Annotated in this window: 55 protein-coding genes and 1 pseudogene (1 of these 56 only partly in view); 32 read left to right on the top strand and 24 right to left on the bottom strand. The window is 68.3% G+C overall.

The genetic code is table 11. From position 1 onward, the window contains the following. The coding region (locus tag ON39_RS07190) for an AfsR/SARP family transcriptional regulator (protein WP_040732464.1) at window positions 1–628 on the bottom strand (628 nt) is incomplete at its 3' end. Window positions 629–830: 202 nt separating this feature from the next. Continuing rightward, window positions 831–2,258: an MFS transporter gene (locus tag ON39_RS07195; RefSeq protein WP_051186376.1), complete on the bottom strand. Its 1,428-nt coding sequence runs from the start codon at window positions 2,256–2,258 to the stop codon at window positions 831–833. Between the two features lie 127 nt (window positions 2,259–2,385). Here ON39_RS07195 and ON39_RS07200 point away from each other — a divergent pair, with 127 nt between their 5' ends. Further along, on the top strand, window positions 2,386–2,955 hold the full coding sequence (locus ON39_RS07200) for a TetR/AcrR family transcriptional regulator (RefSeq protein WP_040732465.1): 570 nt from the start codon (window positions 2,386–2,388) through the stop codon (window positions 2,953–2,955). Here ON39_RS07200 and ON39_RS07205 read toward each other — a convergent pair whose 3' ends face one another. Beyond that, complete coding sequence (locus tag ON39_RS07205) at window positions 2,956–3,954, bottom strand: AraC family transcriptional regulator (protein ID WP_040732530.1); 999 nt, start codon at window positions 3,952–3,954, stop codon at window positions 2,956–2,958. 69 nt (window positions 3,955–4,023) lie between these two features. Between ON39_RS07205 and ON39_RS07210 the strand changes: the two genes are divergently transcribed. Both ON39_RS07210 and ON39_RS07215 read left to right on the top strand, forming a co-directional pair. Further along, complete coding sequence (locus ON39_RS07210; protein ID WP_040732466.1) at window positions 4,024–5,535, top strand: flavin-containing monooxygenase; 1,512 nt, start codon at window positions 4,024–4,026, stop codon at window positions 5,533–5,535. A gap of 104 nt (window positions 5,536–5,639) precedes the next feature. Continuing rightward, complete coding sequence (locus ON39_RS07215) at window positions 5,640–6,029, top strand: hemophore-related protein (RefSeq protein ID WP_040732467.1); 390 nt, start codon at window positions 5,640–5,642, stop codon at window positions 6,027–6,029. Window positions 6,030–6,050: 21 nt separating this feature from the next. Here the strand turns inward: ON39_RS07215 and ON39_RS07220 are convergent, their stop codons facing one another. Then, window positions 6,051–7,211, bottom strand: coding sequence for a sensor histidine kinase (locus tag ON39_RS07220; protein WP_040732468.1), 1,161 nt, complete (start codon window positions 7,209–7,211; stop codon window positions 6,051–6,053). Beyond that, the gene (locus ON39_RS07225; protein ID WP_040732469.1) at window positions 7,208–7,864 is read right to left on the bottom strand and encodes a response regulator transcription factor; all 657 of its coding nucleotides are present in this window, start codon (window positions 7,862–7,864) and stop codon (window positions 7,208–7,210) included. Before ON39_RS07225 ends, ON39_RS07220 begins: the two co-directional genes overlap by 4 nt. 127 nt (window positions 7,865–7,991) lie before the next feature. On the opposite strand from ON39_RS07225, the gene ON39_RS07230 reads away from it, so the two are divergent. Next, window positions 7,992–8,402, top strand: coding sequence for a nitroreductase family deazaflavin-dependent oxidoreductase (locus tag ON39_RS07230; RefSeq protein ID WP_040732470.1), 411 nt, complete (start codon window positions 7,992–7,994; stop codon window positions 8,400–8,402). A gap of 11 nt (window positions 8,403–8,413) precedes the next feature. Here the strand turns inward: ON39_RS07230 and ON39_RS07235 are convergent, their stop codons facing one another. Beyond that, complete coding sequence (locus tag ON39_RS07235) at window positions 8,414–8,884, bottom strand: macro domain-containing protein (protein WP_051186377.1); 471 nt, start codon at window positions 8,882–8,884, stop codon at window positions 8,414–8,416. 78 nt (window positions 8,885–8,962) lie between these two features. On the opposite strand from ON39_RS07235, the gene ON39_RS07240 reads away from it, so the two are divergent. Beyond that, complete coding sequence (locus ON39_RS07240; RefSeq protein WP_040732472.1) at window positions 8,963–9,883, top strand: LLM class F420-dependent oxidoreductase; 921 nt, start codon at window positions 8,963–8,965, stop codon at window positions 9,881–9,883. A gap of 58 nt (window positions 9,884–9,941) precedes the next feature. On the opposite strand, the gene ON39_RS07245 is transcribed toward ON39_RS07240, so the two are convergent. Continuing rightward, window positions 9,942–10,880: an alpha/beta hydrolase gene (locus ON39_RS07245; protein ID WP_246003017.1), complete on the bottom strand. Its 939-nt coding sequence runs from the start codon at window positions 10,878–10,880 to the stop codon at window positions 9,942–9,944. A 219-nt stretch (window positions 10,881–11,099) separates the two neighbouring features. Between ON39_RS07245 and ON39_RS07250 the strand changes: the two genes are divergently transcribed. The 7 genes from ON39_RS07250 to ON39_RS07280 all read left to right on the top strand — a co-directional run bounded on the left by ON39_RS07250 (window position 11,100) and on the right by ON39_RS07280 (window position 18,716). Beyond that, a complete protein-coding gene (locus tag ON39_RS07250; RefSeq protein WP_040732473.1) occupies window positions 11,100–11,696 on the top strand; it encodes an NAD(P)H-dependent oxidoreductase in 597 nt (198 codons plus the stop codon). Between the two features lie 186 nt (window positions 11,697–11,882). Continuing rightward, a complete protein-coding gene (locus tag ON39_RS07255; protein WP_040732474.1) occupies window positions 11,883–12,968 on the top strand; it encodes a sugar ABC transporter substrate-binding protein in 1,086 nt (361 codons plus the stop codon). Window positions 12,969–13,040: 72 nt separating this feature from the next. Further along, on the top strand, window positions 13,041–13,841 hold the full coding sequence (locus ON39_RS07260; RefSeq protein WP_051186378.1) for an ATP-binding cassette domain-containing protein: 801 nt from the start codon (window positions 13,041–13,043) through the stop codon (window positions 13,839–13,841). Window positions 13,842–13,917: 76 nt separating this feature from the next. Then, a complete protein-coding gene (locus tag ON39_RS07265) occupies window positions 13,918–15,150 on the top strand; it encodes a sugar ABC transporter permease (RefSeq protein WP_040732476.1) in 1,233 nt (410 codons plus the stop codon). A 25-nt stretch (window positions 15,151–15,175) separates the two neighbouring features. Then, window positions 15,176–16,384: an ROK family transcriptional regulator gene (locus ON39_RS07270; RefSeq protein WP_040732478.1), complete on the top strand. Its 1,209-nt coding sequence runs from the start codon at window positions 15,176–15,178 to the stop codon at window positions 16,382–16,384. A gap of 197 nt (window positions 16,385–16,581) precedes the next feature. Next, a complete protein-coding gene (locus ON39_RS07275; protein WP_040732479.1) occupies window positions 16,582–17,391 on the top strand; it encodes an SAM-dependent methyltransferase in 810 nt (269 codons plus the stop codon). Between the two features lie 53 nt (window positions 17,392–17,444). Beyond that, the gene (locus ON39_RS07280; RefSeq protein WP_083894295.1) at window positions 17,445–18,716 is read left to right on the top strand and encodes a diguanylate cyclase domain-containing protein; all 1,272 of its coding nucleotides are present in this window, start codon (window positions 17,445–17,447) and stop codon (window positions 18,714–18,716) included. A 76-nt stretch (window positions 18,717–18,792) separates the two neighbouring features. On the opposite strand, the gene ON39_RS45680 is transcribed toward ON39_RS07280, so the two are convergent. Then, window positions 18,793–20,229: a phthiocerol/phthiodiolone dimycocerosyl transferase family protein gene (locus tag ON39_RS45680; protein ID WP_051186379.1), complete on the bottom strand. Its 1,437-nt coding sequence runs from the start codon at window positions 20,227–20,229 to the stop codon at window positions 18,793–18,795. A 150-nt stretch (window positions 20,230–20,379) separates the two neighbouring features. Beyond that, window positions 20,380–21,555: a phthiocerol/phthiodiolone dimycocerosyl transferase family protein gene (locus ON39_RS07295; RefSeq protein WP_051186380.1), complete on the bottom strand. Its 1,176-nt coding sequence runs from the start codon at window positions 21,553–21,555 to the stop codon at window positions 20,380–20,382. Window positions 21,556–21,913: 358 nt separating this feature from the next. On the opposite strand from ON39_RS07295, the gene ON39_RS07300 reads away from it, so the two are divergent. After that, window positions 21,914–22,414, top strand: coding sequence for a CGNR zinc finger domain-containing protein (locus tag ON39_RS07300; RefSeq protein ID WP_040732482.1), 501 nt, complete (start codon window positions 21,914–21,916; stop codon window positions 22,412–22,414). A 3-nt stretch (window positions 22,415–22,417) separates the two neighbouring features. On the opposite strand, the gene ON39_RS07305 is transcribed toward ON39_RS07300, so the two are convergent. Beyond that, window positions 22,418–23,779: a DUF2252 domain-containing protein gene (locus tag ON39_RS07305; RefSeq protein ID WP_040732483.1), complete on the bottom strand. Its 1,362-nt coding sequence runs from the start codon at window positions 23,777–23,779 to the stop codon at window positions 22,418–22,420. Between the two features lie 131 nt (window positions 23,780–23,910). Between ON39_RS07305 and ON39_RS07310 the strand changes: the two genes are divergently transcribed. Continuing rightward, a complete protein-coding gene (locus tag ON39_RS07310; RefSeq protein WP_255219237.1) occupies window positions 23,911–25,311 on the top strand; it encodes a flavin monoamine oxidase family protein in 1,401 nt (466 codons plus the stop codon). 381 nt (window positions 25,312–25,692) lie between these two features. On the opposite strand, the gene ON39_RS07315 is transcribed toward ON39_RS07310, so the two are convergent. Further along, window positions 25,693–26,868: an ROK family transcriptional regulator gene (locus tag ON39_RS07315; protein WP_040732486.1), complete on the bottom strand. Its 1,176-nt coding sequence runs from the start codon at window positions 26,866–26,868 to the stop codon at window positions 25,693–25,695. Window positions 26,869–26,971: 103 nt separating this feature from the next. Between ON39_RS07315 and ON39_RS07320 the strand changes: the two genes are divergently transcribed. From ON39_RS07320 to ON39_RS07345, 6 genes and pseudogenes are all read left to right on the top strand, one after another. Further along, window positions 26,972–28,054 carry a sugar ABC transporter substrate-binding protein gene (locus ON39_RS07320; RefSeq protein ID WP_040732487.1) on the top strand — a complete coding sequence of 361 codons (1,083 nt, stop codon included), beginning with the start codon at window positions 26,972–26,974 and terminating at the stop codon, window positions 28,052–28,054. Next, a complete protein-coding gene (locus ON39_RS07325; RefSeq protein ID WP_040732489.1) occupies window positions 28,051–28,788 on the top strand; it encodes an ATP-binding cassette domain-containing protein in 738 nt (245 codons plus the stop codon). Before ON39_RS07320 ends, ON39_RS07325 begins: the two co-directional genes overlap by 4 nt. Window positions 28,789–28,861: 73 nt before the next feature. Further along, window positions 28,862–30,076: a sugar ABC transporter permease gene (locus tag ON39_RS07330; protein WP_040732490.1), complete on the top strand. Its 1,215-nt coding sequence runs from the start codon at window positions 28,862–28,864 to the stop codon at window positions 30,074–30,076. A gap of 103 nt (window positions 30,077–30,179) precedes the next feature. Continuing rightward, window positions 30,180–30,449 (top strand): annotated as a pseudogene (locus ON39_RS07335) (glycosyltransferase); the annotation flags it as partial. 200 nt (window positions 30,450–30,649) lie between these two features. Beyond that, window positions 30,650–31,036: a hypothetical protein gene (locus tag ON39_RS07340; RefSeq protein ID WP_211336368.1), complete on the top strand. Its 387-nt coding sequence runs from the start codon at window positions 30,650–30,652 to the stop codon at window positions 31,034–31,036. Window positions 31,037–31,235: 199 nt separating this feature from the next. Further along, window positions 31,236–32,240 carry a cation diffusion facilitator family transporter gene (locus ON39_RS07345; RefSeq protein ID WP_110293713.1) on the top strand — a complete coding sequence of 335 codons (1,005 nt, stop codon included), beginning with the start codon at window positions 31,236–31,238 and terminating at the stop codon, window positions 32,238–32,240. Between the two features lie 545 nt (window positions 32,241–32,785). Here the strand turns inward: ON39_RS07345 and ON39_RS07350 are convergent. Next, window positions 32,786–34,216: an amidase gene (locus tag ON39_RS07350; RefSeq protein ID WP_040732494.1), complete on the bottom strand. Its 1,431-nt coding sequence runs from the start codon at window positions 34,214–34,216 to the stop codon at window positions 32,786–32,788. 101 nt (window positions 34,217–34,317) lie between these two features. Between ON39_RS07350 and ON39_RS07355 the strand changes: the two genes are divergently transcribed. Together ON39_RS07355 and ON39_RS07360 are read left to right on the top strand one after the other, a co-directional pair. Next, on the top strand, window positions 34,318–35,979 hold the full coding sequence (locus tag ON39_RS07355; protein WP_040732495.1) for an FUSC family protein: 1,662 nt from the start codon (window positions 34,318–34,320) through the stop codon (window positions 35,977–35,979). 20 nt (window positions 35,980–35,999) lie between these two features. Further along, window positions 36,000–36,458: an SRPBCC family protein gene (locus ON39_RS07360; protein WP_040732496.1), complete on the top strand. Its 459-nt coding sequence runs from the start codon at window positions 36,000–36,002 to the stop codon at window positions 36,456–36,458. A gap of 40 nt (window positions 36,459–36,498) precedes the next feature. Here the strand turns inward: ON39_RS07360 and ON39_RS07365 are convergent, their stop codons facing one another. Beyond that, a complete protein-coding gene (locus ON39_RS07365; protein ID WP_040732536.1) occupies window positions 36,499–37,968 on the bottom strand; it encodes an LCP family protein in 1,470 nt (489 codons plus the stop codon). Between the two features lie 364 nt (window positions 37,969–38,332). Between ON39_RS07365 and ON39_RS07370 the strand changes: the two genes are divergently transcribed. Continuing rightward, window positions 38,333–38,986 carry an SDR family NAD(P)-dependent oxidoreductase gene (locus ON39_RS07370; RefSeq protein WP_040732497.1) on the top strand — a complete coding sequence of 218 codons (654 nt, stop codon included), beginning with the start codon at window positions 38,333–38,335 and terminating at the stop codon, window positions 38,984–38,986. A 130-nt stretch (window positions 38,987–39,116) separates the two neighbouring features. Here the strand turns inward: ON39_RS07370 and ON39_RS07375 are convergent, their stop codons facing one another. Then, window positions 39,117–39,332 carry a hypothetical protein gene (locus ON39_RS07375; protein ID WP_040732498.1) on the bottom strand — a complete coding sequence of 72 codons (216 nt, stop codon included), beginning with the start codon at window positions 39,330–39,332 and terminating at the stop codon, window positions 39,117–39,119. 76 nt (window positions 39,333–39,408) lie between these two features. Continuing rightward, the gene (locus tag ON39_RS07380; RefSeq protein ID WP_040732499.1) at window positions 39,409–39,942 is read right to left on the bottom strand and encodes a nitroreductase/quinone reductase family protein; all 534 of its coding nucleotides are present in this window, start codon (window positions 39,940–39,942) and stop codon (window positions 39,409–39,411) included. An 89-nt stretch (window positions 39,943–40,031) separates the two neighbouring features. On the opposite strand from ON39_RS07380, the gene ON39_RS07385 reads away from it, so the two are divergent. Beyond that, on the top strand, window positions 40,032–40,697 hold the full coding sequence (locus tag ON39_RS07385) for a TetR/AcrR family transcriptional regulator (RefSeq protein WP_051186381.1): 666 nt from the start codon (window positions 40,032–40,034) through the stop codon (window positions 40,695–40,697). Between the two features lie 247 nt (window positions 40,698–40,944). Here ON39_RS07385 and ON39_RS07390 read toward each other — a convergent pair whose 3' ends face one another. Further along, entirely contained in the window at window positions 40,945–41,847 is a 903-nt protein-coding gene (locus ON39_RS07390) for a LysR family transcriptional regulator (RefSeq protein WP_040732500.1), read from the bottom strand. 152 nt (window positions 41,848–41,999) lie between these two features. Between ON39_RS07390 and ON39_RS07395 the strand changes: the two genes are divergently transcribed. Both ON39_RS07395 and ON39_RS50425 read left to right on the top strand, forming a co-directional pair. After that, complete coding sequence (locus tag ON39_RS07395; RefSeq protein ID WP_040732501.1) at window positions 42,000–42,311, top strand: EthD family reductase; 312 nt, start codon at window positions 42,000–42,002, stop codon at window positions 42,309–42,311. 100 nt (window positions 42,312–42,411) lie between these two features. Then, the gene (locus ON39_RS50425; protein WP_255219238.1) at window positions 42,412–42,540 is read left to right on the top strand and encodes a hypothetical protein; all 129 of its coding nucleotides are present in this window, start codon (window positions 42,412–42,414) and stop codon (window positions 42,538–42,540) included. A gap of 223 nt (window positions 42,541–42,763) precedes the next feature. Here the strand turns inward: ON39_RS50425 and ON39_RS07400 are convergent, their stop codons facing one another. Together ON39_RS07400 and ON39_RS07405 are read right to left on the bottom strand one after the other, a co-directional pair. Further along, the gene (locus tag ON39_RS07400; protein ID WP_146251209.1) at window positions 42,764–43,117 is read right to left on the bottom strand and encodes a hypothetical protein; all 354 of its coding nucleotides are present in this window, start codon (window positions 43,115–43,117) and stop codon (window positions 42,764–42,766) included. Between the two features lie 824 nt (window positions 43,118–43,941). Further along, window positions 43,942–44,337: a GNAT family N-acetyltransferase gene (locus ON39_RS07405; RefSeq protein ID WP_040732503.1), complete on the bottom strand. Its 396-nt coding sequence runs from the start codon at window positions 44,335–44,337 to the stop codon at window positions 43,942–43,944. Between the two features lie 137 nt (window positions 44,338–44,474). Between ON39_RS07405 and ON39_RS47050 the strand changes: the two genes are divergently transcribed. Next, on the top strand, window positions 44,475–45,347 hold the full coding sequence (locus tag ON39_RS47050; protein WP_051186382.1) for a hypothetical protein: 873 nt from the start codon (window positions 44,475–44,477) through the stop codon (window positions 45,345–45,347). 240 nt (window positions 45,348–45,587) lie between these two features. After that, window positions 45,588–46,472 (top strand): ketopantoate reductase family protein, encoded by an 885-nt coding sequence (locus ON39_RS07415; protein ID WP_051186383.1) that lies wholly within the window; start codon window positions 45,588–45,590, stop codon window positions 46,470–46,472. A gap of 232 nt (window positions 46,473–46,704) precedes the next feature. Here ON39_RS07415 and ON39_RS07420 read toward each other — a convergent pair whose 3' ends face one another. Together ON39_RS07420 and ON39_RS07425 are read right to left on the bottom strand one after the other, a co-directional pair. After that, window positions 46,705–47,112: a PPOX class F420-dependent oxidoreductase gene (locus ON39_RS07420; protein ID WP_040732505.1), complete on the bottom strand. Its 408-nt coding sequence runs from the start codon at window positions 47,110–47,112 to the stop codon at window positions 46,705–46,707. A 19-nt stretch (window positions 47,113–47,131) separates the two neighbouring features. Then, the gene (locus ON39_RS07425; RefSeq protein ID WP_040732506.1) at window positions 47,132–48,379 is read right to left on the bottom strand and encodes a cytochrome P450; all 1,248 of its coding nucleotides are present in this window, start codon (window positions 48,377–48,379) and stop codon (window positions 47,132–47,134) included. A gap of 96 nt (window positions 48,380–48,475) precedes the next feature. On the opposite strand from ON39_RS07425, the gene ON39_RS07430 reads away from it, so the two are divergent. Further along, window positions 48,476–48,946: a winged helix-turn-helix transcriptional regulator gene (locus ON39_RS07430; RefSeq protein ID WP_040732507.1), complete on the top strand. Its 471-nt coding sequence runs from the start codon at window positions 48,476–48,478 to the stop codon at window positions 48,944–48,946. 1 nt (window position 48,947) lies between these two features. On the opposite strand, the gene ON39_RS07435 is transcribed toward ON39_RS07430, so the two are convergent. Both ON39_RS07435 and ON39_RS07440 read right to left on the bottom strand, forming a co-directional pair. Continuing rightward, a complete protein-coding gene (locus ON39_RS07435; protein WP_040732508.1) occupies window positions 48,948–50,339 on the bottom strand; it encodes a pyridoxal phosphate-dependent decarboxylase family protein in 1,392 nt (463 codons plus the stop codon). A 101-nt stretch (window positions 50,340–50,440) separates the two neighbouring features. Then, a complete protein-coding gene (locus tag ON39_RS07440) occupies window positions 50,441–51,655 on the bottom strand; it encodes a L,D-transpeptidase (protein ID WP_040732539.1) in 1,215 nt (404 codons plus the stop codon). 449 nt (window positions 51,656–52,104) lie between these two features. Here ON39_RS07440 and ON39_RS07445 point away from each other — a divergent pair, with 449 nt between their 5' ends. Continuing rightward, window positions 52,105–53,067 (top strand): ketopantoate reductase family protein, encoded by a 963-nt coding sequence (locus tag ON39_RS07445; protein ID WP_040732509.1) that lies wholly within the window; start codon window positions 52,105–52,107, stop codon window positions 53,065–53,067. A gap of 4 nt (window positions 53,068–53,071) precedes the next feature. On the opposite strand, the gene ON39_RS07450 is transcribed toward ON39_RS07445, so the two are convergent. Further along, window positions 53,072–53,773: a M24 family metallopeptidase gene (locus ON39_RS07450; RefSeq protein ID WP_211336376.1), complete on the bottom strand. Its 702-nt coding sequence runs from the start codon at window positions 53,771–53,773 to the stop codon at window positions 53,072–53,074. Between the two features lie 139 nt (window positions 53,774–53,912). Between ON39_RS07450 and ON39_RS07455 the strand changes: the two genes are divergently transcribed. After that, window positions 53,913–54,662: a GNAT family N-acetyltransferase gene (locus ON39_RS07455; RefSeq protein ID WP_083894300.1), complete on the top strand. Its 750-nt coding sequence runs from the start codon at window positions 53,913–53,915 to the stop codon at window positions 54,660–54,662. On the opposite strand, the gene ON39_RS07460 is transcribed toward ON39_RS07455, so the two are convergent. Continuing rightward, entirely contained in the window at window positions 54,659–55,306 is a 648-nt protein-coding gene (locus ON39_RS07460) for a class I SAM-dependent methyltransferase (protein ID WP_040732512.1), read from the bottom strand. The two genes, ON39_RS07455 and ON39_RS07460, sit on opposite strands and share 4 nt — an antisense overlap. A 93-nt stretch (window positions 55,307–55,399) precedes the next feature. Here ON39_RS07460 and ON39_RS07465 point away from each other — a divergent pair, with 93 nt between their 5' ends. Further along, window positions 55,400–55,524 carry the start of a class I SAM-dependent methyltransferase gene (locus ON39_RS07465; protein ID WP_040732513.1) on the top strand. Its footprint extends 760 nt past the window's final position, so 125 of the gene's 885 nt are visible here — the first part of the coding sequence; it begins with the start codon at window positions 55,400–55,402; its stop codon lies off the right edge, out of view.

Below are 55,524 nucleotides of genomic sequence, written 5' to 3' on the forward strand. Positions count from 1 at the left end.
AGTTGTACAGGGCGGTCATCAGCAGCGCCCGAAACCGTTCGCGCAGTGGATGTTCCTCGATCAGCGCGGCGAGTTCGACGACCGCCTCGGAGCTGCGGCCGGTCTCGATGTCGAGGGCGAGCCGGTCCTCCAGGATGGCCAGCCGCCACTGCTCGAGCCGGGCGCGCTGGCGCTCCGCGAACGGGCCGGGCAGCCCGCTCAACGCGGTGCCGTTCCACTTGTCCAGTGCGGCAACCAGATTCGCCCGCGCCGCGGCGGGTTGCCCGGCGCGGACCTGCTCGGCCGCCGCGACGAGCCGCTCCACCTCCGCCACGTCGGTCGACCCCGGGGGGATCCGCAGCAGGTAGCCGTCACCGACGGACACGAGCACCGCCGCGGGGCCGCGCGCCACCCGCTCGGGCTCCAGCGTCCGGCGCAGCTGCGCGACGTGGGTGCGCAGCGCGGCGACCGCGCGCGGCACCGGCCGCTCACCCCAGATGCCCTCGACCAGTTCGGCCGCCGTCACCGTGCTGCCCGCACGCAGCAGCAGGGCCGCGAGCACGGCCCGACGCTGCGGCGGCCCGAGCTGCAGCGCCGTCTCCCCGCGCCACGCCTTGACCTCGCCCAACACCACGAACTGCAACGACACCTCCCGAATGCTCCGGAGTGTACGTCGCGCCGCGCCGCCGCACGCCGTCCGCGCGAGGGATGTCGGCGCGGTCTGACCGGTGTCCCGCGTCTCGCGTCGCGTCGCGCCGCCGCCGGGCCTCTCGTGCGTGGGGTATCGGCATGGCCGAGCCGGTGGTCCTGCGCCTCGAATGGCGCTGGAACACCGGCTCCCCCTCGAAGGGTCAGGCGGCCGATCGATTACCGCGGAAGGTCAGCGCGACCAGGAAGGTCAGCACCGCGATGCCGACCGCGGCGGCGAAGGCCGTGGTGGTGCCTGTGACCAGGACCTGCGGCGCTGATCCCGTCGCGCCGCGGGCGGCCGTGCCGAACACGGTGACCAGGATGGCGAGGCCGAGCGCGGAGCCGGTCTGCTGCAAGGTTTGCAGTGCACCGCCCGCCGCGCCCGCGTCGCTCGACGGCACGCTCGACATGATGATCACGTTCAACGGCGAGAAGGCGAGCCCGATGCCGACGCCCATCAGCAGCATCGCCACGAACAGCAGCGGGAAATACCCGGTGTCGGTCGTCAGCTGCGTCAGCACCGCCAGCCCCGACCCCATGAACACCGTGCCGAGCATGGTCACCGGCTTCGGGCCGAACCGCGGCAGCAGCCGGGGGATCAGCCGGATCATGGTGAACATCAGCACCGCGGTGGGCAGGAACGCGAAACCCGTTGCCAGCGCGCTCAATCCGCGCACCTCCTGCAGATACTGGGTGAGGAAGAAAAACATCGACATGCCCGCCATCGGCCCGAGGAACATATTGGCGTAGGCGGCGGCTCGGTTGCGGTCGGTGAACAGCCGCAGCGGCAGCAGCGGCTCCGCGGTGCGCAGCTCGATCGCCACGAACGCCGCGAGCAGCACCGCGCCCGCCGCGAGCGAGACGTCGGTGAGCTCGCTGCCCCACCCGTTCGAGGCCGCGCTGATGAAGCCGTAGACCAGTGCGGCGACGCCCGCGGTCGCGGTCACCGCGCCGGGCAGGTCCAGGCGCGCGGGCCTGCGCACCGCGTCGGGCAGATACCGCAGCGCGAGCGCCACGACGACCAGTCCGAACGGCACGTTGATGAACAGCACCGACCGCCAGCTCAGCCACTCGGTCAGCAGCCCGCCGAGGATGAGCCCGATCGCGAAGCCCGCGCTGGACATGCCGGAGAACAGCGCGAGCACCCGGATGCGCGCCTTCGGCTCGGTGAACGTGGTGGTCAGCAGCGCGAGCGTGCTCGGTCCGGCCATCGCCGCGCCGATGCCCTGCACCACCCGGGCGACGAGCAGCCAGGTCGCCGACGGCGCGAGTCCGCCGGCCAGCGAGGCCAGCGTGAAAAGGGTTGTGCCCGCGAGGAACAGGTTGCGCCTGCCGAACAGGTCGCCCGCGCGGCCGCCGAGCAGCAGCAGGCCGCCGAAGACGAGGGTGTAGGCGTTCATGACCCAGGACAGGCCGGTCGCGCTGAACTCCAGGTCGGTGCGGATGCGCGGCAGCGCCACGTTCATCACGGTGATGTCCAAGATGATCATCAACTGGCAGGTCAGCAGCGTGACCAGCACGAGGCCGGTGCGTAGCGGCCTGCTCGGTGCGGACGTAGAGACGCCCGCGGAGAGGGTGGTCGTAGACAAGGAGTTGCTCCATCGAGTCGTGAGCTAATCGGAGAGAGTCTCCGTTTCCGATGGAGCTATCATATGGAGAGATTCTCCGTTTACGCAAGACTAACCGGAGACTTCATCCGTTTCCACTGGAGGGCGCATGGACGTACCGTCGCCGGCGCGGCCGATGCGGGCCGACGCCCGCCGCAACTACGAGCGCATCGTCGAGTGCGCGCGCGAGGCGTTCGCCGACGACGGACCGGACGCGCCGCTCGACGACATCGCGCGCCGTGCCGCCGTCGGACCGGGCACGCTCTACCGGCACTTCCCGAATCGGGAGGCGCTCATCGAGGCGGTGTATCGCGACAGCATCGAGCGGCTCAGCGAGCGGGCCTACGAACTGCTCGAAAGCCGTTCGCCCGCAGCGGCGATCGAGCAGTGGATGCGCGAGCAGGTGGCGTTCGTGCTCGATCGGCGCAGCCTGGCGACGACGCTGAAGGCCCTGATCGACCACGAGTCCGCGACTTTCACCCTGTGCCGCACCTCCCTGAACAACGCGGCGGGCGCGCTGCTGAAGGCCGGGCAAGAGGCCAAGGTGATCCGCGCCGATATCGAGCCGCGCGACCTGCTCCGGCTCGGGCACGGCATCGGCGTGGCCTGTGAGAAGACGCCGGAGGCCGCCGAACGGCTGCTCGGCGTCACGCTCGACGGGCTGCGCATCGCCCCGTAGTCAGCCGCGGCGTATCGCGGTAGGCGTTGTGCCCCACCATCTTCGGCAGCAGCGGGTGAGCGTCGCCTGCTCGGTCAGGCCGAGGACGGAGGCGACCTGACTCATCGGCATGTCGGTCGTGGTGAGGTAGCGGTGGGCCTCGTCGCGGCGAACGTCGTCGAGGATGGCGGCGAAGGTGGTGCCCTCCGCCGCGAGGCGGCGCTGCAGGGTGCGAGGGTGGACGGTCAACAACCTTGCGACATTGGCGATTTCGGGCGCGATGGTGCCGAGCAGCTGCTGCACGGTGGCCCGCACCTTCGGCGCCACCGAGGCGTCCATGCCGCCGGCCTGCTCCGCGAGGAACGCCATCGCGAGTCGGTGCAGGTTCTCGTCACCGCCGCTCAGCGGTAGCGTCGGGAGGTTCCGCGGTACGCGCAGTGCCGCGTACGGCCGGTTCATATGCACTGGCGCGCCGAAGAATTCGGCGTAACGCTCGATCGGCGCCGGCGGCTGGTACGGCAGTTCGACCGACAGCAGTCGGTAGCGGTCCCCGGCCAGGCGCTGAATTGTGTGATGCACGAACGCGAGTCCGAGATCGGTCGCCTGAATCGGCGACGGCACACCCGGTTGCACGCCGTAGTGCAGCGCGATCACGCCCCGGTCGCCGTACGGGTCCGGCTCGGGGGTCAGGGTGAGCGCGCGGGCGTGCAGGAACAGGTAGCGCGCCGAGCACTCGAGCACGTGCGTCAGCGAGGGCGAGTTCCGGATCGCCAGCGCGAGCGGGCCGAGCATGTCGAGGTCTTGGCGGCGGGAGATGCGCAGGCCGAGGTCCGGGCAGTCCAGCCGCTTCGCGGCCAGCTCCAGCACCGCGGCCAGCGCCTGATCGGGGATCAGCAAATCGTCGGTGTCCAGCGCGGTGATCGGCAAGCCGCAGGCGGCGGCGAACTGCTCGGCATCGCCGCCCAGCTCGGCGACTGTGGCGCGAAACCCGCGCAACCCCGCCGATCGGATCACCGTCATGTCGTCCAGAATCAAATAGTTGTCGCGCAAAGTCAAGAAATGGCGAAGGCGCGGTCGCACACTGGGGTCATGAACGAGACCGCTGTGGCTCCCGAACACCTCGACGTCGTGATCGTGGGCGCCGGACTGTCCGGCGTCGGCGCCGCCTACCGGCTGCAGACCGAGTGCCCCGGCAAGACCTACGCCGTCCTCGAGGCCCGCGCCGCGATGGGCGGCACCTGGGACCTGTTCCGCTACCCCGGCATTCGCTCCGACTCGGACATGTTCACCCTCGGCTACCCGTTCAAGCCGTGGCGCGATGCCAAGTCGATCGCCGACGGGCCGTCGATTCGCCGGTATATCAACGAGACCGCCGCCGAGTTCGGCATCGACCGGCACATCCGGTATCAGACGAAGGTGGTCGGCGCGGACTGGTCGAGCGAGAACGCCCGCTGGACACTGACTTTGGAGGTGCGCGACGCGGCGGGTGTCAGCGCGCGGCGCGAGCTCACCTGTAGCTTCCTCTACGCGTGCGCGGGCTACTACGACTACGACCGCGGATACATGCCCGAATTCCCCGGCGTGTCCTCGTTCTCCGGTCAGGTCGTGCATCCGCAGTTCTGGCCGGAGGACCTCGACTACACCGGTAAGCGGGTCGTCGTGATCGGCAGCGGCGCGACCGCGGTCACCCTGGTGCCGTCGATGGCGAAGCAGGCCGAGCAGGTCACCATGCTGCAGCGCAGCCCGACGTGGATCAGCGCGGTGCCCGGGCGCGACAAGTACGCGGACAAGATTCGCGAGCTGCTGCCGCCGAAGCTGGCGCACCGGGTGATCCGGACCAAGAACATCCTGTTCACCATCGGCTTCTATCAGTACTGCCGTCGCCGCCCCGCCGCCGCGCGCAAGCTGCTCACCGCCCTCACCACGCGAATCCTCAAGGACGAGAAGGTGGTAGCCGAACACTTCACGCCCACCTACAACCCGTGGGATCAGCGCCTGTGCGCCGTGCCGGACGCGGACTTCTTCAAGGCGATGAAGAAGGGCAAGGCCGAGGTCGTCACCGACCACATCGATTCGTTTGTGCCGGAGGGCATTCGGCTGCGTTCCGGCCGAATCCTGCGGGCCGACATCGTCGTTACCGCCACCGGCCTGCGGATGCTGCCGTTCGGCGGCATCACCCCGTGCGTCGACGGGCAACCGGTCGCGCTCGCCGACCAGTTCATCTGGCAGGGCGCGATGCTCACCGGCCTGCCCAACTTCGCCGTCTGCATCGGCTACACCAACGCCTCGTGGACGCTGCGCGCCGACCTGAGCTCGCGGCTGGTCTGCAAGGTCCTTAACCACATGGACCGCAAGGGCTATGCCGCCGTCGTGCCGCAGCCCGAGGGCAAGCTGAACGAGCAGCCGCTGCTGGACTTGGCCGCCGGCTACATCCAGCGTTCGATCGCGGACTTCCCGCATCAGGGCGATCGGCACCCGTGGAAGATCCGGCAGAACTATCTCGTCGACTCCGCGACCACCCTGCGCACCGACCTGGACAAGACCCTCGCCGCGACACCCAAATCGGCTGTCCGGGAACCGGTTTTGTCGACGGTGCGCTGACGCCGGGAATTCCTAGCGCTCGCCAAACACCCTTCCTGGTGGACTGGCGTCGGGCCACGGGATCGCGCCGTGGCCCGGCCGTCCAACCGAAAGGGTCATTCGTCATGACATCCACCCGCACGCGACTCCTCCGCGCCGCCGTCGCCCTCGGCGGACTGACCGCCGCCGGGGCGCTGCTGCTGCCCGCGACCGCCTCCGCGCAGCCCGGCTGTGGTGAACTACTCGAATCGACCTGCACTTTCGCCCAGGTCGATGCCGCGCTTCATGCGCAGTTCCCGGATATCGCGGCTCGGCTCGACGCGCACCCCGAACGCAAGGCGAAGTTGCAGGAGTTCCTGAACCTGCCGGTCGACCAGCGTAAACAGCGGGTTCAGCAGTTCCTCGACACTCATCCCGACGCCAAGGCCCGGCTGGACAAGCACCGTGACTCGCCGAAGGCGCAAGAGCGGTTGCAGAAGTTGCACACGATCGCCGATACCTGCCACAACTACTGAGGTGGTCGCCGCGCGGGACGCTCACCCGGCTCGGTGAATCGGTAGGGACACCGTGACGGTGAGTCCGCCGTCGGCCCTGGCCGTCGCTCGGACCGTGCCGCCGTGGGCCTGGGCGACCGACCGGACGATCGACAAGCCGAGACCCGCGTTGCCCGAGTCGGCGACGCGGTCCGGGGCCAGTCGCCGGAACGGCTCGAACAGGCCATCGACCTCGAACGGCGGGACCCGCGGGCCGGTGTTCTCGACGATCAATTCGGCGCGGTCGCCGGCCACCCGCGTGGTGACCGACACCCAGCCCGCGGCTCGGTTGTAGCGAACCGCGTTGTCCAGCAGGTTTTGTGCCAGCTGCTCCAGCAGGACCGGGTCGCCCGTCACCGGCGCGGCGGTCAGGTTTGCGCCGATCCGCACATCGGCCTGTGCGGCGGCGTCGTCGGCCACCGTGGTCGCCCGCGCGGCGATGTCGGCGAGATCGACCGGGGTGTGCTCGGTCAGCCGCTGCTCGCTGCTGGCCAGCACGAGCAGGCCGTCGATGAGCCGCTCATTGCGCCGGTTGACCTCGAGCAGGGTGGCGCCGAGCCTGCGCGTCGCCTCCGGCGCGGCCGGGTCGTCCATGGCCACTTCGATCAGTGTCCGGTTGATGGTCAACGGGGTGCGCAGTTCGTGTGAGGCGTTCGCGACGAATCGCCGCTGGCCGTCGAACGCGCGATCCAGTCGTTCCAGCATCGCGTCGAAAGTGTCTGCCAGATCCTTGATTTCGTCGTCGGGCCCGGTGAGTGCGATGCGCTCGTGCAGGCTTCGGTCCGCTACTCGCCGTGCCGTCGCGGTGATCTTTTGCAGGGGGCGCAGCGCCCGCCCGGCCAGCAGCCAGCCGAACCCGCCTGCCGCCAGGCCCACCGCGCCCAGCGATACCAGGGCCCAGACGAGCATGGCGCGCAACGTGTCTCGGCGGTGCTGCTCGGCCTGCCTGGTCAGCGCCTCGTAGAGATCCTCGGAAACCGGTCTGCGACCGGCACGTTCGGCCAGGTACTCCCGGACCAGGCGCGTCGCACCGACTCCGGGCCGCCGCTCCAACGACTGGTTGAGGTAGAAGTACATCAGGGCGATGAGGATCGCGCCGGCGAGGAAGAACGCGCCCGCGTACAGCAGCGTCAACCGCACCCGAATCGTCGACTGGCGCTTCATCGGATGCGGTATCCGACGCCGGGCTCGGTCTCGATCACCGGCGGCTCGCCCAGCTTCCGCCGCACGTTCATGATCGTGTAGCGCACCACCCCCGTGAACGGATCGATGTGCTCGTCCCACGCCTTCTCCAGCAGTTGCTCGGCCGAGACGACCCCGCCGCCCGCCCGCAGCAACTCCGTCAGCACCGCGAACTCCTTGCGAGACAACGCGATCGGCGTGCCGTCGCGGGTGACCTCGAAGCGATGCGGGTCGAGCCGGATCCCCGCCCGCTCCAAAACCGGTGGGGTGGCGGCCCGCGCCCGGCGGCCGAGCGCTTGAATGCGCGCGACCAGTTCCGTGAACGCGAACGGCTTCGTCAGATAGTCATCGGCTCCCAGGCCCAATCCCGCCACCCGCTCGGCCACCGCGGTCGCCGCCGTCAGCATCAGAATCCGCGCCCCCGCATCGGACTCGACGAGCGTCGCGCACACTTCGTCCCCCGAGACGACGGGCAGGTCCCGGTCCAGCACGACCACGTCGTAATCGTTGACCCCCACCCGTTCCAGGGCGGCCGCCCCGTCATAGGCCACGTCGACCGCCATGGCCCGCCGACGCAATCCGTCCGCGATCGCGTCGGCCAGCAATCGCTCGTCCTCGACCACCAGAACCCGCACCCGACCATCGTGCCCGCCCCCGCCGTTAGGTCGCTGTTAGCGCCGCGTCCGGCGAGCCGCCTCGCGCGCTCGCCCCGCTCGGCCGAGAATCGGGAGTGCCACCGGCCCACTGACCCGAGGAGCCCGAATGTCCGACTGGAACACGAAGATCATCGAAGAATTTCGCGCCAACGAGGGCAAAGTAGGCGGCCCCTTCGAGGGCAAAGACCTACTCCTGCTCACCACCACCGGCGCGAAATCCGGCCTGCCCCGCACCAGTCCCGTCGCCTACCTCCGCGACCAGGGCCGCCTGGTCATCATCGCCTCCAAGGCCGGCGCCCCCACCAGCCCCGACTGGTACCACAACCTCCGCGCCAACCCCGACGTCACCATCGAGATCGGCACCGAAACCCACCAGGCCACCGCCACCCCCATCCCCACCGGCCCCGAACGCGACCGCCTCTACGCCGCCATGGTCGAAATAATGCCCGGCTTCGCCGAATACGAACAAAAAACCACCCGCACCATCCCCGTGGTAACCCTGAACATCACCGCCTGATCACCCCTCGCTCACGCCGTCGGCGAGTACACGCGGACGTCGAGGTCGGCCACCGGACGCAACGCCGAATCGATGAGCGGCTGCACTTCGGACCACTCCAGCCCGCCATACCCACAGCCGAGAGGAGGGACGGCGATAGAGGTGATATCGAGTGCGCCTATGACCGCCACCAAATCCGTGAGGCCCGACTCGATGTCTTCCAGCCGCGAGCGGGCACGCCACTGTGTCTTCGTCGGGAAATTGATGATGTAGCGCGGGCCCTCGGCGAGTTCTGTCTCCCAGATATGCATCTTGCCGACCTGGACTTCGCCACGGTGGCAAGCCTTTCGATACGCCCCGAACATCTCGGGGTAGGCGCGGCGAAACTGCAGCGCGAGCCCTTTGCCCATCACGCCCACGGTATTGACGGTGTTCACCAACGCTTCCGTGTCGGCGCGAAGCAGGTCGCCGGTGGCCTGGGTGAACACTGCGAACGATGCCATGGGCTCAGAAGTATCAGCTGGGTCTGACACGGACGCGTTCGTGGGCGAGGCGGATAGGCCGCGGTTAGGGTCGGAAGTATGCGATATGCGATCTCGATTCCGCAGCATGCGGCGGATGGGGAGTTTCAGGCGAGGGAGCTCAGGGGGTATTTGGGGCGGGCGGAGGAGTTGGGGTTCGAGGGGGCCTGGATGACCGAGCAGGTGCTCGGGGGGTCGCCCAGTGCTAGTCCGTTGGAGATGTTGGCGTTTGCGGCGGCTTGTAATGAGAGGTTGCGGCTGGGGTGTTCGGTGTTTGTGACGCCGCTGCACAATCCGGTGCATTTGGCTAAGCGGATCGCGACGGTGGATCAGTTGAGTCGGGGGCGGCTCGAGGTGGGGGTGGGAATCGGGGGGCGTAATCGGATGTTCTCGGCGTTCGATGTGGATCCGGCGGACAACCTGGTGCGGCGGTTCACTGAGGGGCTACGGGTGATGGAGGCGCTGTGGACTGAGCCGGAGGTAAATATCGACGGCGAGTTCTGGCAGTTGGCGGGGGCCGCGATGGAGCCGAAGCCGTTTCAGAAGCCGTATCCGCCGCTGTGGTTCGGCGGCAGCAAGCCCGCCGCGTTGCGGCGCGCGGTTCGCCAAGGGGACGGGTTCTTCGGTGCGGGGTCGTCGACAACCGCGCAGTTCGCCGAGCAGGTGCCGATCGTGCGCGCGGCGCTCGCCGAATCAGACAGGGACGCAACGAATTTCCGAATCGCGAAGCGGGTATACATCGCGGTGGATGACGACGTGGAGCGCGCGCGACGCCGAATGACCGAGGCCCTGATCGCCCAGTACGGCGACTACGGCAAGACTTTGCTACCCGTCGCGGTCTGCGGCCCGCCGGACACTTGTGTCCGGGAACTGCGCGAGGTCGCCGCGGCCGGAGCCGAAATGATCCTGATCAACCCACTTTTCGACTCGGCTGCCCAGATGGAGCGAATCGCCACCGAGGTTCTGCCGCTAGTCGACTGATCGCAGAGGGCAAGAGCCGTGCCGAACAACACTGTCCGGCACGGCTTCTCGGCCACTATCAGACGCCGATGGAGCTCAACAGCATGGGAAGCGCGTTCTGCATCTGCACCTTCCAGGCGTCCCAGTTGTGCCCTTGGGCAGGCACATAACGCTCGTCCACCTGAGCGCCCAGCTGCTGAAGCTTGTCCACGAAGCGGTAGTTCTGTTCGTAGACAAGGGATTCGACACTGTCGCCCTTACCGTAGGAGACGAACAACGGAATGTTCGTCAGCTTGGCGGCCTGACTGTAGGGATTGTTCGCCACCCAGATATCGCGATGTGTCGCGTAGTCGCCCCACACACGCTTCCAATCCGCCGCGCATCCCTGCCCCGGCTTGTCGGGCTCACCGGGTGCTCCGGAGTCGTGCAGCGGGTCGACGTTTCCACTGAAGGAAGCGGCCGACTTGAACCAACCCTGGTACTCGGCGGCGAACTTCATCGCGCCCAGCCCGCCCATCGAGTTGCCCGCGACGGCCCGGGTGGTATTGGCGTGGTAGGTGGTTTCGAGGATGGTGCGCACGTCGTCGAGCAGGTACTTCTCCCAGGCGGGCGGCCCGCCGTGCCCGTCGTTGTACCAGTCGGAATACGCGCTGCACCAGCTGGTTTCGGGCAGGACGAAGATGGCGTTCTTGCCCGCCGTGAGCGCCTCGAGGTTGCCCTTGTCCGTCCAGGACTTGTGATCGTCGAAGCCGCCGTGCAGCACCCAGACGGTGGGCCAGCTGCGCGTGGACTCCTTGGTCCAGCCCGGCGGCAGTAGCAGCCGGACGACCTTGACGGACCAGTCCGGTCCCTCGAGGTTGGGCGAGGATATGCCGAGGTCGAGGATGCGGTCGCTGACCCTGGTCTCCCAGCGGACCGTGCCCGCCGCGGCGTGCGCGGGCGCGCTGGCCACGAAAGGTAAAGCGAGGCTGGCGATTACGGTGGCTATGGCCAGAATGAGTCTGCTGATTCTTGGCAACGGATGGTCCTTTCCCTCCCGGGGCCGGCTACGAACCGCTCGACCCCGCACCAATGAATCTAGAGCAGAAAGACACTCTACGAATAGTGTTGTTCGCAAATTGGGAGATCTCACGGTCCGCGCTGTCCGTCCCCTGAACCACGGTGTCGAACAACGACTCTCGATACCTGGGCCGCCCGTCCCGCCCCGGCCGCCGACCGGTCCGGCACAGTGATCGACATGCGAATCGCGGTATACCTGGCACATCCCCGGCCCGGCAGTTTCAACGGCGCGCTCTTCGGCGCCGTGGTCGACGAACTGCGGACTCACGCGGTCGAGGTCCTCGCCCACGACCTGTACGCGGAGGGCTTCGACCCGATGCTGGGCGCCGCGGAGACCGAGACGGTCGACAGCACGCGCGCGGGCGACGACCTGATCCGCCGCTACCAAGACGAACTGTCCGAACTCGACGCCATGATCTTCGTGCACCCGAACTGGTGGGGTATGCCGCCCGCCATCCTGACGGGCTGGGTGCAGCGCGTCCTCACCCCGGCCGTCGCCTACAAGCTGAATGACGCGGCGGGCGAGCCGATCCCGCTGCTCCGTGCCGAGCGTGCCCTGGTGCTCAATACCTCCGACACCACCGCCGACCGGGAACGCGACGTCTTCGGCGACCCGCTCGGGCAGATCTGGGCGTCCTGCGTACTGCCCTACATCGGCGTGAAAGACATGCGACGCAAGGTCTTTCGCACCGTGACGGACTCCTCCGAGCAGACCCGTGCCGCCTGGCTGCGCGAGGCCCGCGCGCTGGCGGCCGCGCTCGCGACGGACGGCTGACCCGCTCCGCCGCCCGGGGCACGTGAGCAGATGCTTACGTGTCCTGATTGTTATCTGGAACAACAAATTGGTCGCTCGAACAGGTTGTGCGGTGGGTCACAGTCGAATATGTTGCACCGAACAACATTCGCTCGACCTCGACCGACCCGGGCACTCCGGGGCGGTGGTTCCACGAAAGGCCCCCTCATGCGTAAGGGCATTCTCGGCGTCGCGGCCGTCTCGGTCGCCGTGCTCACCTCCTTGACTTTGACCGCTTGTGGTGACGACTCGAAGGGCTCGGGAGGTGGCGGCGCCAAGATCGGGGTGATCCTGCCGGACAGCAAGACCTCCGCCCGCTGGGAGACCGCGGACCGCAAGTACCTGCAGCAGGCGTTCGACGCGGCCGGCGTCAAGGCCGACATCCAGAACGCGCAGGGCGACAAGAACGCCTTCCAGACGATCGCCGATCAGATGATGACCAACGGCGCGTCGGTCCTGCTCATGACGAACCTGGACAGCGGCACCGGCAAGGCCGTGATCCAGAAGGCTAAGGCGCAGGGCGTCACGGTGATCGACTACGACCGCCTCACGCTCGGCGGCGGGGCCCAGTTCTACGTCTCCTTCGACAACGTCAAGGTCGGCAGCCTGCTCGGCGAGGGCGTGGCGAAGTGCCTGACGGACAAGAACGCGGTCAATCCCGTTGTCGCGTACCTGAACGGCGGACCGACCGACAACAACGCGACGCTGCTCAAGACCGGCTACGACGGGGTGCTGAAGCCGAAGTTCGACGCGGGCCAGTACGTGAAGGGCCCGGACCAGGCCGTGCCGGAGTGGGACAACACCCAGGCGGGCACCATCTTCGAGCAGATGCTCACCAGCCAGCCCAATATCGGCGGCGTGGTGGCCGCCAACGACGGACTCGCCAACGCGGCGATCGCGGTTCTGAAGAAGCAGAAGCTCAACGGCCAGGTGCCGGTGAGCGGTCAGGACGCGACCGTGCAGGGTCTGCAGAACGTCCTGAAGGGCGATCAGTGCATGACCGTCTACAAGGCGATCAAGAAGGAGGCCGAGGCGGCGGCCGAGCTGGCCATCGCGCTGACCAAGGGCCAGCAGGGTCACGCGAACGGCACCGTGAAGGACCCCGAGGCCAAGGCCGACGTGCCCTCGGTGCTGTTGGAGCCCAAGCCGATCTACGCGCAGCAGGTGAAAGACGTTGTGGCGGACGGCTATGTCACCAAGGCCGAGCTGTGCACGGGTGAGATCACGAAACTCTGCGCGGACAACGGCATCTGATCGTCTCAGCCCCTTCCGCCGTCTCGATGATGAGGGGGCGGCGGAGGGGGCTCTTTCTCTGGAGCAGTATTCATGAGTGAAGCATCGCGCGGCGATTCGCCGACGGGCGGGCCGGTGGTCGAATTACGCGGCCTGGAAAAGAGTTTCGGGCCGGTCCACGTCCTGCACGACGTCGCCTTCTCCGCCTACGCCGGCGAGGTGACGGCCCTGGTGGGCGACAACGGCGCCGGAAAGTCCACGCTCGTCAAGTGCATCGGCGGCACCCACCCGATCGACGCGGGCGAGTTCCTCTTCGAGGGCAACCCCGTTCAGGTGCACAGCCCGCGCGACGCGGCCGCGCTCGGCATCGAGATCGTGTACCAGGATCTCGCGCTCTGCGACAACCTCGACATCGTCCAGAACATGTTCCTCGGCCGTGAGCGCAAGAACGGGATCGTGCTCGACGAGTACGCGATGGAAGAGCTGGCCGGAAAGACGTTGGCCAGCTTGTCCGTTCGCACCGTCAAGAGCGTGCGCCAGCAGGTGTCGAGCCTGTCCGGCGGGCAGCGCCAGACGGTCGCGATCGCCAAAGCCGTGCTGTGGAACAGCAAGGTGGTGATCCTCGACGAACCGACCGCCGCGCTGGGCGTGCAGCAGACCCAGCAGGTGCTCGAACTGGTGCGCCGCCTGGCCGATCGCGGGCTGGCGGTGGTGCTGATCTCGCACAACATGAACGACGTGTTCGCGGTCTCCGACCGGATCGCGGCGCTCTACCTCGGGCGGATGGCCGCCCAGGTCCGCACCTCCGACGTGACCCACGGGCAGGTCGTAGAACTGATCACGGCAGGCCGCAGCGGCGCACTGGGTCTGGACGCGAATGGAGTCAAAGAATGAGCGAGCGCAGCGAGCGTCCAAAAGACGCAGCCGCCTCGGCGGTCATGCCGGAGCCGAGCGCCAGCGAGGTGGAGGCATGAGCGCCGTACTGGAAAAGCACACGAACGCACCGGTTTCCGACTTGGTGAACACCTACGTCGGACGCGTACGCAGCGGCGACATGGGTGCGCTGCCCTCCGTGCTCGCCCTGATCATCCTGTCCTGCGTCTTCTGGATCGCGCGCCCGGTCTTCATGTCCGAGGCCAACTTCGCGAACCTGTTCACTCAGGGCGCGGCGATCGCGGTCATCGCGATGGGCCTGATCTTCGTGCTGCTGCTCGGCGAGATCGACCTGTCGGCGGGCTTCACCAGCGGCGTGTGCGCCGCGGTGCTCGCGGTGCTGCTCACCGATCGTGGATGGCCCTGGTACCTAGCGGTTTTGGCGTCGCTGCTGACCGGCGTGGTGATCGGGCTGACCATCGGCACGATCGTGGTGAAGATCGGCATCCCGTCGTTCGTGGTGACCCTCGCGGCCTTCCTCGCCCTGCAGGGCGTCGCGCTGAAGATCATGGACAACGGTCGCAACATCTCCATCCGCGACGACACCATCCTCGCCATCGCGAACAAGAACGTCCCGCCCCTGCTCGGCTGGCTGATGTACCTCGTCCTGGTGGCCGGGTTCGCGTTCCTCCAGTACCGAAAACTGCGGGCCCGCAACAAGCTCGGGCTCACCGGCGAGACCGCGCCGGTGATCGTGGCGCGCATCGTCGCCGTCGCGGCGGTGCTCGGCATCGCGGTGCTGGTGCTCAACGGCGAGCGCAGCCGCAACCCGGAGCTGCACTCGCTCAAGGGCATGCCGATCGTGGTCCCGCTGATCGCGATCCTCTTGCTGCTGTGGACCTTCGTGCTCAACCGCACGTCCTTCGGCAGGCACATCTACGCCGTGGGCGGCAACGCCGAGGCGGCCCGGCGCGCGGGCATCACCGTCGACCGCGTGAAAATCGCTGCCTTCGTACTGTGTTCGACGATGGCCTCGGTCGGCGGGCTGGTCGCGGCCTCGCGCGCCAACTCCGTCGACCCCAACACCGGCGGCAGCAGCGTGCTGCTGCTCGCGGTCGGCGCGGCGGTCATCGGCGGCACCAGCCTGTTCGGTGGGCGCGGCCGGATGCTGGACGCGGTGCTCGGCGCCGCCGTGGTCGCGGTGATCGACAACGGCATGGGCCTCATGGGCTACAGCGCGGGCACGAAATTCGTTGTGACAGGATTCGTGCTGCTCTTGGCGGCCGGAGTAGACGCCTTGTCGCGGAAACGCACGCTACTCCGCAGATGACCCACCCCGCGGCGAAGGACGGTGAATGAGGGCGGCCCCATCTCCCGATGAGATCCGCAAGAGCAACCTGGCTGTCCTGCTGCGGCACGTCCATCGCGACGGACCGGTCTCGCGGGCCACGCTCGCGGAGCGAATGGGGCTGAACCGCAGCACCATTCTGGCCCTCACGGCCGACCTCGCCGCGGTAGGGCTTGTGCGCGAGGAACTTCCGGGCCAGACCGGCAAGGCGGGCCGACCCTCGCTGGTGGTCCGCCCGGAGTCGGAGCGCGTCTACGTCGTCGCGCTCGATGTGGGCGCCGACCGGCTCGCCGCGGCCAGGGTCGGTTTGGGCGGTTCGGTCCTCGATCAGGTCGAAACCGCCCGCCCGAGGGGCGCTTTCGATCCGGACGACGTGATCGCCGCGCTGGCCTCCATGGCGCGCGAGATGATCGGCCGAGCCGCCCCCGAGGCCGTGTGCGTCGGGGTCGGCGTGGCGTTCTGCGGGATGGTGCGCGAGGAGGACGGCGTCGTCCGCTACGGACCCAATATCGGCTGGGTCGACGTGCCCTTCGGCGCCAGCCTGACTCGCGAACTCGACCTCGGCCTGCGGGTCGCGGTCGGCAACAACGCCAACCTCGGCGCGCTCGCCGAGCGCGAACGCGGGGCGGGCGCGGGCCTGTCCGACCTGATCTACCTGCACGGTGACGTCGGCATCGGCGCGGGCATCATCATGGGCGGCCGGCTGCTCGGCGGCGAGGGCGGCTACGCGGGCGAGGTCGGCCACATGATCGTCAACCGGAACGGGCGGCCCTGCGCGTGCGGATCGCACGGCTGCCTCGAGGTCGAGGCGGGTGAGCTCGGCCTGATCGCCGCCGCCGGGCGCGACGACCCGGCAGGCCGCGCCGCGGTCGAGGCGATCGTGGAGGCCGCGGCCCGCGGTGACTCGACGGCGCGCGACGCCCTGCACCAGGTGGGGGACTGGCTCGGTTACGGCGTCGCCAACCTGGTCAACGTGTTCAACCCGTCGATGGTGGTCTTCGGCGGCGTGCTGCGCGAGATCTACCTCGCCTCCGCGGCCCAGGTGCGCAGCCGGGTGGCGGTCGACGCGCTGCTCGCGGTCCGCGAACGGGTGCGGCTGCGCACCTCGGCGCTCGGCGGCGACGCCACCCTGCTCGGCGCCGCGGAACTCGCCTTCACCGACGTGCTGACCGATCCGGTGCAGACGCTGGCCAGGATATCGGCCGCACGCGCCTGAAACCGGTTGCGGCATAGCGCTTTCGGGCTCGCGAACGCACAGGGCGGGCCGACCCCGGTCGGGCGCGAGCTTTCCGCTGGTCACCCAAGCCGACTACTATGCGCAGACCACCGTTCGGGTGATCGAGTGCACGACACTCGCGTGGAACGGCCGATCCGATGACGGTGAATTCGAGCGTGAGCAATAAAGGGGTTTCGATGGACAGGCCGGCGTGGGCGCCCGAAGGCGTGGATATGCAGCAGGCGAGCCCGGCACGGATGTACGACGCGCTACTGGGTGGCTCGCACAATTTCGAGATCGACCGCCGGGCCGCCGAGATGGGCAAGGCCCTGGTACCCGACCTGCCGCGGCTGGCGTTGAGCAACCGGGCGTTCCTGCGGCGAGCCGTCCGATTCCTGGCCGACTCCGGGATTCGGCAATTCCTCGACGTAGGGTCGGGGATCCCGACAGCCGGAAATGTGCACGAGGTCGTGCAGGGCATCGACCCCGATATCCGGGTGCTCTACGCCGATATCGATCCGGTGGCCGTCGCGCATTCCCGCGCGATCCTGCGCGGCAACAGCCGGGCGGGCGCCATCGAGGCGGACCTGCGCAAGCCCGCCGAGCTGCTCGACCGGGCGGGCGAGACGGGGCTGATCGACTTCGATCAGCCGGTCGGCCTGCTGCTGGTCGCGGTGCTGCACCTGCTCTCCGACGAGGACGAGCCCGTGAAGAAGGTGGCCGATCTGCGCGCCGCCCTGGAGCCGGGCAGCTACGTCGCCATCTCGCACCTGACCTCGGAGATGCGGCCCGAGGACGCGGGCAAACTGGGCGCCAACGCCTCCGATAAGAGTCGAGTTGGTATCCATTTCCGCAATCGCGAGGGAATCGTCGCTATGTTCGATGGATGGGACCTGATCGAGCCCGGCGTGGTCGAGTTGCCGGTCTGGCGCCCGGAGTCCGAGCGGGATCGGCACGAGGCTCCGGGCCGTTCGCTCGGTCTGGCCGGGGTCGGTCGAAAGGCCTGAATCGCGCACACCGATCAGCAGGGGGTCCCTGAGTGGGGTCGCATGAGCTAGCCATGCGGTGGGCCGAGGCGCTGGACGGCGCGGTGGCCCCCACGCTCACGCGCTCCCAGATCGAGGACATGCTGGCCGGGGTCGGCGCTGCGCTGCAGGCGGTGGTGCTCGGCACCGCCGAACTCACCGTCGCCCGCGAGGCCGCCTCCGTGCTGGTCGCGGCGAACTATCGCGACGCGGTGGCGGTCAGCCGCTCGGTGGTCGTGATCTGCCACGACCTGGTGGCCGATCTGTGTCCGACCCCCGTCGGCCCGGACTACGAGCGGATCCGCGATCGCGCCGTGGTGGTCGCGGCGGAGTTCGCCGCGGGTTTCACCGCGGCGCTGCGCACGGCGGCGCTGGCCGAACAGGAGGCCACGCTGGTGGCGACCCTCGCCGCCGCGCAGGAGGCCGAGGCCAAACGGCAGCTGTCGGAGGCCAGGTTCGCGGCGGTCTTCGCGGGCGCCTCCGTCGGCATCGGCACGATCGACGTCACGGGCCGGGTGCTCGACGCGAACGTCGCCATGGCCGACATGCTCGGCCTCTCGGTGGACGTCATGCCGGGGCGGACGGTGGACGCGCTGCTCGGCCCCGCCAATATCGGGCGCGCCTTCGCCGAGTTGCAGCGGCTGCTCAACGGGGAGGCCGACCGCTTCCGGCTGGAGACCGACCACCTGCGCCCGGACGGCACCGTCACCACCATCGACCTCTCGATGTCGGCCGTGCGCGACAGCGCCGGGCAGGTGCGCTTCCTGATCGGAGTCGCGGTCGACATCACCGAACGCAAACAGCTGGCCGACCGGCTCTGGCACGACGCCAACCACGACAGCCTGACAGGCCTGCCGAACCGCACCCTGTTCTTCGACCGGCTGGCCAACGCCAGCCCGCCGATCGGCGTCTGCTACCTCGATCTCGACGGGTTCAAGGAGATCAACGACGTGTGGGGACACACGGTGGGGGACAAGGTGCTTCGCGTGGTCGGGCAGCGACTGAGCGCGGCCGTCGAGCCCGTCGACGGACTCGTCGCGCGGCTCGGCGGCGACGAGTTCATCGTCCTGATCGAGAAGTGCACGGGCGCGGGCACATTGGCCGAGGTGTCCGGCTGGCTGTCGCGGGCGCTGGTCGCGCCGATCGAGGTGGAGGGCCACCTGGTGACCGTGGCCGCCAGCATCGGCACCGTCTTCCTCGACGACGTGCCCGCCGCCCCCGACCAGCTCATGCACGCGGCCGACACCGCCATGTACCGCAACAAGGCCGCGCAGGGCATGCGCGAGTCGCGATTCCGGCACCGGTAGGGACGCGCGGTCGCGCCCTCCCGCCCGCGGGTTGCAATCGACGGCGCGTCGAACCCATGCCCGCGCCGGACATCGGTCATGACAGCACCCCACGCAGGTGCGCGGCGTACCGATCGATACGTCGTTGTTGAAGGGCGGCAGCCGCTTTCGAGTGGTGGATCTCGATGCTGAGGCGACCGTCGAAGGTGCTGAGGATGCAGGTGGCGCCGCGTTGTTGCGGAGGGATCGGCACGTCGGGGTTCGACGTCGACGTGAGGGTGGACCGGAAGTCGTTGATACGCAAGCCTTCCGGCGTCCGCAGCTCCGGCACCCTGCCCCAGTTCGTGACCAGCACCATGCCGGGGTGCGGGGTCGCGGCGGACCCGGTCAGGTCGGGGATGTGCAGCGGTGTCTGCTGCACGATGCCAGCGGCCAACGCGTCCCGCAGCGATGCGCAGATGGAACGGGCGAGGTCGACCAGGCCGAGGGGCTCGGTCGGGAGGTAGTTGGCGAATCCGAGCAGGTTGGTGCCGTCGGTCCGGCCGACCATCGGCGTGATCCTGGTGCGCAGGTCGACCGGGTAGAGGTATAAGAGGTCGGTCAGCGGCACTTCGCGTAACTCGGCCTCGCCCAACAGGATTGCCGCAGATACCAGACCGTTTATCGTCACGCCTTCCCGATGCCCCAACTCGACCAGCGCCGCGGTCTCGGCCTGCGAAAGATGGCACCGCGATACCGAAGGCACACGCTGCCAGCCGTCTTCGTCCACCGGCTCGTCGGTCGGCGAGGTGGCATCGGTAGTAGGCGCGACGGCGGCATCCGTGGACTGCTCGGCGGTGGGCGAGGCGTTGGTGTCAGCCGACTGCTTGGCGGTAAGCGCGGCGTTGGTGTCTGCCGACGGGTCGCCAGTAGGCGACACGGTGGAGTCCGCCTGCTCGCCGGTGAACAGCGAGGTGATGGTGTCTGCTGCCGGGTCCGCGGCGGACGAGACCGCGGTGTCCATCGACTCGTCGGCGGCGGGGTAGTCCATCTTCTCGATGCCGCGTTCGGCCAGCAACTGCTCGATCGACGCCGGATACTCCCGAACCGCCCGTTCCGGCGAACGCCCCGCGACCGCGTCGGTATAGCAGGACCACAGCTCGGCCAGCACGGCCAGCGAGTGGTATGCGTCGACGATGCTGTGGTGCGTCAGCAGGGTCACGCTCGCCGTGTCGCCGTCGCGGACGACGCACACCGCGCTCAACGCCTCCCGCTGATCGAGTTTCGGGTCGACCAGCAGGCGGTCCGAGTCGTCGTCGACCACGGAGATCTCCGGCGCTCCGCCCGAGCCAAGCAGGTCGTATCCGCCGTCCCCCGACGGTTCGAGCCGCGCGCCCAGCACGGGGTAGGCGCGCACGACGGCCTCGTACGCCGCGGACAATGCCGCTAGATCGAGTCGCCCGGACACCCGCACCGCATAACCCACATAGACGCCGATGCCCGCGAACACCAGTTCACTCGGGGCCAGCGGGCGGACAACTGTGGACGTGGTCATAGAGCTCCCCTTCATCTGTGACGAGGTGGCGCGTGCCGACCAACTATCGAAGCCGTCGCACGCACGCCGGGGCAATCGGTTTTCCGGCCGCCGACCACGATCCCCCAACCACGTTTCACCAGCGTCTCAACGCCGGATCACGGCGCATCGCTATGCGGCGCCGACCACGTGGGCGGGGTCCAGATGCGCCGCGAGCAGGCGGACGCGCCGCCGCTGCTGCGCGGTGGTTTCCACGGGATGATGGATCTCGATGCTGAGCTGATCGTCGAAGGTGCTGATGATGATGGTGCCGCTCGGCTGCTGCAGCCGATGCCCCGCCTTGTCCGGCTTCGCGATCATCACCGTCCGAAAGTCGTTGACGCGCAGTCCTTCCGGTAGTCGCGGCCGGTCGATCCGCCCCCAGTTGGTGGCCAGCACGATGCCGGGCGCGCGCGGCGGCGGGCCGGACGCGATGTCGGGGATGTGCAAGGGGGTCTGCTGCACGACGCCGCTAGCGAGCCCGCTGCGCAGGCCGTCGCTGATGCCGCGCGCCAGGCCGACCAGCGTGTCGCCCGTGGCGCGGGTGGGCACGAAGTCGGCGAAGCCGAGGACATTAGTGCCCTCGGTGTGGCCGATCGGGGGGAAGACCCGGTTGCGCAGGTCGACGGAGTAGGTGTAGCTCAGTTCGCTCAGCGGCAGCTCACGGAGTTCGGCCTCGGTGAGCAGGATCGCGGCGGAGGCCAGGCCGTTGATCGTCGTCCCGGTGCGGTGTGCGACATCGGCGAGCGCGGCGGTCTTCTGCTTGGACAGCCGACAGCGCGCCGTCAGGGGTAGTAGATACGATTCATCACCCACTCCCGGCCCCGCGGTCTCGGGCGTTTCAGCGACCACGAGAGGGCGCGCCACCACCGGTCGGCCCGACATCTTCTCGACACACCTGGAGAGCAGCAGGTCCTCGACCGCCGCCGGAAACCGGTGCGGCGCTACATCGGGCGCACGGCCGCGGTTGATGTCGGTGTAGCAGGACCATAGCTCGGACAGCGCCGCGAGCGAGTGACACGCGTCGGCGACGCTGTGGTGGGTCACCAGTGTGACGCCGGTGCTGTCGCCGTCGCGAACCACGCACAGCGCGACGAGCGCCGCGCGCTGGTCTAATCGCGCGCCGCTCAGCAACTGTTCGGGATCGCCGTCGACGACGGTGATTTCCGGTGTGCCGCCCGATGATTCGACGAGCATATGGCCGCGTCCATCAGGCTCCAGATGCGCGCCGAACGCGGGATAGGCACGCACCACCGCGTCGAAAGCCGCGGCGAGCGCCGGCAAATTCAACCGACCGAACAGTCGCATCGAATAACCTACGAGGACTTCACTACCGGCAAAGATTTCTTCGCTCGGTGCCAACGGCCGAATGACGGTAGCCGTGGTCATGTCGAATTACCCTCCACATGAGACTGCCCATCGAGGCTAGCCCGAATACTCGGCCCGGCACGGCCTTTCGGGACCATCGCCTCTGTGTGGTTTATCGCGCATACCGAACGAGCTGTTTCCGGTCGTTGCCACAACGAGACCGAATTCGGCGATCAGCCACTGGCCGCACACGCAGCGCAGATAGGCGACGGAGCCGTGCGCGGACACGAGGGTCGGGGTCGGCCAGGAACAGGAGGGGCAGGTCACGTCCATGTCTCCAGCGTGATGTAATGGTCTAGTGCATTTCAACCCTTACGGTGGCGCGGCGGCCGAACTCGCTGCCCGGCTGGTGAACTCGGGCCGCGACCAGGATCTGACGGCGTTGCTCGCCGAGGCGGATTACCGACCGCTCGGTCCTGTCACCGCCGCACAGGCTGCGGAGCTGCGTCGATGGATCGACGAACTCGACGCGGTGTTCGACAATCCCTCGGTGCCGCTGCTCAACGCGTTGCTGGCGAAAACCGCCAGCAGGCCCTATATCTCGACGCACGACGCGCGACTCCCGCATCTGCATTTCGCGCACGAGGCCGCGCCCGTCGACGAACGCGTCAAGGCCTACACGGCCGTCGGCCTGGCCGAACTGTTCTGCGCCGACCCGAATCGCATCGGCCGCTGCGCCCGCCCAGGGTGCGACGACGTGTTCGTCGACACCTCCCGCAACGGCAGGCGCCGGTTCTGCTCCACGCGATGCTCGAATCGGGTGCACGTCGCCGAGCATCGATCCCGTCGCTCGGCCTGAGCCTCAATACGCCTTCGCCGCCGCCGTGATCCGCCCGGTTTCTATTGCGGCCAGCAGCTTTTCGTGATCGAGCCGGGTCTGCTCGGCATAGGCGACGGCGAAGTCGATCATGGCGCGGTCGAAGGTGTCGCTCGAGCCGAGGTACGACGCGATGGCGACGCGGTTGCCGGAGCGCGCGTGGGCGCGGGCCAGGGTGCGCCCGCACAGCGCCGCGTAGTCGCGCAGATAGGACCGCGACATCTCCTCGATCACCGGCGAGCCCTTCATATCCCGCAGCTGGCGCCAGTAGTAGTGCCTGCCGTCCGGGCCGGTCGCCCAGCCCAGAAAGATGTCGCTCGCGGCTTGCATGAGGCGCTGCCCGTGCACGACTCGATGGCCCTGATTGCGGAATCTGCTCGCCGCCGTATGCGCCGCGAGCACCGACTGCTCCGCCTGCTTGACCTGGAGGAACAGGGGGCTGCCGTTCACGCGCCCGGCCATCAGGGCGACGAAGCAGCGGGTGCCGACGCTGCCGACGCCGACCACCTTGACGGCCAGGTCCAGCATCCGATGCCGGTCCAGCAGCACCCGGCGCTCCTCGGCCAGTGAGCGGCGGTAGTCGCCGAACACCTGGCGGATCGTCTCGGCGTCGACCTGTTCGATCGGGACCAGCAGCGGCGGACGGTGCCGGATGCGCGGGACACCGTCGGCGTCCGGCTCCGTCAATTTCTCCAGCGCCTGCAGGTTGGTGCGCGCCCGCGCCTGCTCGAGCGCGCGCTCGACGCCCTTGCGGCGCTTGGGTTTCCGCGCCAGCGTGGTCAGTCGGTCGGCGTCGATCCGCTCGTACCAGACGGCCAGTTCGCCGAGGCCCGACAGCCGGATCATCGACTCCCGATAGGCCAGGGCCGCGGCGCCGACGGCGTTCTCGGCGTCGGTCTCGGCGAATCCGTTGGCCAGCGCGGCGACCGCGACGCTGGCCGCCAGCCGTTTGACGTCCCACTCGAAGGGGCCGGGCAGGGTCTCGTCGAAGTCGTTGACATCGAAGACGAGCGCGCGTTCGGGCGAGGCGAACAGACCGAAGTTCGCCAGGTGCGCGTCGCCGCACAGTTGCACGGCCAGGCCCGTGTTCGGGGTGGCCGCCAGGTCGGCGGCCATGATCGCGGGCGCGCCACGCAGGAAAGGGAATCGCCCGGCTGCCATTCGGGCGTAGCGGATCGGTACCAACTCGGGCACCCGCGTCGCGGCTTGGCGTTCCAGCACGGTGATCGGGTCTTCCCGGTCGGCGGACGGTTCCCACACCCCCAACGCCCGCCGCCCGACCCGCTTGCGCGCCCGCCGCCCCTGTTCGGCCGCGTCCGTTTCCAGGATCGCCGAGGTATCCGCCATCCGGCCAGTCTGTCACCCGTTGGCAACTGACGAGCAACTATTTCTCCAGTGTCGGCCGCCGTGCTCGCGGATCAGGTATCCCGACAGTGGATTCGGTACGAGAGCGGTGAACGGTTGCGGATCGGCGGAGTGTGATCAACAGTGGTGTTCAACGGTGTAGTGACGGGAGGGCCGACATGGACCGCGCGGATGTGGTTGTGGTCGGTGCCGGATACGCGGGACTGTCCGCCGCGCGGGCGTTGCGGGCGGCCGGGCGCGAGGTCGTCGTGCTGGAGGCGAGTGACCGCGTCGGCGGGCGAGCGCTGACCGATCGGGTCGGGGACGGATGGGCCGTCGATCTCGGCGCGCAGTGGATCTCCGGCGGCCACACGCGATTCGCCGCGCTGGCAGCGGAGTACGGTGCCGAGACCTACGCCGCCCCGTCCGACGGGGTGAACCTGTTGGTCGAGGGCGCTGTCCGACGTCCGTTCGCCGGCGCCCGGCCGCCGCTGCCGCCGCTGGTGCTCGTCGTGCTCGGACAGGCCATGTGGCGGATCGAGCGGCTGGCGGCGCGCATCGACCTCGCGCGGCCGTGGGCGACGCCCGGCGCCGACCGGCTCGACGCGATGACCGCGGCGACCTGGCTGCGCCGCAACCTGCCCGAGCGCAGGGCCCGGCACCTCGCCGAGGTGATGATCGGCGAGGAACTGTGCGTCGACGTCGGCAGCGTCTCGATGCTCGCGCTGCTGACCACCATTCGCGCCGCGGGCGGGGTGGAGGCCGGCGTGACGGCCGAGACCGTCACCCGCCTGTTCGTCGACGGTGCCGACGGGCCCGCCCGCTCGATCGCCGCCGAACTGGGTGACGCGCTGCGGCTGAACTCCGTGGTCGGCTCGATTCGGCAAGCGGGCGACGGCCTTTCGGTGCACGGCGAGTTCGGGGAGGTTCGCGCCGAGCGGGTGATCGTCGCGCTGCCGCCCACCCTGGCCGGGCGGATCCGCTACGAACCCGCGCTGCCCGCGGCCCGCGACCACCTCACCCAGCGCATGCCGATGGGGTCGGTGCTGAAGGCGTTCGCCGTCTACGAACGGCCCTTCTGGCGCGACGACCGCCGTACCGGCCAAGCCTTGAACCTGCACGACCCGGTGCCGGTCACCTTCGACGCCACCCGCCCCGGCGGCCCGGGCTGTCTCGGCGCCCTCGTTCCCGGACGCGCGGCCCATCGACTCGCCGCGCTGTCCGCGGGCGAGCGGCGGGCCATGATCGTCGGCTCGCTGGTCCGCGCCTTCGGTCCGGCGGCGCGCGAGCCGATCGACTGGCGCGAAAAGGTTTGGGCCGACGATCCGTTCACTCGCGGCGGTTACGGCGCGTTCTTCCCGCCCGGCGTGCTCACGAGCATCGGTTCGGCCCTGCGTCATCCGATCGGCGGGATTCATTGGGCGGGAAGTGAAACCGCCATGGAATGGGCGGGGTATATCGAGGGGGCCGTTCGATCCGGTGAGCGGGCCGCCACGGAGGTGCACGCGTCTTATGGTGTCGCCGAGGTGAATTGACGCAGCGATTTCGCTGTCGGTCGGCCGGTGCGTCTCGAGTTTGCTCAATAAATCGTGGGTGATTCCTGAGAATGACGAAACTTCATGCCGATTGGCGGAGATTTCGTGAAACATTGCCGCAAGTCCAGAAAATGCTCAGCAATGGGCGCCACATCTGGCCGATTTGCCGGTCCGCACACCGTACTAACGTGATCATCGTGCGAAAAACGCTCCAGGACAGGCGCTCTCGGCATGCAGTGGCAATGCCGTGAACGACTCGGCGATCCAGCGACGGAAGTGAACGCGCCGCTACCACTTTCGGCGTCGTGGGATACGCCCCGACACACGTAAGCGCCCTCGCCGCAACCGGCACGCGAACACGCCATCGACCTCCGGCACGGATCAAGCTCCCGCCGAACGCCTTTCGAACAGCCGATCCCTGGCGACGGACAGCGCCCGCGAGACCGCACCGGTAAGCACGCCGTCGTCGCCCAGCGTGCTGGCGACGATACGCGGATGCAGCGGACCGAGTTCGGCCATGCGCCGCGCGATGGCGTCGCCGAGCAGATCGAGGTTGTTGCCGATACCGCCGCTGAGCACAACGAGTTCCGGGTCGAGGATCGCGGCGACGGCGGTGATCAGCGCGCCGATCCGACGCCCCTCGGACTCGACGACCGCCTGGGCGCGCGAGTCGCCTGCGGCCGCCGCGGCGAAGATCTCCTTGGCCGAGGCCCCGGCCAGCCCCGCCTGCTCGGCCGCGCGGGCGACCCCGCCCGCGGCGGCCACGGTCTCGGTCATGCCGCGTTCGCGGGCGTCCAGCGGGGGAGCGTCGACCTCGCTGGCGGGCAGGAACGAAACCTCGCCCGCCGCACCGGTATTGCCCACGTAGAGCTCTCCGTTGATCACGATGCCCATGCCGACGCCGGTGCCGATGGAGATGAGCACGAAGTTGCGCACGCCCGCGCCAGCGCCGAAGGTGAGTTCACCGACGGCGGCGAGGTTGATGTCGTTCTCGATGGTCGACTCGACCGCGAGCGCGTCGCGCAGCTGCCCGACGAGCCCGGCGCGGCCCCAGCCCGGCAGGTTCTGCGCGTAGTCGAGCCGGCCGGTGCTCGGATTGAGCACGCCGGGGCTGCCGATGACCGCGTAATGCACCGCGGACCAGTCGATCCCGGCCTCGGCAGCGACCTCGTCGGCCAGCGCGCGCACCCGCCGCACCAGATCGGCGGCCGAGCGGGCGGTGTTGCGCACGTCGCGCCGGCCGATGAACTCGCCGCGCAGGTCGGCGATGGCGAGGCGAATCCAGTTGCGCCCGATGTCGACGCCCGCCACGACCCCGGCGCGCACGTTCACGTCGTAGAGCGCGGTGGTCGGTCCCGGCCGGCCGCTCAGCGACCCGACCAGCTCCACCAGGCCGGCCTGTTCCAGCCCCGAAAGAGCCGCCGACACTGTAGGTTTCGACAAACCGCTGGCCTTGGCGAGCTCACCGCGCGAGGCGGGCCCGCTGACCCGCAGATAGTCGAGCAGCAGCCGCTCGTTCATCGTCCGAAGGAGCTGGGGATTGCCGACCCGACTCATCAATCCTCCTGCTCGTACCACTGGACACCTCAGTGTTAGTAAACTACCTTTCTTACCAACGCTCAACCGGGCGCTCTCACTCTCCTCTCGGCACGGTGACCTCATGCGTCGAATTCAGCTCATCACCGCGGCGGCGGCCGCACTCGTCCTGGCGGCAGGCTGTAGCTCCGGCGACAGCGCCAAAGACGCGAAATCGGGCGGCGACGCCCCGACGATCGCGCTGCTGCTCCCGGAATCCAAGACCACTCGTTACGAGGCCTTCGATCGCCCGTTGTTCGAGGCGAAGGTCGCCAAGCTCTGCGACAAGTGCAAGGTGCTCTACTTCAACGCCGATCAGGACGCGGCGAAACAGCAGGGCCAGTTCGAGTCCGCGCTCACCCAGGGCGCGGACGTCATCGTGTTCGACGCGGTCAACGCCGATGCCGTTGCGCCGCAGGTGAACACGGCACAGCAGAAGAAGATCCCGGTGATCGCCTACGACCGGCTGATCTCCGGCATCAGCTACGACTACTACGTGTCCTTCGACAACGTGAAGGTCGGCAAGGTGCAGGGCGACGCGCTGCTCGCCGAGCTGAACAAGCGCGGCACCGCGGACAAGGGTCAGCTCGTGGTGATCAACGGATCGCCGACCGACCCGAGCGCGGGCGACTACAAGAAGGGCGCGCACGAGGCGCTGGACGGCAAAGTCAAGATCGGGCGCGAATTCGACACTCCCGACTGGTCTCCCGACAAGGCGCAGCAGCAGATGGAGCAGGCCATCACCGCGCTCGGCAAGGACGCGATCGTCGGCGTGTACTCGGCCAACGACGGCATGGCCGGCGGCGCCATCGCGGCGCTCAAGCGCGCCGGCTACGCGACGCTGCCGCCGCTGACCGGCCAGGACGCGGAACTGGCCGGCGTACAACGGATCCTGACCGGCGAGCAGACCATGACCATCTACCTGGACTACCGGGCACAGGCGGAGAAGGCCGCCGAACTCGCGGTCGCGCTCACCCGAGGCGAAAAGCCCACTGCCCCCGCCAAAACCAACAACGGCGTGACCGACATCCCGTCCTACCTGCTCGACGCGATCGCGGTCGGCAAGGACAACATCAAGGACACCATCGTCAAGGACGGTCTCTACACCGTCGCCGATATCTGCACGCCCGACGTCGCGGCGGCATGCCAGGCCGCGGGCATCAAATGACGGCTCCTGCAACGGTTCTCTCGGCGCGCGGGCTGACCAAGCGCTACGGCGCGGTGCAGGCGCTGGCCGGCGCGGATCTGGAGGTGCGCGCCGGTGAGGTCGTCGCGCTGGTCGGCGACAACGGTGCGGGCAAATCCACTCTGGTGAAGGCGATTTCGGGAGTGACGGTGGCCGACGAGGGCGAGATCGTCTTCGCCGGCGCCACCGTGCGGATCACCCGCCCGCAGGACGCGCAGGCCCTCGGCATCACCACGGTGTTCCAGGATCTCGCGCTGTGCGACAACCTCGACGTGGTCGCGAACCTGCATCTCGGCGCGGAGACCAGCATCTGCAGCGTGCTCGACGAGATCGAGATGGAGCGCAGCGCACGGGATCTGCTCGCCTCGCTCGACGTGAAGATCAAGGACGTCCGGGCGCCGGTGTCCGCGCTGTCCGGCGGGCAGCGGCAGTCGGTCGCCATCGCGCGGGCGCTGCTCGGGCGGCCGAGGATGGTGATTCTCGACGAGCCGACGGCGGCGCTGGGCGTCGAGCAGACCGCGCAGGTGCTCGCGTTGATCGGCCGGCTGCGCGAGCGCGGCCTCGCGGTGCTGCTGATCTCGCACAATCTCGTGGACGTGCGGTCGGTGAGCGACCGCGTCGTCGTGCTGCGCCTCGGTCGTAACGCGGGCGAATTCGAGACCGCCAAGGCGACCCAAGAGGATATCGTGGCAGCGATCACGGGAGCAGCCGCATGAGAGAGCGTGGCGAACGAATCATGTTTCAAGGTGTGTCGCGCATGACGGTACCTGGCTTCGGCGAGGGGGAGTCATGAGTGACCTTGTAGTGAAAAGGCCGCTCTGGCAAGGCAATCAAGGGCGCGGGCTGGCCGATGCCGCGATGGACCGACTACGCCGCGGCGAGGTCGGCTCGGTGCCGGTAGCGATCGGTCTCGTCATCATCGGCGCGGTGTTCTACCGGCTCAACGCGCACTTCCTGTCCGCCGAGAACCTCACGAACCTGGCCCTGCAGATGGCCGCGACGGGAACCATCGCGCTCGGCATCGTCCTGGTGCTGCTGCTCGGCGAGATCGACCTATCCGCGGGCTCCGTCAGCGGATTGACCGCAGTCGTGATGACGCTGCTGTATGTACGGCACGGGTGGAACGTCGTCTTCGCGGTGCTCGCCGCCGTCGCGGTCGGCGCCGCGATCGGCCTGCTGCACGGGCTCATGCGAACCATGCTCAGCATGCCGTCGTTCGTGGTCACGCTGGCCGGGCTCATCGGCTGGCAGGGGCTGATGCTCTATCTGCTCGGCAAGGAAGGCACCGTCAACCTGCCGTTCGACCGCGGCATCGCCACCATCAGCGACACCTGGCTGCCCGCCCTGCTCGGCTGGCTGCTCGTGGTGCTGCTCGCGGGCGGACATCTGGTCGCCGGCGTGATCACCCGGCATCAGCGGGTGCACGCGGGCCTCGACGCCACGGCGCCGGTGTGGATCGTGCTGCGTTCCGGCGGTCTCGCCCTGCTGCTCGGCGGTACCGTCCTCGTGCTGAACTCCGATCGCGGCGTCCCGCTGACGCTGGTGATCTTCGGCGGTTTGGTCCTCGGCCTCGATCTGATCCTGCGGCGCACAGTCTTCGGCCGCCGCATGTACGCGGTCGGCGGCAACGCGGAGGCGGCGCGCCGGGCCGGCATCAATGTCACCTGGATTCGCATCTCCGCGTTCGTGGGCTGCTCGGCGCTGGCCACCCTCGGCGGCATCCTCGCGGCCTCCCGCCTGGTCGCCGTCAACCAGAGCTCCGGCGGCAGCGACATCCTGCTCAACGCCATCGCAGCCGCCGTCATCGGCGGAACCAGCCTGTTCGGCGGTCGCGGCCGCGCCTACGCCGCGCTGCTGGGAATCCTTGTCATCCAATCGATTACGAACGGAATGCTGCTGCTCAACGTGGACTCCTCGGTGCGCTTCATGGTCACCGGCGCCGTGCTCGCGATCTCGGTCGCCATCGACTCGGTCGCGCGCCGCGGCGCCGAGGGAGCGCGCTGAGCTACGGGGGGATCGTCCGATCGCCCCTGGAGGGCGCCTGGACGCGGCAGGGTTGTCCCGCGTCCAGGTCGTCCCTCGCCAGCCCTGACACGTCGTCGGCGATGGCGGCGTAGGCACCATCCTCGGCGCCCTAGTCCACGGCCTCCCCATGGTGCTGTGGCCCCAGGGCGCCGACCAGCCCATCAACGCCGCCCGCGCGGCCGCGTCGGGCGCCGCGATCACCGTCGACGCCGCGACCGAGATCGCCGCGGCGGTGACCAAGGCGCTCGACGACGACGCCTACCGTGACCGGGCCCGCGCGATCGCCGACGAGATCGCCCAGCGTCCCGCACCCGCTGCGGTCATCGCCGAGATCACGCGGTCGTCTCGCTGACCGGGCGCTAGCTCACCTAACTTCCGCATCGACCTCGTGCATTCCGTGATGACCGCCTCCCACAGCGCGGCGAATCCGAATGCGTTTGCATTGCCAGAAATCAGTCCAGGTATGCGGGCAGTGACCGTTGGTGAGGAACTGAAGCGAGGTTGCTGTCCAGCTGGGGCCGGTGACGGATACGCCTAAGCCATTATGTCTTCATGGAGCCGGAAGAGCCTGTGGCCGTTGACCTGTCGGATATCGAGCGCAAGGTGTTGGCGTATGGGGTGGGGAGCTGGGGCGGGCCGGCGAGGTGCTCCGAGGCGCTCGCGGTCGCCATGGGTTTCCGCGACGCGCAGGATGTGGGGAAGCATGGGCGACGGTTGGAGTCGGCGCTGATCGCGGGTGAGGCGTTGACCGCCATGGACTGGCGGCGAGTGTTGGTGTCTACCGAGATCTTTTTCGCCAGTGACGTACTCGGGTGCGGGCGGGAATGGTCCATCGTCCGGGGAATCTCCGACGAGGAGACACTGCGGGTTCTGCGGGGACTGCAGCGAAAGCTTCCGTGGCGGGTAACGCACTTACCAGAGCATTTGAGACCTCGATAGTCGCGGCAACCCGGTGGTCGGGGACCGTCGTCGCCTGTGGTGCCGAATGGATGCCGGGTCCGCGCCGACTTGCCTGGGGATCGTGGACGTGTGATCCACGTCATGGGACGTAGTAGGCTGCGGGCGGCTCAGGGTGGGCTAAGGTGAGTGGACAGATGCAGATATGCGCATACGTGGCGGTGATGAAAGCGGGCGGCTGATGGGACATGAACACGAGCACGGACACGGGCATGGGAACGGCCACGGGCACTCACACGGTGTGTCCGGTGACGCCGATCGCCGCTGGCTGACGGTCGCGCTCGCACTGATCGCCGGGTTCATGACGGTGGAGGTCGTGATCGGCCTGCTGGCGAACTCGCTCGCCCTGCTGTCGGACGCGGCGCACATGCTGACCGACGCGGCGTCGATCGTGCTGGCGCTCACCGCGATTCGGCTCGCCGCCCGCCCCGCGCGCGGCAAGTACACCTACGGTTTCAAACGCGCCGAGATCCTGTCCGCGCAGGCGAACGGCGTCACGCTGCTAGTGCTCGCGGGCTGGCTCACCTACGAGGCGATCCGGCGCCTGCTCGAACCCCCAGAGGTAACCGGTGGTTTGGTGGTCGTCACCGCGCTGGTCGGCATCGTGGTGAACGTGATCGCGGCCTGGGCGATCAGCAAGGCGAACCGCACCAGTCTCAATGTGGAGGGCGCGTTCCAGCACGTGCTCAACGATCTGTACGGCTTCATCGCCACCGCCGTCGCGGGCATCGTCGTGATGCTCACCGGATTCGCCCGCGCGGACGCGATCGCCACGCTGGTCGTAGTCGCGCTGATGGTGAAGGCGGGCCTCGGCCTGGTCCGCGAGTCGGGCCGCATCTTCCTGGAGGCCGCCCCGGCGGGCGTCGACCCCGACGCCCTAGGCCGCCGCCTGGTGGAGATGCCCGGCATAGACGAGGTGCACGACCTGCACGTCTGGCAGATCACCTCCGGCAATGTCGCCCTCTCCGCCCACGTCCTCGTGCAACCCGGCGCCGACTGCCACGGCCTCCGCCAGCAAATCGAACGCCTACTGGCCACCGACTACGAAATCACCCACACCACCCTGCAAGTCGACCACTCCCAGCTGATCTCCGCAGCCTCGTCCCCATCCAAGGACCGCCTACTCCCGGTGCTCGAGGACCACTGCGACGAGTCCCACGGCCCCGTCCACCGCGAACGTTCCTAGCCCGAACAGTTTTCCGTCTCCAACGAGCGCCGACGTAGGGGCCTGCGCTGGCGTAACCGCCCGGCAGACACCTCGCTCTGATCTCACAGAGCTTCCACACCCTTCACAAGGGCTCCAGCCCTTGTGAACGGTGTGCACGGTCTGTGAACCCAACCGCAGCGTCGCACCGTACCTCGCCCCCCTCTGAACGCAGCCACAGCTAGATGACCACGCTGGAACCTCCACGCCGCGCGCCTGACTGCTGGAGAAAGCCGGGGACGGCACCCACCGCGCCCAGCACTACCCGATCATTGCTTGGACAGGTGCGCCTTTTCGGACAGGCACAGCTGAAGACCCTTGCGAAAGCTGAAGACCCACCCATGTTTTCCCTGGAGCAGTGCTGGGCGCGTCGAGTGCCGTCCCCGGCTGTCTCCAGCTGTCAGGAGCGCGGTGCTCAGCTCCAGCGTGGTCGTCTGGCTGGGGTTGCGTGTAGAGCATGGAAGATCAGCAGAGTCATATGGTTGCTGTCCAAGATCGTTGGGCGACCATATGACTCTGCTCGGTGCTCAGCCCAACCTTGGGAAGGGGTGCTCGGCCTCCAAGAGGTATGCCAGCTCGAGCAGTGTGCGCTCATTACCCCGTGTGCCTGCGAACTGCACACCAATTGGCAAGCCGGCGGGGCTGAGACCTGCCGGGACTGTGATCGACGGCGTGCCGGTGATGTTGTTGATCGGCGTGCCGGTGATGTTGTTGATCGGCGTGAACGACACATATGCCCGCAGCCGCTCGATCAGCTCATCGAAAGGCACGGTCGGACTGAGGTAGCCGAGTTCGGGCGTCTCTCGGCCGAGTGTCGGAAGCAGCACGGCGTCGTACGGGCCGAGGGCGCGTTGGTAAGTGGCGGCGGCTGCCCGTAGTCGATACAGCATTACCGGTGTGCGCCAAGCGCTGCGCAGGAAGTATCGGCGTAGACCGAGGGTCAGGTCGTCCAGGCGAGTGGCATCGAACCGGCGGTCGGCGAGCTTTCCGGTGGAGGCGACGAAGGTGGCCAACAGACCCCAGTACTCGAGAAACGCCGTCTCCAGCGCGGCGGAGAACGGCATCGGCACCGGCTCGACGTGGTGGCCGTGCGATTCCATTGTGGCGGCGACCTTTTCGACCGCGTCCCGGATCGGCCCGGGGGGCACCGGGCCACCGATGTTCTCCAGCAACAGCGCGATACGCAACCGCTTCGACCCCGGCCCCTCGACATACCCGATCGGCGGCAAACCCGGATTACGCCAAAACTCCTCCGCCGCAGCGGTATACGCTGCGGTATCGCGCACCGTCCTGGTCAGCACCCCCTCGCTGACAATATTCACGGGCAACTTCCGCGCCATCGCCGAATCGATGTGCCGCCCCCGGCTCGGCTTCAACCCGACCAGCCCGGCGCACGCCGCCGGAATGCGAATCGACCCGCCGCCGTCGTTGCCGTGCGCGATCGGCACCACCCCGGACGCGACCAGCGCGGCCGACCCGCCGGACGATCCGCCCACGGAATAGCCGGTGTGCCAAGGGTTTCGGGTCGGCGGGGCGAACGGCGGTTCCGTGGTCGCGTTGAACCCGAACTCCGGCAGCGTGCTCTTGCCGAGCACAGTCATTCCGGCACTGAGGAATTGGCGGGCATACCCGCCGTGCTCCCGCGCCAGTTTGCCTTGGAAAGCCTGGGTGCCATGGTTGGACGGCATCCCGGCGAGGTCGGCGTTGTCCTTCACGAACGTCGGCACCCCGTACAGCCTGCCGGTTCGTTCGGCGGGCAGCAGCGGCTTGTCGTAACTCTCGTACGCGACCGCGTGCAACTCCTCCACCCGGCGCGCGCGTTCCACCGCGGCCGCCGCGAGTTCCTGCGGGCTGCGCTCCCCGCTGCGCACCAGCTCGGCCAGCCCGACCGCGTCGTGCTCGCCGAGCGCGTCGTCGGCGAAGGAATGGAGACGGGTGGTCTGAGCGTCGGCGGTCACCCTTCGAATCTAGCGGCGCGCGGCGGAGGCGTCCGTCCAGTGGCGGCCGTCACGCGCATACGGTGGAAAGGTCAACCGCCCGACGAACAGAGAGGAAGTCGATGGCCCTGTCCGTCTCCGACCCGTTGCCGCCGCGGGGACGAATCGGCGCACTGCTGTTCGCGCTCCCGCCCGCGGGACGGCGCTGGAGTCCGGGGCTGCGATCCGCGCTGGCGTTCGCCTTGCCCGCCGCCGTCCTGGTCGCGGCGGGACACCCGGGACAGGCACTGTTCGTGCTGTTCGGCGCGTTCGCGGTCATGTACGGGGAGCGCAGGGCGTATCGCATGCGCGCGTGGGTGGTCCTGGCCGCGGGCCTCGCGCTGCTCGCGTCCTGCGGCCTCGGCGCCGCTCTCGGGCACGGCCTCGCCGGCGGACTCGGCGCCTCGCTGATCACGGTCGCCACGCTGACCGTCGTCGCGGTGGTCGCCGTCTACGCGATCGACGCGCTGCGGCTCGGCCCGCCGGGCGCGCTGCTCTTCGTGATCGCCTGCGGCGGCGCGATGATGGCCGCCGAGGCGGGCATATCGACCTCGACCCTGTTGTCCTGCACGGCATTCGGCGCCGGCGTGTCGGTGCTCGTGTCGATGGCCGGCGTGCTGCGCGATCGGCGCAAGCCCGAGCGGGTCGCCGTCGAGGCCGCGGTCCGCGCCGTCGACGCCTATTTGTCGGCGCGCGCGTCGGGGCGGCCCGCCATCGACCTGCGCCACCAGGCGGGCGGCGCGGTCGCCGAGGCGTGGGCCGCCGTCTACGACGCGGGACTGCCGAGCCGGGCGCCGGATTCGGAGTTGCTCGCCACGCTGGTCGAGGCCAGACGCCGGCTCGCGGGTCCGGCCTACGACGACACCAATGACCTGGTCGTCGACCCACTGATTTCGTTCGTGCGTCCCGGTGTCCTGTTCCGTCTGCGTCGCTCGCTGTCGCCGAACTCGCACGCCGCCGTCAGCGCCCTCCGCGTCGGCGTCGCCTGTCTGGTCGCGGGCGGACTCAGCGCGCTGCTCGGCCAGGACCGGCCGCACTGGGCGGTGTTCACCGCGCTGATGGTGTTGCAGATCGGCCCCGATCGGGTGCGCGGGAAGGTGCGCGGCATCCACCGCTTCGTCGGCACCGTCGTCGGATTGGGGCTGTTCGCGGTGGTGCACCAGCTCGCGTTCACCGGTTACGCCCTCATCGCGCTGGTGGCCGGGCTGATGTTCGGCATGGAGCTGTTCGTGCCGCGCAACTACGCGCTCGCCGCGATCTTCCTCACGCCGATCGCGCTGCTCGCCGTCGGCCCCGCACCCGGCGGAGCCGTCGCGCCGCTGATCCGGGATCGCTTCATCGAGACCGTGATAGGCGTCGGTGTCGCCGTGCTCGTCCCGCACGTCGTCGCCCCGCGCGCGCATCGGCGTACCTTCCGCTGGATCGAGTTTCGCGTCGGCACCGTCGCCCGCGCCCTGCTGGCTTCCGCGCGCCGCGAGCCCGCCGGCGCCGCCGCGGTCGCGCTCACCCAGCAGCTGCAGTTCGAACTGGTCGGCGTGGCCCGCGCCGGAAGCGACTCGGCCACAGAGGATCCGGCGTGGACCGCCACGCACTGGCCCGCGCACGCCGCTACCGCGCACCTCGGCTACGACCTGCTCGCCGCCTACTGGGAGCTGCCGCCCGGCGCGCAACTGCCCGACCCGGACCGCTGGGACGCCGCATTCGACGCGCTCACACCGCTTTCCGCGCACGCCAGCACCCGGTAGCGGCCTGCTAGCGTTCGAGCATGCAGGACAGTGTGACAGTGCGAATGGCCGCCCCCGCCGACAAAATCTGGGAGGTGGTCAGCGACATCACGAACACCGGACGCTTCAGCCCGGAGACCTTCGCCGCCGAGTGGCTCGGCGGCGCGACCGGACCCGCGGTCGGCGTGAAGTTCCGCGGGCACGTCAACCGCAACGGCTGGGGCCTGAAGTATTGGACCGTGTGCCGGATCATCGCGTGCGAGCCGGGGCGGGAGTTCGCCTTCACGGTGCTCGGACCCGGCGGCATGTCGATCAACACCTGGACCTACCGCTTCGAGCCGGTCGAGGGCGGCACCGACGTCACCGAGTCGTTCCGCCTGCACGACAACCCGGTGCTGCGGATCTACTGGCTGCTGGCCGGGCGGGCGCGCGGCAAGACCAACGTCGAGGGAATGCGCGAGACGCTGAACCGGATCAAGGCGTTCGTCGAACAGGGTTAGGCGATCTCGAAGCCCGAATCCGGGCGGACTCGAGATCGGCCTAGTTCACGCAGGGCACCGTGCTCCCGATCGACGTCGTGAGCGGCTTGCCGGAGTCCGGGGCGGGCTCGCCCGTGGTGGTGGGCGTCAGCTGAGTGGACGGCGTCGTCGTGGTGGTCGAGCTCGCGGCCAGCTCGGCGGGCATGGTGAAATCGCTGCCGAGCACGACCTGGATATGGCCCGGCGCGAGACTCTGCGAGGCGGTCGGCGTGAGTCCGCCCAGCGTCTCGGCCACTTGGGTGGCGTCCGCCTCGGCGCCCGCGCCGTAGGTGACCGTGGTCGTCGTGCTGGTGACGCCGCGATTGCCGACTTCGCCTTCGCGATAACCCTTTTCGGTCAGCGCGGCGGACAGCTTGCCCGCCATCCCGGTCGCGCTGCCCGCGTTCTGCACGTCGACCGTGCTGGTCGGGGTGCGCGCCGGTGTGTTCGGCGTCTCGATCCCGAACGCGGACCGCACCTCTTTCCTGATCGCGGCCGGGTCGACGATGTTGACGTCCTGGCCGTTGATGTTGTCGTAGCGCAGCACCGGCAGCGTCCGGAACTCGACCGAGATCGAGCCGGCGGACCCGAGGTTCTCGGCGAAGTCGACCAGGTCCCAGCCGTCGGACAGCACCACGTCCTTGTGCGCCACCTTCATCAGCTCGTTCAGTTTGCCGATATTGGTCAGCGTCCCGGAGTCCTTGAGCGACTTGGCAACCGAGGTGAGGTAGGCCTGCTGCCGATGCGTCCGGTCCAGATCGCCGTTCTCCAGGTTGTGGCGCTGGCGGACGAACGCCAGCGCGTCGGAGGCATTGAGGTGTTGCGGTCCGGCGGGGAACTTGGCGCCGGAGTAGTAGCTGTCGTCGACCGCCTTGTTCAGGCACACGTCGACGCCGCCGAGCGCGTCGGCCAGGTGATAGAACCCGACCAGGGCGACCTCGGCGAACCGGTCGATCGGCACACCGGTCAGCGTGCGGACCGTCGACACGATCGACGCCCGCCCCGCCTCGCGGCCCGCCCGCTCCAGGGTGATCTGGTCCTTCTCACCCTTGGCGATCAGCTTCGCCTCCGTGTCGGCCTTTTTCAGTCCGTATGCCTCTTTGATTTTGATGTGGTCGTAGCCCGGGATGCCGGAGACCGCGACATAGTCGTCGCGCGGGATGGAGAAGGCGACGATCTTCTTCATATCCGCCGGAATATGCAGCAGGATAAGTGAATTCGCGTTGTAGCCGCCGTCGTCACTGTCGCCGGCGTGCAGTTGGTCGAGGATGTCCTTGGGCAGGCTGTTGCCGTTCTGGTCTCTCCTCGTGTCCAACCCGATCAGCAGGATATTGAGGTCGCCGCCCAGCGAGTGGGGCGCGTCGGCGCCGATCGCGTCCGAGCGGTTGAATCCGTTGTTGAAGTCGACCTTGGCCGACCAGGCGAATCCGGTGCCGGAGAGCACCGCGAGCGCGGTCACCGAGACGACGACCCGAACCGCAATCTTCGCCACCCCGCGGGCCCGATGCTGTTTCGCCGCCGCCTTGCGCGCGGTGCGCCGATGCCGCGCACGACCCGCTGCGGGCTCGGTGACCCGGTCGAACTCGACCGTGTCGTCATCGATGTTCTCCGCGGACTCTGTGCCCTGCGCTTTCCTCGGCACTCGCGCCACGGATCGTTCCTCGCCGTCTTGTTCCTCATCCGACCCAATCGAGAGTACGCACGCGCGCGTAACACCCGGATCATCGCTGGTCATACGGTGGCATCGAGCACCTCGCCGAGCCGGGCCGGCGAACCCTGTCCGCGATTACGCGGCGGCTCGAGGCCCTGTGCCGAAGTCCCATCCGGCGTTCGGCGCAGGGCCTAGGCTCGAGATCATGTCTGCTCCCGTGCTTCTCGTGCTCGGCGCCGGTCCCGGCGTCGGATTGGCCGTCGCCCGTCTCTTCGCCGACGACGGTTACGCGGTTTTCCTGGCCTGCCGTCTGCCGGAGGAGGCCGAGCCGCTGGCCGCACAGCTACGCGGCGAGGGGTTCGACGCGGAGGGGGTCGGCGTCGACCTGTCCGACCCGGCCGACATCGCGCGCGTGGTGACCGCCGTCGGCGAGCAGCACGGCCAGATCGACGTGCTGCACTTCAACCCGAGCATGTTCCGGCAGGCGGATCCGCTCGAGCTGTCGGTGCCGGAACTGATCGAGGACTTCACCATCGGCGCCGCCGCGCTGCTGCCCGCCGTGCAGGCCGCGCTGCCGTTCTTCGCCGAAGGCGCGCGGGTGCTGGTCACCGGCAGCGCCGCCGCGGACAAGCCCTGGCACCGCGCCGCGTCCCTCGGCGTGCAGAAGGCGGCCGTCCGCAATCTGGTCACCAGTCTCGATACCACCTTGGCGCCCAAGGGGATTCGAGCCGTCGCGGTGCAGATCAACGGTGTGCTCGACGAGGGTGCGTTCACTCGCGAGCGGGTCGCCGAAGCGCTGCACGCCGCCGCCGTCCGCCCACTCGACGATTGGACGCCGCATACGTCGTTCAACGGGTGACCGGGGTTTCCTCGAGGAGACGGTCGTATCGGTCGAGGCGGGCGCCGAGTTCGAGTGCGGGCCGTATCGGTCGGCGTAGCCACCATATGAACGCGCGGTAGTGCAGGGAGACTCGCGTTGCAGCGCCGTCTCAGAACAGCCGATCGTCCGAAGGCTCAGGCGTCTGCACGCATCTGCTGTCCTCGTCGTAGACGACATCCTGGATCGCGTCGATCTGGTCCTGCACCACCTCGGCGCGCGCCACCAACTCGACCCGGTCAGGCTCGGTGAGGCTCTCGGCCCCGAGCTTCTCGAAAACACAGGAAAGCGTTGATCGTAAGTCCTCTAACCTGCTGTCCGACTCCATGGCACCTCACCCTACGTCCGAAGCTCCCGCCGGTGAGCGAGCATCGAACGGACACAGCAACAACTGCCGGTCCCGTTTATGCGCGCACCTCGTTCGCATCGGCCCGCTCCAGCACGACGACCGGGATCTGTCTGCCTGCGGCCGTCTCGAATTCGGCGAACTTCGGGACGAGCGCTACCTCTTCGGCCCAGATGCGCTCGCGCTCCGCGCCTTCGGTAAGCCGGGCTACGGCTGGCACAGTTTCGGTGCCCGTCTCGACGGTGATCTGTGGGTTGGACATCAAGTTGCGGTACCACGCCGGGTGGCGCGGACTGCCGCCGTGCGTGGCGAAGACGGCCCAGTTGTCGCCGACCGGTAGATAGAACAACGGGCTGATCCGTGCTCGTCCGGACTTGGCTCCGGTGTGGTGGACCAGGATGAGCGGCATGCCCGGGTGTCCGTCGTAGAGACCGGGGATGCGGGGCGGGACCGGGCGGCCCGCGGCGAAATCGGCCTCGCTGCTCCACGCCGCATACCCGGCGTTCGCCCGGACTTCCGCGATGACTCGGGCGTTCCAATTGTTGATATCGGGAGCGTCGGCCTCGTAGGCGGCCGTGGACTGATCAGACATCGCATCCTCTTCTGTTATCCGGAGCACTCGCTCCTAAAAGCTAACACAAGGCGGAGCGCATGCTCCGGATAAGGAGATATGCTTCTGGCATGGCAGTGACCGGATCGGAAAGCGCTAGTCGGCGGCGCGCGCCCCGAGCGGACGCGATCCGCAATCGCGAGACCATCGTCGATGCCGCGTCCGCGGTGCTGGCCGAGCAGGGCACCGCGGTGGATGTGCGTGAAATCGCCCGCCGCAGCGAGGTGGGCATGGGCACCCTGTATCGGCACTTCCCGACGAAGGAGGATCTCGTCCGGACGGTGCTGCGCAAGGACTTCACGGAGTGGGCGGAAACTGCGCGCGCGGCGGCGGCCGACGCCGAGGATCCCTGGGCGGCACTGATCGACTTCTACGACCAGGCCCTGACCGGTTACGCACACCACCGCGCGATCATGGAGCACTTCGCATTGGCCGTGCCGGTTCCGGACCCGGAGGGCCTTGGGCGGCTCCGCCTCGTCATCGAGGAGCTATGCGTCCGCGCCACGGATCAGTTGCGCCCCGGAGTGACCGCCGACGACTTACTGCTTCTGCTGGTCTCGCTGGGCCACGCCGTCCAGATCACCGGCGAATGCCGCCCGGACATGTGGCGCCGACTGCTGCGCATCTCCCTCGACGGCCTGCGTGCCGACCTTCCACCGCTTCCCGCCGATATCTCACCGGACATCAGCCGGGTCCCCGCGAACTCGAAGGCCGGTCCGGAACGAGCGTCTGGTTGATCAGACATCCGCACTCGCCGCGTTTCGTGCGATCGGTACCGCCGAAGCCCTTGGCCGTCAGTTGATCTCGCGAGCATCTGAGACCCTTGAGCTGATTTGCTGGCAGGGCAACGTTTTGGATCTAGGCGGCATCACCATCGGCTGTCGCTCCGGCAGTTTCGGAGGCGGTGCCCGCGTCATCGACGCCGGAGCTGGCTCTGGTGGTGTGGTGGCCTCGTAACGGCCGCCTCGTGTGACCGGCTGCGTGTCAGCTCGGCAGCCAATTCAGTTCGTGTGCCAGCGTTTTGGCGACGGTACGGATGCGGCGGTGTAGTGGTGACTGCACGCGCGGGAGGACCAGGTGGATGGTCAGGTTGGGTGCGCCATGCAGCGGTCGCCAGGTGAGACCGGCCGGTTGTGTCGAGATCGCGGCTTCGCCGGCCGGGGCGAGGGTGAGTCCGTCGTATAGGTCGCGCTGGGACAGGTCGAAAGAGACTGCGGGGGTGTGGAATCGGGGACTGGGCCGGATGTCGCGGAACAGGGCGGAGAGTTGATCGTGGATCACGGGGTTGGCCGCACGGTCGGGCAGTCGTAGCGGATAGGCGGCGGCATCGGCGATCTCGATCTGCGGGTGTTCGGCCAGCGGATGATGCTGTGCCAGTTGGACTCCGATGCGCTGGCGCCGCAGCAGGAATCGGCGTACGCCCCGGCCCGGCTGTTCACCGCGGGTGATCCCCGCGTCGATGCGGCCGTCGGCGACTGCGGCAGAGATCTCCGGTGTCGGCATCGGGGCCGCGCTGACTTCGAGTCCCGGGCTGTCGCGAATGAGCTTGTCCACCAAGGCCGGTGCCGTCTCGGCCCCAGTGCTGAGGCTGTATCCGATGCGCAGGGTGCCCAGTTCGCCGGCCCCGGCATTGCGGGCGGTGTCCCATGCTCGGTCCAGCGCCGCCAGCGCGGGCGGCGCGGATTCCGCCAAAGCCGCGCCGGCGGTGGTCAATACGACGCTACGGGTGTTGCGGGCCAGCAGGCTCGTGCCGAGTTCGGCTTCCAGTCGGCGCATCCGGGCGCTGAGCGCGGGCTGCGCGATCCCGATCCGGGTGGCCGCGCGGGTGAAGTTCAACTCCTGCGCCAGCACCAGAAAGTACCGCAGGCTCACCGTATCCGGCGCCACATGCTCTCCCCGTCGATTGATAACGATCTGTTCTGAGTCTATCCCGTGCCGGTCTTTCCCTCGACCACACATCGACCCTTAACCTGCGCATATGACGATTCAACCGACCGCGGTACCGAACACCCACCCCTCTGATCTGAACGGAGATTGTTATGCATAAATTGCTGGTCCTGTATCCCGAGCCCGCCGACCCTGACCACTTCCGCGACTACTACGTGAACAACCACCTTCCGCTGGTCACCAAGTGGCCCGGCCTGCTCGGGTGGCGATACAGCTTCGACGTAGCGGCGCCCAACGGAGAAGCGCCGTATTTCGCGGTCTTCGAAGCCGACTTCGCTGACGCCGCCGCCTTGGCCGCGTCGCGGGCATCGGAGTACGGCCGGCGAGCAGCCGCCGATGTCGTCAACTACGCCACCGGCGGTGTGGTGGTCATCGATTATGCGGTGCAGGACGGGACCGGCTGAGGTAGGACGGCACGCCCCGGGTCGCGCTCGGCCCGGGCCGTAGGTCCGGCTATCGGCGCAACCGTCGGTTCGGCATCAAGGTGCGCGGCGACGGACGCAGGTGGCGCGCTGGACGCCGACCGCAGTCGGCACCCGCGAGATCGTGATCATGCAGGGCAACGACTCCGAGAGTGTCATGTTCACCGTCGGCACTGGCATCAATACCGGCAGCGTCTGCCAGGCGATCTAGGGTCTCGTTCCCTCCGCCGCGGGCTCCGCGATCGGCGGTGGACCGGCGGAGGTTGCGGGCTGGCTGCTGTCGCCGGTCGCTGGGCCCGCGCTACCGCGGTGCACATGGCGGTCGTCGCCCCAGATGCTGTCGTCTCCGTTCTGGGCGCACAGCATCGCCCTGCCGTCCGGTCGGCAGAGGGCCTGAAGTGCTTGCGGGTCAGGAGCTTTCGAGGGGGCTGACGTCAGTACACTTGGAAGTTTGTGACGCTCGGGGTGTGGGGGAGGTCGGTGGTGAGGGTGAATTCGACTTGGCCGGGGCCGGTTACGAGGCGGAGGTTGCCTACGACGGGGGCCGACCAGAAGAAGGGCTGCCAAGCGCCGAGGTTGGTGGAGGCTTGGCCGGTGGCGCCGGTGTCGAGGTTGTGCCATTGGACGGTGGGGGCCAGGGTACACCAAGGGGCGGGAACGCCGAAGACCTTGAGCCAGCCTCTGAGTTGGAGGTCTACCGTGCCGGGGACATCGCCGTCAGGGTAGACGTTGCCTACTGCCCAGACGTCGCCGGAGCAGCCGGGGCCGTTGGCGCCCGTGGTGGTCATAGGAAGCTCGACGGGGATGTAGTTCGAGGCTGTGGCGGGGGCGCTGGTGGCGATGAGGGCGGCTGCCACCGCGCCGGCGCAGAGGGATATTTTGGCAAGTTTCCGGTGGGACATTTCAGCCTTTCAGCCGCGATTGCATGAGATGGCTTCGGATTCATTGTTCCATCGGGTAGCGAGTTGCCGTCGTTACCTTGGCCTTTCGCGCGGCGAGCGGGGCGCATATAAACGGTTGCCGACCCACTGTCCAAGGGCGCCCCGCATGCACGCTCAGGTCGCCGAAGGCCAACGAGCGGGACTGCCCGTTGGCCGTCCCGCTCGCCCCCTTTCGTCCTGACCGGCACGGAGGTGGCGGTAGCGCGGCGTCACCGTCCGCCGGTGCTGCCTCTACACCTTTCCGACTCGAACTAGTTGCTGGCGCTTCGTCCGGACTTGGGTCCACTCCTCGGCTGGGGTATCCGTTGGTACGTGCAGGCTCCTCCGGCATCCGGAGGGCAGCTCAGGCACCGGTAACCGGGGATGTCCCTGCCCTCGCAGGATGCTGCGAAATACGTCGCTTCACTTTGCACTCGATCGGTCGCCGGGGCTGCGGATGCCTCGTTCATCCCCAAGCCGAGACCGGCGGAACAGACCGCGATCGCGGCGCCGACGGCAATACGTGTGAACACAGTTTTCCCCTCCCAAGGCGACGATTCCCGCCGCCGACCGTGATATATCTTGGCAACGAATTCTCTTGTTGCCGAGTATCTTTCGGTTGATACGAGGCAAAACATATGCACGATGACTTTCAAGATCCTTACGAGGTCTTGCGGCCAGGGTGCCCGGGTTCAGAGTGCGATGAGTCCCGCACCGGTCGACTGGAATCCGCAGGCGTCGAAGTAGAACGTCCGTAGGTGATCGTCGAAGTCGACGTGCAGCCATTCACACCGCGCGGCGCGAGCTCCCCGGGCTGCGGCGGCGACAAGTTCGGCTCCGATACCGCTCCGGCGCAGCTCACGGCTGACCACGGTGTCCAGGATGAACGCGTGAACTCCGCCGTCCCATGCGACATTGACGAACCCGACGAGTTCGCCATCCCGCCGAGCACAGACCCAGCCGAGGCTGTGACCGTGGACCTGCGTCAGCCAGTCGATGTCGCGGACCGGATGATCGAAACCCTCGGCATGCAGTATGTTGACGGCCGAGTTCTCGAAGTCGCCTCGCCACTCGTACGCGATGGTCATATCGTTAACGTAACGTCATCATCGATTGCCGCGCAATCGATTTCAGCTGCGCGGCGTGTGCGCTATTTCGGGAGCCGGGTCGATCGACGGCCTATAAGTCGTGTTGCGAGCGTGGTTGCGGCCTTAGGCTAGCGGTCATGAAGCGGCCAGATTCGAGCACTCCGCCGACCTACGACGAGGCGTTGCGAATCGCGCGCGATCTGGCGCAGCGGCCCGACAGTCTTGTTCCCTATCGTCACCAGGGGCTCGAAAACGCCCGGCACGGAGCGGGTTTCGCCTTCTTGGAGACGATCGGAACAGACCGCGGCGATATGGACGGCTATGTCCTGGTGACCGCGTACGGTCGTGGCAGCGGAGTCTTTTGGGAAGGCAAACCCACCATCGAGGCGGTGATCGCCGATCACCTGGCGCGGGCCGAACATGACAACAGAGACATCCCCGACAGCGAACTCTCGGTGGCGCACCGAATGGCGCTCGAAGCCTACGATCTCGGCCTCACACACATAGACGATGCGTCCGGGCACGCGAAGGTTGACGCCAAGACCGCCGACTACGCCGAGTTCGTGCTCCTCGTCCTACGAAATCACGGCAACTCGGGAGAAGGGGGACGTAAAGTCCTGGCTCGCAACGACTTCTTGTTGAAAAGCCCGGTCCCGGGGCGTCGATACACCCAACCCTGCCCGCACTGCACAAGTCCGACCATTTACCAGGAACGCTATCCCCGTGCGGTGTGTGAAGACTGTCTGAACCGCACCACCGACCACGCCGGGCGTCGAGTCACCGGTTTCAACACCCATCTCAGTGGCGGAATGATCGCCTATTACACCGACACGCTCGAGCACTCCGACGGCTCCCGGCACGAAGAATGCGTCGAGGTCACCCAAACCGGCGTGTGTTTTATCGACGGGCACCCCGCGACTATGGCAGAGGCACGCTTCGGCGGGATCGTCGTCCAACTGGCGCCGACCGACAAGCCACGGCAGAGATGGTTTCGGAGATGGTTCCAGTAGGCCGAACGCCCTGCGATGCCGGTGACCGCGTGTTCCGCCTGGTCACCGGAAGCCTCTGTCTCCCAGAGGTTTTCGAGCTGATTGGGTCGGGTGCCTGGCCGGAGGACGGTGCCGACGACGCGGTCACCCAGTCGATGGGTTCGGTCGTGGGAGAGATGGACTGCGCGGTCCGAGTAAAGGCGTAGGCGCGCAGGGAAGTTCATACTGGTGGGAGCGCACCCGATAATCAGGAAACGAGCGATGTCCCATCCTACCGAAACACGCGGATTGCGTGTCGCTGTCATCGGTCCCGGCGGAATCGGTAGCACCTTCGCTTTTCACCTCTCCCGCGCGGGCCACGATGTCACGGTCGTCGCTCGCGGCGACCGCCTGCAGCGACTGCGTTGCGACGAGGCAATCGTCACTGTCACCGGCGAGCGAGCCGCCGTGCACGTCGCCGACGCATTGGACCCGACGACGGCGTGGGATCTCGTCCTGGTCACGGTTCTCGCGGCGGAGGTCGAGGTACTGCTACCGAGCCTGGCCGACTGCGCCGCCCACACGATCATGTTCATGTTCAACACTTTTCGGTCCCTCGACCGCCTCCGTGACACGGTGGGCACGCAGCGCGCGGTGTTCGGTTTCCCGGCGATAGTGGCCGGTATCGAGGAGGGCGAACTGTCGTCGACCATTCTTCGCCGAGGTGCACCGACCATCGTGTCGGATCGTCGCTGGGCGACCGTCTTCTCCGAGGCCGGGATACCCTCCAGCACGCAGCCCGACATGCAGAGTTGGCTGCGTACCCACGTGGCGCTCGTCGTGCCGTTGATGCTGGCGGCGCATAGCGCGAGTCGTAACGGCCGTGGCGTGGACCGGCATGAGGCGGCGAAGCTGGCCCGTGCTCTGCGCGAAGGACTGCATCTGGTCCGCGAGCTGGGTAACAGCCTCACTCCCAGCGCGTTCGCCATCCTGGATCGACTTCCAGTTCCGGTGATCGCCGCGATACTGTGGGCACTTTCCCGGCTACCAGCGTTCGTAAGGACGGTCTCGGTGGCACCGAAAGACGAACCGGCGGCGCTGATCGATGAGATGAATTCCGCTGCGCCACAAGGCACACAGGGGATACTGACGGTCCGGCCCCGGTGAATCCGGCCACCCTGACCTATGTCGGCGATGCCACCGAACCCGCTGCCCTCGGCGGTAGGCTACGGCCGCCCGCCGGGCCTCGCGCACGCAACACTGTGGCCACCGAGAGCCGCCAGGATCAGGGCTGACCCAGCGAGCGGCTGGGTCACAAACGCCCGCACTCACCGCAGGGCGTTCGCCGCCGACAACGGTTCGCGACATGACGCGGACGGTAACGAGTTCCCATTGGGACTCAGTGCCAGGCGTGGCGATTTTCGTACCACTCGTCCCCAGCGGGTGCACCGGCGAGGTTCCAACTCCAGGACTGGACGGGGGTGATTCGTAGGTAGTGGCCGGGGCCCACCATGCCTGTGCGTTCGATGGGGGGTTCGGCGTGGCCGTAGATGCGGATGCCGCGTGCGATGAAGGGGTTCAGCGAAACCAGGTCGTCGACGACCAGTGCCACCTCGGTGTTGCCTGCGGCGACATTTCGCGCCTTGCGGGTTTCGGGGAAGGTCTCGCCGCCGCCGACCCAGAAGTAGCTGCCGTCGAATTCGAAGGCGACCGGTACGACGTCCGGCTGTCCGTCGGCGCTGTGCGTGGCGAGGCGAGCCAGCGGCTGGGACCGGAGATAGTCGACTTCGGCGTCCGTGAAGCTCATGCCGTCGAATTATTCCTGATCAGCGCGGCAGGACTGCGGCGAACTCGACCGGCATGTGCGCGGGCCCGCGCAAATTCACGTGTTCGCGGTACACCGGCGGATCGGTGGTCAGGCGGGGCACTTCGACGCGTTGCGCGAAACGGGTCAGTGCCACTCGCGCCTCGAGCCGAGCCAGGGGAGCGCCGAGGCAGAAGTGGGCGCCCAGCCCGAAGGCCAGGTGCCGGTTGTCGCGCGCGGGGTCGAATCGGTCGGGGTCGGGGAAGACGGCGGGATCGCGGTGCGCGGCGGCGATCAGCATGACGACGAGGTCACCGCGGTCGACGGAGATCCCGCCCACCGTCAGGTCGTCGGCGGCGATGCGGGGCATCAGCTGGACCGGTGAATCGAAGCGCAGTGTCTCCTCCACTACCCCTTGTGCCCGTTCGGGATTCGCGCGCAGCGCGGCAAGCTCGGCGGGGCGGCGCAGCAGTGCGAGGGTCGCGTTGGCGATGAGGTTGACCGTGGTCTCGTGGCCGGCGACGAGCAGCAGGGCACAGGTGGAGATCAGCTCGTCGTGGGTGAGCATGTCCCCGGCGTCCTCGGCGGCGATCAACTGTGAGAGCAGATCGGGCCCGGGATCGGCGCGCCTGCGCTCGGTCAGCCGCTCGAAGTAGACGCTGAGTTCGGTTCCGGCGCGCTCCAATTCGGCGGGATCGGCCCGGGACTCGGGGGCCTGGCGCGAGGTCGGGTCCAGCGTGCGGGACAGCAGCGACGACCAATGGCTCAGCTGCGCTTCGTCTTCCAGTGGCACGCCGAGCAGTTCGCAGATGACGGTCACCGGCAGCGGGTAGGCGAAGTCAGTGACCGCGTCAAAAGTCCCTGCCGCCGAGTACTTGTCGAGGATGTCGTCGACGATCTCGGTGATCCGCGGCTCGAGCCGCTGCACCACGCGCGGGGTGAACGCCTTCGAGACCAGCCGCCGCAGCCGGGTGTGGTCCGGCGGATCGAGGAACAGGAACGACGGTTTCACCTGCTCCGCAGTGGTTTTCGTGGCGTCGTAGATCGGCATGAAGCCGAGTTGGAGCTTGGCCAGCGAGCGGTCGACGCTCACCCGCGGGTCGCGCAGCACGGCCGTGCAGTCGGCGTGGCCGGTCACCACGACGACCGGCGCGGTGCCGATGCGGAAGGGGCCGCGCTCCCGCAGGCGCGCGAACAGGGGATAGGGGTCCGGCCGCACGGCCGGGTCGAGCAAGCGGATGTAGTCGGCGGTCGACTGTTCTGACGTCATGGGACTCCCACCTGAAGGGCCGCGCTCGGACAACTAGTATTATTCCGATACTGACGGTAGGAATGCAATACCGATGACGAATGCGAAGATATCCGCATGACCCTGCGACGCCCGGCCGACGACTCGGTGACCCGCGTCGTCGAACTGCTCGGCGACCGGTGGACCATCCTGGTCATCGCCGAGGCGTTCTTCGGCGTGCGCCGCTTCAGCGACTTCGCCCGCAATATCGGCATCACCAGCCGCAACCTGCTCACCAGCAGGCTGCGTATGCTCATCGACGCGGGCATCTTCGCCCGCACCGACGAGGGCGGCGGCCGCGTCGACTACCACCTCACCGCCGCGGGCCGCGAGCTCTACCCGATCATCATCGCCATGATGGCCTGGGGCGACCGGCACCTGACCGAGCCCGGCGGCCCGCCGATCGTGCTCGAGCACCGCGCCTGCGGCCACCCGATCACCCCGCTGATGGTGTGCGACCACTGCCGCGCCGAACTCGACCCGCGCGAGGTCGAGCCCCGGCCGGGTCCTGGCTTCCATCCGATGCCCGGCACGGAAGCGGCGAGCTGAGTCAGTCCAGGGTGAGCGCGGCGGCGGTGATCGCCTTGGCCGCCCGTTCGACGTCGGCGTCGGTAGTTCGCCAGTTGCTGAACGCCGCGCGCAACGCGTGCTGGCCCTCGTAAACCGTTGGGGTCACAAAGGTTTCACCACTCTCGGCGATGGCGTCGGCCAGGGCGGTGACCCGCTCGGCGGTCGGCCGGTCGGCCAGCGTGAAGCAGGCGACGTTGAGCCGGACCGGAGCGACGAGCCGGAGCAGCCCGCTCGCGGTGATCTGCCCGGCGAGGCTGTTCGCGCCGGAGATGTTGCGCCGCACGATATCTCGGTGACCGGCCCGGCCGTATGCGGTCAACGAGAACCACGCGGTGAGCGCGCGCAGCCGCCGCGAGTTCTCCGGCACCAGATGCCCGAAATCGGGTGTGCCGGTGGGCGCGCTCAGGTACGCGGCGGAGTTCAGGAAGACCCGCAGTTGCAGGTCGCGATGCCGGGAGAACTGCACGCCCGCGTCGTAGGGCACGTTGAGCCACTTGTGCAGATCGATGCAGACCGAGTCCGCCTCGCCGAGCCCGTCGACCAGCTCGGCGTGCTCGGGAGACAGGGCGGCGAACGCGCCGAACGCCCCGTCCACGTGCAGCCAGAACGGAAAGCGTTCGCGCAGAGCGGCAATCGCGCGGATATCGTCGAAGTCGACCGTATTGACCGTGCCCGCGTTGGCGACCACGATGGCGGGCCGGCCGTCCAGCGCGGCGAGCGCCTCCGCGAGCCGGTCCACGTCGACGGCTTCGCGGCCGGGCAGGGTCGGCACGGATCGCACACTGTCGCGGCCGATTCCGAGCATGGACAACGACTTGAAGATGCTGGAGTGCGGCGTCCCGGAGAGCACCGGCACGGGCCCGAGCGCGCCGACTCCGCTGTCCGCCACGGAGATTCCGATCCGCTCGCCCAGCCACTCGCGCGCGATGGCCAGGCCGACGAAGTTCGACATGGTCGCCCCGCTGACGAACGCCCCGGTGTGCCGGTCGAGGCCGAACATCCGCGCGATCCAGTCCACCGTCTGCCGCTCGAGCTCGATCGCCGCGGAGTCCTCGCCGGACATGGCGTTCTGGTCGAGCACCCCGGTGAGCCAGTCGCCCGCGACCGAGGCCGGGGTCGCGCCGCCGGTGACGAAGCCGAAGTAGCGCGGTCCCGCGCTGCCGGAGAACCGCGGCTCCCAGTCTTCCCGGAATCGCGCCAGCGCCCGCGCCAGGCCGACGCCGTGCTCCGGAAGTTCCTCGCGCCCAAGGGCTTCGGGCGCCCGCGCGACCGGGCGCGACTCGATGCCGGTGAGCATGTCCGTCGCCGACTCGCGCACCGCCTCCAGCAGCGCGGGAAACTCGGCGAGGTCGTTGGCTAGGTTCTCGTCCACACCCCGACGCTACGAGCGAGCGCCCCGGCTTGTCGGGAGCCAGTCCGAAGGTGCTGGCCTTGCCGCTCGAGCACGCCGCCTCGTCACCCGGCCACACTGCCCTACTTCAGCGCACTACCCTGCTGCCACTGCTCCCACGGCACACCCCAGTCACCGTTCTGCCAGACCTCGAGCGGCGCGCCGCCGGTATTACGGACCTCGACCACATCGCCGGGGACCGCGAACTCGTAGAACCAGCGCGCGTTCTCCGGGCTGAGGTTCAGGCAGCCGTGCGAGGTGTTGGTGTTGCCCTGCGCCCACATGGTGGAGGCCAGCTCGTGCAGGTAGATGCCGTCGGTGCTGATCCGGGTGGCCCAGTTGATCGTCTCCTTGTAGCCGAGCCGGGAGTTCACCGGCAGGCCGAAGGTGGACGAGTCCATGATCACCGGATTGGCCTTGCTCATCACCGTGTAGATGCCCGGCTGGGTCCAGAAGGTGATCGTCTTGCCGCCGACATTCTCGCTGCCGCCCATGCCCATCGAGGTCGGCATCGAGCGGATCAGCTTGCCGTTCTCGTAGACCTCGACGTGCTTGGTGTTGTCGTCGGAGATCGAGACATGCGAGGCGCCGATGGTGAACGAGGCCTTGGTGTCCTCCTGGCCGTACAGGCCGTTGCCGAGGTCGACCGCGTAGATGTTGGCCGCGACGTTCACTTTCGTGCCGGACGGGTAGTACTCCTTGGGCCGCCAGTGCACGCGGCGGTCGTCGAGCCAGTACCACGAGCCCTCCAGCGGCGGGTCGGTGGTCACCGACAGGCGCTTCTCGGCCAGGGCCCGGTCCGGGACGTCCTCGTCGAAGTGCGCGGCGATGACCGCGCCGACGCCGAAGGTGCCGCCGTCGAGCAGGCCGCCGCCGGTGGTCTCGAAGTAGACCTTGGTCTGGTTGTTCGGCGTGAGCGTGGAGAACGTCGAGGTCACCGGGCCGCTGCGGCCGGTGATGGTGAGCCCCTCGGCGGTGATCGTGTAGGAGTGGCCGTAGCCGACCGGCTCGGTGGGCTTCCACGCCGTCTTGTCGGGGGTGAAGATGCCCTCGATCGGCTTGCCCTTCTCGTTGGTCATGGTGACCGAGGTCAGCACGCCGTCGCCCGCGCTCACCTGGACCGGAGCCGTGGGGTCGATGTCTTTCGCGCCGGCGGCCGGGGTGATGGCGATCGCGGGTGGCGGAGGATCGGCCGATCCCGGCTTCTTCGACTCCGAACCTGAACAACCGGCAACCACCAAGGCCATCACCAGGACGACAATCCCGGCAATGCTGGATCGGAAGCGGCGACTCGACATGATTTCTCCTGTGTTCGCCGTGCGCTTCCCGCTGCGCACCCTCCACTAACTTTTCCCGCTCGGAAGTTTACCGGTCCGCGAGGGGGTGCTTTCGCCAGCGGAGGGCCGTCAGTTGTCGGGGCCCAGCCGGAACTGGATGGCGAGTTGCCGGGCGGCCTCGTCGCCGACGAACGGCAGCAGGAGGAGGTAGAGGATCATCGACATCGGCACAGCCCCGATCAGGTAACGCGATACTTCGTCCCCCGTGGTCGCCGAGCCCCGACCTCGACGGCACAGCCCGACCATGGCGCACAATCCAGGTTATGGCCGCCGACGGCGGCGGGCAATGGGGCAGCGCGTGGAAGTGCCCGGCATCGCGGACCATCGCGCCGAGACGCGCGGCCAGCCGACGGAATGCTGCGCGACTTGCCGCCGCGCGGCCGCTCGCGCGAACTGGCACGCTCGGGGGCATGGCTGAGCGGTTCATCGTGTACGGGGCGGGTGCGGTCGGCGGGAGTCTCGGCGGGTTGCTGCATCGCGCGGGGCACGAGGTCGTGCTCATCGCGCGCGGGGCGCATCTGGCGGCGATCCGGTCGAACGGGCTGCGGCTGGTGACCGGCGGCGGGACCGAGACGTTGTCCATACCCGCCGTGTCGAGCCCGGCCGAGCTCGACGGTGCGCCGGGCGACGTGGTGCTGCTGGCGATGAAGAGCATGAATACCGAAGCGGCGCTGCGTGACCTGGCCGCGGTGGTCGATCGGGACACGCCGATCGTCTGCGTGCAGAACGGCGTCGCCAACGAACGCGCCGCGCTGCGCCTGTTCCCGGAGGTGTACGGGGTCTGCGTGATGTTCCCGGCCACGCATTTAGAGCCCGGCGTCGTCGAGCCGCGCGCGTGGCCGGTGCCCGCCATCCTCGATCTCGGCAGGTACCCGGCCGACGTCGACGAGACGGCGGAAACCCTTGCGGCCGAGTTCCGTTCGGCGGGCTGCCACGCCGAGCCGCGACCGGACATCATGCGGTGGAAGTACACCAAGCTGCTGATGAACCTCGGCAACGCGGTTGACGCGACCATCCAGCCGGGTGACGGCGTCGCCGAGATACTCGACCGGGTTCGCGCCGAGGGCGTCGAAGTCCTTGCCGCGGCGGGCATCCCGCACGTATCGATGGCCGAGGACGGCGCACGCCGCGGCGACATCCTGCGCATCGGCGGCGCCGGCCGGTCCGGCAGCTCGTCGTGGCAGAGCCTGGCTCGCGGCACCGGCGCCATCGAAACCGACTATCTCAACGGGGAAATCGTGCTGCTCGGCCGCCTGCACGGCGTGCCGACGCCGATCAACGAGCGAATCCGCGCGCTGGCCAACGCCTTTGCCCGCGAGGGCCGCGCGCCCGGCTCGGAGCCCGCGGCGCGGTTCCTCGCGGGCCTGCGCTGAACGGCTACCGCGCGGGCCGGATATCGAGGAGCTGCTCGAAGAACCCGCCGATATTGTTCGCGCGGTCCACCAGGTGGATCTCCAGAATCCAGTGGCAGATCCGGCCTTTCGGGTCGAGCCTGCGCATCGGCGGCGTCGAGCCCGCCGCGACGTAGGAGGTGACGGCCGTGCCGGAGATCTGCTTGTGCGGGAACTCGCCGACCAGATGCCCGGCGATCTCCGCGGTCAGCTCCCATCCCTGCGCGGCGGCCTGCTCGGCGACCCAGCCGTAGAGTTCGTCGCCGGTGATGTCGGGGTGGGCCTCGAAGTAGGCGCGGCCCTGCTCCCAGAAGGGTTCGAGCGCGTCGCGCAGCGCCAGCTTGGCCGGGTCGTCGCCGAGCACGTAGGTGCGCCCGAAATCGGCCTCCCACTCCTCGAAGATCGGCCCGAAGTCGAGGAAGCAGATGTCGTCCTCGCCGATCACCCGATCCGGCGGGTTCGCGCTGTAGGGCTCGAGCGTGTTGATCCCGGACCGCACGATCCGCTTGTGCCAGAACCGTCGCGTCCCGAACATCTCGTCGGCCAGGTCGCGCACCGCGTCGCTGACCACCGATTCGCGCGCCCCCGGCGCGATGATCCCCCGCGCGACCACCTCGTCGAACAAAGCGACCGCGTTGGCCTCCGCCACCAGGAGCGCGGAAACCCGCTCGGCCTCGGCCACATCCAGCGTCTCCATGCCTCGACCCTAGATCATCAGGACCGCCCGGTCGGTTGTCGCGCCGCCACACGCGAGGACCCCGCGCACCACCCCGGCCCCGAGCACATTTCTTGCGCGGGGCCTGCCGCGGACGGGAAGAATCGGCGACATGCCAGTGCTGACGGCCCCTTTGGTCGCCGCCGAGACCTTCACCGACTCCGCCCAGCCGGTGATCGCCACGGGCGACGGGTTACTGCTGCGACCATGGACCACCGGCGACGCGCCCGCGGTCTTCGAGGCGTTCAGCGATCCCTCGATCCAGCGCTGGCACGTCCGCAGCGCGAGCTCGATCGCAGAGGTAGAAGGCTGGCTCGAAGCATGGGCGGGGGCGTGGAGCACGGCCGCCGCCGCCAACTGGGCGGTCACCGACGTCACCACCGGGCGACTTGTCGGAAGAGCCTCGTTGAAGGGTTTGGCGTTGGCCGACGGTCAGGCCGAAGTCGCCTACTGGACGATGCCCGCCGCGCGCGGGCGGGCCGTCACACCGCGCGCGATCGCCGCAGTGACGACCTGGGCCTTCGGCGTCGGATTCCATCGGCTCCAGCTGACGCACTCGGTAGCGAACAAGGCGTCGTGCCGGGTGGCCGCGAAACTCGGGTACGCGCTCGAAGGGACGCTGCGCAGTGCGGGATTGCATGTCGACGGGTGGCACGACATGCATCTGCATGGGCGGATCGGGAGCGGGTATCCGGCGGGCATGAGCGGACCGGAGAAGGACCAGACCACGGCCGAGGTGCAGCAGGGGGAGGCGGACTTCGCCGAGGAGCACTCGAAGCCGACGCACGCCGACGAGCACCCGAAGGGGGCCGAGCTCGAGACCGATGAGTCGACCCCGGACGGTCACGCCGGAATGGACTAGACGCGACGGATCCGCGCCCGCCAAGCCGGGAGGTCGATCTTCTCACCTACGGCGACGCCGATATCGGGGTTCTGTTCGAGCGCGCCCTCGGTCACCAGGCCGCGATACTCGGCCGTCTGGAGTTCCTCCAGTTCCCAACCATCGGTGAAGGATTCGCGGATCACCGCGTCGCTGATCTGCGGCCCGAACCCCGGTCCGGCGTCGGACAGGGCGAGAACGACGACCAGCCCGCCCGGCTTGCAGAGCGCGTGCAAACTGCGCACGTAGGCGGCGCGCGCGTCGGGTTCGGTGCCGAAGACGTGGAACAGAGCGCTGTCGAGGATCGTGTCGAACGGGGCGAGGCCGGCGTCGCCGAACGCGATGGCGTCGCGCACCTCGAACCGGGTGGACGGAACGCCCTGTGCGGCAGCGTTTCCGCGCGCGAACTCGATGGCGCTGGAGGACAGGTCGATACCGAGCACGTCGTAGCCCAGCTTCGTCAGCAGAATGGTGTGTTCGCCTGCCCCGCAACCGGGTTCGAGCACCCGGCCGCTGATCCAGCCGTCGCGCTCCAGTGCGACGACGGCCGGTTGGGGTTCACCGATCACCCACGGTGCGATGTTGTTGTCATAGGTGGAGTTCCAGAATTCGGCGGTTCGAGTCATAGCCGGATGATTCACCCTGAACCCGGGTTCAGGTCAATGATCGCGCGGAAAATCGCTTGGCCGCCCGATGTTTCGCTCGTATCGTCACCGCCCGTGGTCTACGAACATCCGCTGGCCTATCTCCTCGGCGTAGAGGGCTTGGCCCTGCTGCGCGCGTTCACCGGCGAGCACGACCGGGACTTCGTGGCCGCGCGCCTCGCCGAGGTCAGCGCCCTGCT

It is taken from the genome of Nocardia tenerifensis NBRC 101015, assembly GCF_000308715.1.
GTDB classification, from domain to species: Bacteria; Actinomycetota; Actinomycetes; order Mycobacteriales; family Mycobacteriaceae; genus Nocardia; species Nocardia tenerifensis.

Excerpts from the sequence above, each read along its gene's own strand:
- ON39_RS07315 (WP_040732486.1), bottom strand. The coding sequence starts at position 26,868 with ATGAGTCGGGTCGGCAATCCCCAGCTCCTTCGGACGATGAACGAGCGG.
- ON39_RS07425 (WP_040732506.1), bottom strand. The coding sequence starts at position 48,379 with ATGACGTCAGAACAGTCGACCGCCGACTACATCCGCTTGCTCGACCCG.
- ON39_RS07215 (WP_040732467.1), top strand. The coding sequence starts at position 5,640 with ATGACATCCACCCGCACGCGACTCCTCCGCGCCGCCGTCGCCCTCGGC.
- ON39_RS07320 (WP_040732487.1), top strand. The coding sequence starts at position 26,972 with ATGCGTCGAATTCAGCTCATCACCGCGGCGGCGGCCGCACTCGTCCTG.
- ON39_RS07275 (WP_040732479.1), top strand. The coding sequence starts at position 16,582 with ATGGACAGGCCGGCGTGGGCGCCCGAAGGCGTGGATATGCAGCAGGCG.
- ON39_RS07420 (WP_040732505.1), bottom strand. The coding sequence starts at position 47,112 with ATGAGCTTCACGGACGCCGAAGTCGACTATCTCCGGTCCCAGCCGCTG.
- ON39_RS07210 (WP_040732466.1), top strand. The coding sequence starts at position 4,024 with ATGAACGAGACCGCTGTGGCTCCCGAACACCTCGACGTCGTGATCGTG.
- ON39_RS07200 (WP_040732465.1), top strand. The coding sequence starts at position 2,386 with ATGGACGTACCGTCGCCGGCGCGGCCGATGCGGGCCGACGCCCGCCGC.
- ON39_RS07265 (WP_040732476.1), top strand. The coding sequence starts at position 13,918 with ATGAGCGCCGTACTGGAAAAGCACACGAACGCACCGGTTTCCGACTTG.
- ON39_RS07205 (WP_040732530.1), bottom strand. The coding sequence starts at position 3,954 with ATGACGGTGATCCGATCGGCGGGGTTGCGCGGGTTTCGCGCCACAGTC.
- ON39_RS07400 (WP_146251209.1), bottom strand. The coding sequence starts at position 43,117 with ATGACCACCACGGGCGCCAACGGCCCCGGCTGCTCCGGCGACGTCTGG.
- ON39_RS07250 (WP_040732473.1), top strand. The coding sequence starts at position 11,100 with ATGCGAATCGCGGTATACCTGGCACATCCCCGGCCCGGCAGTTTCAAC.
- ON39_RS07385 (WP_051186381.1), top strand. The coding sequence starts at position 40,032 with ATGGCAGTGACCGGATCGGAAAGCGCTAGTCGGCGGCGCGCGCCCCGA.
- ON39_RS07445 (WP_040732509.1), top strand. The coding sequence starts at position 52,105 with ATGGCTGAGCGGTTCATCGTGTACGGGGCGGGTGCGGTCGGCGGGAGT.
- ON39_RS07430 (WP_040732507.1), top strand. The coding sequence starts at position 48,476 with ATGACCCTGCGACGCCCGGCCGACGACTCGGTGACCCGCGTCGTCGAA.
- ON39_RS07235 (WP_051186377.1), bottom strand. The coding sequence starts at position 8,884 with ATGGCATCGTTCGCAGTGTTCACCCAGGCCACCGGCGACCTGCTTCGC.
- ON39_RS07305 (WP_040732483.1), bottom strand. The coding sequence starts at position 23,779 with ATGGCGGATACCTCGGCGATCCTGGAAACGGACGCGGCCGAACAGGGG.
- ON39_RS07395 (WP_040732501.1), top strand. The coding sequence starts at position 42,000 with ATGCATAAATTGCTGGTCCTGTATCCCGAGCCCGCCGACCCTGACCAC.
- ON39_RS07220 (WP_040732468.1), bottom strand. The coding sequence starts at position 7,211 with ATGAAGCGCCAGTCGACGATTCGGGTGCGGTTGACGCTGCTGTACGCG.
- ON39_RS07375 (WP_040732498.1), bottom strand. The coding sequence starts at position 39,332 with ATGGAGTCGGACAGCAGGTTAGAGGACTTACGATCAACGCTTTCCTGT.
- ON39_RS07455 (WP_083894300.1), top strand. The coding sequence starts at position 53,913 with ATGCCAGTGCTGACGGCCCCTTTGGTCGCCGCCGAGACCTTCACCGAC.
- ON39_RS07330 (WP_040732490.1), top strand. The coding sequence starts at position 28,862 with ATGAGTGACCTTGTAGTGAAAAGGCCGCTCTGGCAAGGCAATCAAGGG.
- ON39_RS07280 (WP_083894295.1), top strand. The coding sequence starts at position 17,445 with ATGCGGTGGGCCGAGGCGCTGGACGGCGCGGTGGCCCCCACGCTCACG.
- ON39_RS07440 (WP_040732539.1), bottom strand. The coding sequence starts at position 51,655 with ATGTCGAGTCGCCGCTTCCGATCCAGCATTGCCGGGATTGTCGTCCTG.
- ON39_RS07415 (WP_051186383.1), top strand. The coding sequence starts at position 45,588 with ATGTCCCATCCTACCGAAACACGCGGATTGCGTGTCGCTGTCATCGGT.
- ON39_RS07325 (WP_040732489.1), top strand. The coding sequence starts at position 28,051 with ATGACGGCTCCTGCAACGGTTCTCTCGGCGCGCGGGCTGACCAAGCGC.
- ON39_RS07370 (WP_040732497.1), top strand. The coding sequence starts at position 38,333 with ATGTCTGCTCCCGTGCTTCTCGTGCTCGGCGCCGGTCCCGGCGTCGGA.
- ON39_RS07340 (WP_211336368.1), top strand. The coding sequence starts at position 30,650 with ATGGAGCCGGAAGAGCCTGTGGCCGTTGACCTGTCGGATATCGAGCGC.
- ON39_RS07405 (WP_040732503.1), bottom strand. The coding sequence starts at position 44,337 with ATGACCATCGCGTACGAGTGGCGAGGCGACTTCGAGAACTCGGCCGTC.
- ON39_RS07295 (WP_051186380.1), bottom strand. The coding sequence starts at position 21,555 with ATGCGACTGTTCGGTCGGTTGAATTTGCCGGCGCTCGCCGCGGCTTTC.
- ON39_RS07240 (WP_040732472.1), top strand. The coding sequence starts at position 8,963 with ATGCGATATGCGATCTCGATTCCGCAGCATGCGGCGGATGGGGAGTTT.
- ON39_RS45680 (WP_051186379.1), bottom strand. The coding sequence starts at position 20,229 with ATGACCACGTCCACAGTTGTCCGCCCGCTGGCCCCGAGTGAACTGGTG.
- ON39_RS07460 (WP_040732512.1), bottom strand. The coding sequence starts at position 55,306 with ATGACTCGAACCGCCGAATTCTGGAACTCCACCTATGACAACAACATC.
- ON39_RS07355 (WP_040732495.1), top strand. The coding sequence starts at position 34,318 with ATGGCCCTGTCCGTCTCCGACCCGTTGCCGCCGCGGGGACGAATCGGC.
- ON39_RS07270 (WP_040732478.1), top strand. The coding sequence starts at position 15,176 with ATGAGGGCGGCCCCATCTCCCGATGAGATCCGCAAGAGCAACCTGGCT.
- ON39_RS47050 (WP_051186382.1), top strand. The coding sequence starts at position 44,475 with ATGAAGCGGCCAGATTCGAGCACTCCGCCGACCTACGACGAGGCGTTG.
- ON39_RS07230 (WP_040732470.1), top strand. The coding sequence starts at position 7,992 with ATGTCCGACTGGAACACGAAGATCATCGAAGAATTTCGCGCCAACGAG.
- ON39_RS07380 (WP_040732499.1), bottom strand. The coding sequence starts at position 39,942 with ATGTCTGATCAGTCCACGGCCGCCTACGAGGCCGACGCTCCCGATATC.
- ON39_RS07260 (WP_051186378.1), top strand. The coding sequence starts at position 13,041 with ATGAGTGAAGCATCGCGCGGCGATTCGCCGACGGGCGGGCCGGTGGTC.
- ON39_RS07360 (WP_040732496.1), top strand. The coding sequence starts at position 36,000 with ATGCAGGACAGTGTGACAGTGCGAATGGCCGCCCCCGCCGACAAAATC.
- ON39_RS07345 (WP_110293713.1), top strand. The coding sequence starts at position 31,236 with ATGGGACATGAACACGAGCACGGACACGGGCATGGGAACGGCCACGGG.
- ON39_RS07255 (WP_040732474.1), top strand. The coding sequence starts at position 11,883 with ATGCGTAAGGGCATTCTCGGCGTCGCGGCCGTCTCGGTCGCCGTGCTC.